Below are 57,671 nucleotides of genomic sequence, written 5' to 3' on the forward strand. Positions count from 1 at the left end.
CCTGGAACTGAAGCTCTGCTTCGCCGGAGAGACCCAGCCCCTGCCGATCAGGGGTTACGATCATTTTGCCGGCCCGGGCGACATCACGCGGGAGACGGCGGACAACGGGGTGTAGCCCCCCTGCCAATCCCGCCAACGCAGCGCGGCGACATCCCAGAACGGACGCACGGAACGCCAGTTGAACCCGACCTTTGACCCCTCGGCGTGGTTCCAGACTACCGGCACTTCCGCCACCCGCGCACCAACCTTGCGCGCTAGGTAGAGAATTTCCACATCGAAGGCAAATCCCTTGACGCGCTGGGACTGAAACACCGGCAAGAACACATCCCGCCGGAACGCCTTGAAGCCGCACTGCGTGTCGGCATAGCTCAGTCCGGTTGTCAGGCGCATGAAGCGGTTGAATGTCCGACCGGCCAACTCACGCAACGCCGACTGATGCGTGCCGATTTGTGAATCCGGCAGATCGCGCGAGCCGATGGCGGCGTCGTACTGCTCGGACGTAATTGGCGCAAGAAGCTTCGGTGTCTCACTCAGTGGTGTCGAGAGGTCGGCATCTGAAAACAGCACGAGGTCGCCACGCGCTTTGAGGAAACCGTGCCGAACGCTGTACCCCTTACCCTGGTTGCCTGGGTTTTGGACGACCTGGAGGGAAACCCCAGTGGCGGCAAGGGTCGGGATGAGCTGCCGCACGACGGCCGCGGTCGCATCAGTTGAGCCATCATCCACGACGATGACCTCTACGCCTGCCGTGGCGCGGCGGAAGTAGTCCCCGACGCTTTCCAGCGTCGGGGCAATTCGCGCGGACTCATTGTAAGCCGGAATAATCAGACTCAGGAAAGGGGTCTCACTCACGCAATCGTCACTTCCGGCGCAAGGTAAACATCCTGAATGAGGTTGAGGAGCTTGACGCCCTCGGCCATTGGGCGTTGAAACGCCTTGCGTCCTGAAATCAAGCCCATGCCCCCGGCGCGCTTGTTGATGACGGCGGTGCGGACGGCTTCGGCAAAGTCGTTATCACCAGAGGCCCCGCCGCTGTTGATCAGCCCGGCCCGCCCCATGTAACAGTTCGCCACCTGGTAGCGCGTCCACTCGATGGGGTGATCGGTGGCCAGTTCCGAATAGACCTTCTTGTGGGTTTTGCCAAACTTGAGGGCTTCGTAGCCGCCGTTGTTTTCCGGGAGTTTTTGCTTGATGATGTCGGCCTGCAAGGTGACGCCCAGGTGATTGGCTTGTCCGGTCAAATCGGCTGCGAGGTGGTAATCTTTCTCGGCGGTTTTGAATGCCGAATTGCGGGTGTAACACCACAGGATGGTTGCCATCCCCAGCTCGTGCGCCGCCTGAAAAGCCTCTGAAACTTCCTGAATCTGACGGCTGGATTCAGGCGAACCAAAGTAAATGGTCGCACCAACGGCGACCGCCCCGAGGTTCCACGCCTGCTCGACGCGCCCAAACATCACCTGGTCGTACTTGTTTGGGTAGGACAGGAATTCGTTATGGTTGAGCTTGACGATGAAGGGAATTTTATGGGCGTACTTACGCGCCGCAAAACCAAGCGCCCCAAACGTGGTGGCGACCGCGTTGCACCCGCCTTCAACGGCAAGTTTCACGATATTTTCGCCGTCAAAATACATCGGATTAGGCGCAAATGACGCGCCGGCGCTATGCTCAATCCCCTGGTCCACCGGCAAGATGGACAGGTAGCCGGTTCCAGCCAACCGACCGTGATTGAGCAATTGCTGTAAGCTCCGTAAGACTTGGGGCGAGCGATCCGACGGCATAAAGACCCGATCAACGAAATCCGGGCCAGGCAAGTGCAGGTGCTCTGATGAAATGCCTTTGGCGCGATAGGTCAGCAAAGACTCCGCTGCATCGCCAAGCAAGCGCTCGATTTCTGCAATCATGACAGGAAGACCTCCGGGCAAGGGTGTAGGAAATTGAAACCAGGGAATGTGAATCAGGCCGGCCGGGAAACTTAGTAGTCCCTGTTTGGTATCACAAGTGCTAATATCCATTGCACAAGCCAAAGCTGTACGCCAAGGCTTTCCCACTACACTTTGCGACACCAGCTTTGGCATCATAGAGGGATGGAAGCCAACTGGTAAAGAAAAGACCTATGAATGAAGCACCGACGACCGAACACTCAAAGCCCACCATACTTGTTGTTGACGACGACCCAACGATTCGTTTGACCGTTGGGGCGTACCTGACCGGACAGAATTTCACCGTCCTGGAAGCCGCAACGGCCCGTGAGGCGCTGGAGATGGTGTCTAGGCAGCGGCCGCAGGTGATTGTCCTGGATGTCGTCATGCCTGATTTGGACGGGCTGCAAGTCTGTCGCCAAATACGCGAGTGCGGCGTTCAGTCGCCGATTCTCTTTCTTTCGACCGACAATCAGTTGGAGACCCGGCTCAAAGGCTTTGCCTCTGGCGGCGACGATTACCTCACCAAGCCATTCAATATGCTTGAGCTTGGGGCGCGCATCCAGGCGATCCTCCGTCGGCATGCCTATGTGCCGGAATTCGAGGATATTCTGGTGCGCGGCGACCTCTCCATTGATGTCATTCGTCGCCGGGTCATCCGGCATGGCAATCCCGTTGAACTGACGCCGACGGAGTTTCGCATTCTGCTCACCATGGCCCGCCGCCCTGGACAAGTCTTCTCCCGCGACCGGCTGCTTGACGAGCTTCAGGACGAAGAAGGTTATCTGCGCAACGTTGACCCACACATTGCGCGGCTGCGCGCCAAGATCGAGCCGACTCCGAGCCGTCCGATGTACGTGCAGACGGTGTGGGGACAGGGCTACAAGTTCGAGTATCCGAACATGTGAGCCATACCGGCAACCTGGTGTGCGATGCGCTTGCTGCATACGTCGGACTGGCACCTGGGCGCAACATTGGGCGACGTTGCGCGTGACGCTGAACACCAGCGATTTCTTGACTGGCTCGTAACGACCATCGAGCAAGAGCAGGTGGATGCGCTGCTCATCGCGGGTGACATCTTCGACACCGCCAATCCCCCGGCAACGGCGCAGCGGATGTACTATGAGTTTCTGGCCAGGTGCCGGGAACGCGCGCCCAACCTTGATATGGTCGTCATCGGTGGAAACCACGACTCAGCCGGACGGCTCGACGCCCCGGCTGAACTGCTCAACGTTTTCCGCGTCCGTGTCGTAGGCGGACTTCCCTACGCCCCCGGCGACAAGCTCGACATTGACCGGCTGCTCGTTCCACTCCGGGCGGCCAACGGCACAACGGCCGCTTGGTGTATTGCCATGCCCTTTATTCGCCCGTTTGACGTCGGCGCGGCAGAAAACTTCTTGGCCGGTGTCGCGGCACTCTATGCCGAATGCCTCGCTGCGGCGCGTGCTCGACGCCAACCGGGGCAGGCCCTCATCGCCATGGGGCACGCCTTCTTGGTTGGCGGTCAGCTCTCCGACACCGAGCGACCAATCCAACGCGGCAACCTCGATGCCCTACCGGTTGACCTCTTCCCGGATGACATTGCTTACGTTGCGCTCGGACATTTACACCGGGCACAGTCGGTTGCCGGAAAGGCACATGTTCGGTACAGCGGCTCGCCGCTTCCATTATCATTTGCCGAATGCACCTACCAGCACCGGGTCATCCTGGTTGATGTGGATGGCGAGCGCGCGGCCCAGATTCGTCCGTTGAGCATCCCGCGCGCGCGCGACCTCAAGCGGATTCCACTCACTTCGGCGGCGTCACTTGAAGAAGTCAAACTGGAGCTTCGTCAACTACCCCGCACGCCAACCGAGCCTGGGGCATTGCCACCGTTGGTTGAAATTCACATCCAGCTTGACAAGCCCGAACCAACCTTGCGCGCCGACATTGAAACGGCATCTAAAGGGGCCTGGGCTGAAATTGTCAGCATTCAGGTACATCACCCATCAACCGGCGGCGAGGGATCATCCCCTTGCCCAGATCAACCCCGGCAGTCTCTTGACCCAACCGACGTTTTTCTGCGCCGGTACGGGACAAAGTATCCGCACCGTCCCGATCCTCCGCAGCCGCTCAAGGATGCTTTCCAGGAATTGCTGGAAAAAGTACAGTCAAACTTGGCGGAAGAGGTAAAGCCACAGCCATGAAGGTGCTCGCCGTTCGCGGAAAAAACCTGGCGTCCTTGACCGAATTCGACGTGTCGCTCGTCAAGGGACCGCTCGAACAGGCCGGGTTATTTGTGATTACGGGCCCGACCGGCGCGGGAAAAAGCACGCTGTTGGATGCCATGTGCCTGGCGCTTTACGGACGCCTCCCACGGATCAAAGGGGAGCGCGGTGGGCATCAACTTCCAGCCAACGCCAGCGGCTCGGACAAGTTACGGATTACCGATCCACGCCATATTGTGTCACGCAATGCCGCCGAAGCCTGTGCCGAAGTGGAGTTTTGGGGGTGTGACCGCCAACGCTGGCGGGCGCGCTGGAGTGTGCGCCGGGCGCGTGGACAACTTGCCGGAAAGCTTCAGGAAGTCAACGTCGAGCTTTTTGATGAACACGATCATGCGCACACTGCGCATCGCCGGGAGGAAACGCAGGCGCTCATTGCTCAAAAAGTCGGGTTGACATACGAGCAGTTCTGTCGGTCGGTGTTGCTGGCACAGGGCGAGTTCGCTGCGTTTCTCAAGGCCGGCGCCGATGAGCGAGCGCAAATTCTGGAGGCACTGACTGATGGAAGCCAACTCTATACGAAGCTTTCCATTGCTGCTCACCAACGGGCTGCTGACGAAAAAAGCAAGCTTCAGGAATTGGAACGTCAAGCCGGCAACTTGCAGCCCCTTTCCGAAGAGGAGCGACAGGAAGTCGAGAAGCAAAAGGCGTGTCTGACGGCCGAATGCGAGCGGCTGGCCGAAGAGCAAAAGCCGTGCGAGGAAGCCCGTCAGTGGTATGTCAAGGGTGACGCTCTCAGCCAAGATGTTCAGGTAGCAGAAGTAGCACACCGCTCGGCCCAGCAAGCGCGTCAGGAGGCCGCACCGCAGGCCCACCACCTCGAACGGCTCGAACAAGCCGAGCGACTGCGCGGCCCTTACGAACGCTATCAATCTGCCTCTGCTGAACAGAACGCGGCAGACAAGCAACGAAGCGCCGCCGAGCAAGCATTCGAGGACGCGGAGCAGGCGCTCAAGCTTGCCAAAGCTGAAGTCGAACGCGCCGAGCAGCGGCTCGAAGGTGCACGCACTCACAGGGAGCACAAACAACCGGAGATTGACGAGGCTCGCCGGCTTGACACTGAACTTGACCACGCCCGCGCAGCCCTTGCGCAAGCCGAAGCCGACCAACACAAGTGGACGCAGGAACTCGAGCAACATACGCAGGCACTGGAAGAGGCTCTGCTTGCTCAGGCCGCGGCGGATGAGGCTATTGCCCAGGCCGACCGCTGGCTGCGCGACAACTACCGGCTCAAACCGCTGGCCGAGCAGTGGCCGCGTTGGGAACGTGGCATCCAGAACTACAACTCGCTCCACCAGAAGATCGCCGATTTGTGCGCCGATCTGGACACAGCAACACGGAAACTTCAGCAAGTCGAAGAACGTCTTGCATCGGCGCAGCAAGCGGTTCGAGATGGCGAAGCGAAGCTCGAAAATGCCCAGGAAGAGCTTGCTGTGGCGCAGCGTGCTGTTGAAGCGCTCCAAGCAGATCACAGTCTCGAAGCACGCCAGACAGCACGGGAACGGATTGACACTGGCCGCCAACGGCTGCTGGAACTCAAGAATTTGCTGGAAGGCCTGGTGGAGGCTGAAACTGCCCGCGCTGCCGCCGCCCAGGTCGTCGCGGAGGCCACCAGCGCCATCACGAGTCTCAGAGAAAAACTTGATGCCCTTGAGCAAAAGCACGCCGAACTTGAAGCGGCTTGTCTCGCCCGTGAGCAGGACTTGAAGCTGGCCGAGGCCGCCGAGGCTTTGGCGGCTCGCCGCCCTGATTTGCTCATACCGGGAAAGCCCTGTCCGCTGTGCGGTGCTACCGAACACCCGGCCGCCGGCCAACCCGCGCCACCAAGCGAGATCGTCAAGCGTCTCAGGGCTGAAATGGAGGCGGCCCGGCGGGAACGCGCAAGCTGCGCTCAGGAGATCCAAAAGTTGGGTAACCAGCTTGCAGCCGAACGCGCCCGCACCGAGGAAGCCGGTCGCCACCAGTCAGACGCGGCCAAGCGTTATGCCGCGCATTTGACGCAGTGGAATACCATTTCAATAGATGAGCCAGCGCTCGTGCCACATGACCCGGAAACCGGGTCTAAACTTGACGCGGCTCTTAACCAACTTGAAAAAGAAAAAGCCAATCTTGACGCGGCAGAAAAGGCTTATGAAGCAGCCTGCAAACGGCGCGATCAGGCGCAAACCCAGGTCAACCAACTTCGGGAGCGACAACAACAGGCACAAGTAGAGCTAAACCAACTTGAGCAAACGCGCCAGTCCATTGCGTCAGAACTCAAGAACTGCCGGCAACGGCTTGAAGAACAGCAATCCCGGCAACGCCATGACTTGGACGAACTTGACTCGGCCTTTTCCTGGCAGAACGACTGGCAAACTGCCCTTCAAACCAATCCCGTTACCTTTTTGGAAGCGGCCCAGGCATACGTCAAAAGCTGGGAAGTCACGCAGCAGCACCGCCAGCAGCAAAGTGATCAGCGGCAGGAACTCGCGCGTGAAGTTGCCATCCTCCGAACCAAATGTGAGCAGTCCAAGAGCAATCTCAGCACGGCCCGGCACAAAGTCAACGACTGCGCGATACACCTTGCCCAGCTTGAACATTCCCGCGCTCACTGCCTTGGTGGCGAACCGACCGATGAGGTCATCTGGGCACTTGACAATGAGGTTAAGGAAGCCGAAAAGGAAGCAACGGCCGCGCGTCAGAAGCTCTTGGAAACAAGTCGCCAGCAGGCAGCGGCTCAGACAGATTGCCAAGTCGCCCAGGAACGAGAAGTCAAAGCCAAGCAGGAAGCAGCCACTGCCCGGGCGGCGCTCGACCAGGCCCTCGAAGCCGTTCAACTCACGGAAGCAGAACTCGAATCATTACTATCCACGCCGACCGACGTGCGCCGGCAACTGCAAGATCACATCAAAGCACTGGATGATGCAGTGACGGCGACGGCCGGGGCTCTCGATAGCAAACGCCAAGCGTATGAAAGCCACCTTGCGTCGCCCCGACCGGATGCTACGCGAGAAGCCATCGAGGCCAGACTTGCCGAACTCGATGGCTGCATTGCCGAAAAGTACAAGAAAATTGGCGCGCTTGACGAAAAGCTGAGACAAGACCGGGAGCTACGGGAGCGCCATGCCCAGCTTGTCCAGGAACTTGAAGCGCAAAAAGCGGTTTACGCCCGGTGGGCAGAACTTGATGACGTGATTGGTTCGTCAGACGGTAAAACGCTTCGGCTTTTCGCGCAAAGCCTGTACTTTGACGCGCTCCTCGCGCAAGCCAATTATTACTTGAAAAACCTGCGCCAGCGTTACCGCTTGGAACAGGTGAAAGATGCGGCGCTCGAGGTACAGGTGATTGACCACGATCTGGCGGATGTGGTTCGTCCGATCAGTACCTTGTCCGGTGGTGAAACATTTCTCATCTCCCTGGCGCTAGCGCTTGGATTGGCCGCGATGTCGTCGGACAAAGTCACCATCGGTTCCCTTTTCATTGACGAAGGCTTTGGCACGCTTGACCCCAAATCACTGGAAAAGGCACTGGGCATGCTCAACCAACTACAAGCTGAAGGACGCCAGATTGGTATCATTTCACATATTCCTGGACTCGCCGACCAGATTGGCTACTGCGTTGCCGTCGAACCCAACGGAACAGGCACGAGCCGCGTCTCGGTCATCGGACCACCCCAACCTGCTGTTGTTTCTACCACGTGACCGCCGAGGAATACCCCTATGCTAACCCCAGAACAGCAAGCTCAATATCAGGCCCTACTTTTGAAGCAATACAAGGGCCTCCTTACAAACGAGGAGCAGGCTGAAATGGCGGCGCTCCAGCTTCTCCGGGATGCTCCGGAAACAGGCGCTTCATCGGATGAGGTAGCCAATCTGGCACCGAATCTGGCGCGGCTGGCCGGCGAGCTTGACCGATTTGAGGCTGACCTCGGCGAAATGTCCGGCAAAATCGGCGGACGCCGGGCCGTGGCCGAAGCCATGACCGAGCTTGGCGAACCGGATGCAAAAAAGCCAACTTCCGACCATGACGCACATTGAACGGGGACGGCAAACGCTGCGTGTCGAAGCCGAGGCGGTGGCCCGCCTGGCCGAGCGGCTCGATGACAACTTTGAACGCGCGGTTGAAGTCATTGCGGCCGGACGCGGCCACGTTGCCACACTCGGCATGGGCAAAAGTGGCTTCGTTGCGCGCAAGACATCCGCCACGTTGGCCAGTCTGGGAACGCCTTCGTTCTTTTTGCACCCGGCGGAAGCCGCGCATGGCGACATTGGACGAGTCACGTCAGACGACGTGCTCCTTGTGTTTTCACATAGCGGCGAAACCGAGGAAATCGTGCGCCTTCTGCCTAGTTTTCAGCGCATGCGGCTGCCACTCATCGCCATTCTGGGCCGCCCGGATTCGACGCTCGGCCGCGCGGCGCAAATCATCCTCGACACGGCCGTGGATACCGAAGCCTGCCCGCTCAATCTAGCTCCAACGGCTTCGACGACGGCAGCCCTGGCGCTGGGCGACGCCTTGGCGGTGGCCGTTGGCGCGGCGCGTGGCTTTGCGGCTGAAGACTTTGCCGCCCGGCATCCTGGGGGCAAGCTTGGACGCGAACTCCTGCGCGTCGCCGATGTCATGCACACCGGCGCGGACGTTCCGCGTGTGCTGCCCACGACCCAGATGCCCGACATCATCCATGAGATTTCACGCAAGGGCTTTGGCGTCACGACGGTCGTGGATGCCGAACACCGTTTGCTGGGCGTCATTTCCGACGGCGATCTTCGGCGGCTCATGGAACACCAACCAGAAACGTTCTTGCGCCTCACGGCCGGGGCGGCGTTGGAAGGACGCCACTCACGCCACCCACACCCACGCACGGCGCGCGCTGCCGATCGGGCCAGCGCGGCCCTCCGCGCCATGGAAGCCTACCGCATCACATCACTTGTCGTGGTGGATGCCCGCCAGCGCGTGGAAGGGCTTGTTCACCTCCATGATTTGTGGAGCGTCTTGTCACCATCCGGCGTTGAGCCGTCGGTTTGACAGCGCATTAGATGCTTTGCCACAGTCACGGCGCAGACCTCTATCTTCTCGACGACGTACACTGTCATGCATATCGCTATCATTGGTACGGGTTACGTAGGCCTCGTCACGGGGGCCTGCTTTGCCGAATTTGGCGTCAATGTCACCTGTGTGGACAAAGACACCGCCAAAATTGCCATGCTCGAAGATGGGCGCGTGCCGATTTACGAACCCGGACTTGACGTGTTGATTGAAAAGAATCGCCGCGCCGGTCGCATTCACTTCACGACTGACTTGAAAGCCGCCGTGCAGCGGGCGCTGGTCGTCTTCATTGCCGTGGGCACGCCGCCCAACCCAGACGGCAGCCCGGACTTGTCACAGGTTGAAGCCGTAGCCGCGCAAATTGCCGAAGCTCTGGACGGCTACAAGGTGGTGGTCACCAAAAGCACGGTGCCAACCGGCACCGGCCAGGCCATTCGGCGCGTGATGGAAGAGCGCTGTCCGGCCGGGGCCAGTTTCAGCGTGGCGTCAAATCCTGAATTCCTGCGTGAAGGCGACGCCATCAACGATTTCATGCGTCCGGAGCGGATTGTCATTGGCTGTGAGGATGCCCAGGCCAATGCCATTTTGCGCGACCTCTATGGTCCATTGACCCAAACGGGTGTCCCATTGGTGGCAACGACCGTTGAGACTTCGGAACTCATCAAGTATGCGTCCAATGCCTTCCTGGCCGTAAAGATTTCCTTTATCAACGACATGGCCTTGCTGTGTGACCGACTCGGCTGTGACGTAGCGGATGTCGCCCGCGGCATGGGACTCGACAGCCGAATTGGCAGCAAGTTTTTGTCGCCTGGGCCAGGCTATGGAGGCTCGTGCTTCCCCAAGGATACCCAGGCCTTGGCGCACCTGGCGCGCAGCCACCAGCACACGCTCCGCATCGTCGAAGCCGGGATCGCCGTCAACAACGATATGCATGGGGCGATGGTCAACAAGATCAAGACCCTTCTAGGCGAGCCTTACCAGGACAAAGTCGCCGGGCTGCTTGGACTGACATTCAAGCCAGAAACCAGCGACCTGCGGGAATCGCCAGCCATGGCGATTGCGGCGGCCATTCGCAAACTCGGCGTGACGCTGCGCGTCAGCGATCCAGTTGCCATGCCAGAGGCTTCGACGCTGCTGCCGGACGTTACGTTCTGCGACGACCCGTATGAAACCGCGATAGGCTGCGACGTGCTCATTATCGCCACGGAGTGGAATCTTTACCGGCGGCTCGACCTCGAACGCCTGCACGCCGTCATGCGGACGCCGGCCATTGCCGACCTCCGCAATGTCTGCGATCCGGTCCAGGCCCGGCGAGCTGGATTCCGCTACTTGGGCGTTGGGCGCGGCTGAGGCGTTGGCGCGCTATCGGCAGCGCTGAAGAGGCCGGCTGAAGAGGCCGTCGGGCGCGCCAATGGCACCGGACGGCTCTACCAACCCTCAGCTTTGCGTGGCGGCAGCCGGCGGCACAACCAGCAGCGGGCAGGTCGTTTCCCGAATCACCCGTTCGACGTGGTGCCCAAGCGGCTGTCCGGCTTGGCGATCACCGCAGCCCATGACGATCAAATCGGCCTCGAGTTCCTGGGCAGTTTTCAACGTCGCCTCGTAGGCCCGCCCATCCACCAGCCGAGATTCAAACTTGATGCCCGCTGCCGCCGCTTCGGATGCCAACCCTTCAAAGCGCGCTTCGGCATTGCGGCGGACAAGCGCCACGGCGTCATCTTCACCAGATTTGGCGCGCATCGGGAAATAACCCAAGACGATGTGGATGGCGTGCAGCGCCGTCACCTTGGCATCGTGGGCTTTAGCCAAATCGAAAGCCAATTGCTTGGCGGCATCGGTAACCGGGTCAAAGTCGGTGGCAAGGAGAATCCGATTGAGCGCAATTGTCGTTTCAGCCCCTTTGTAATAGACAAAGTCGCGGCAGGGTGGACGGGCAACGAGCGCTGGGCAAGGGCTTTCCTCGAGGACGGCCAGCGCCGTTGAACCAATCAGCGGACGCGCTAAGAAGCCCCGCCGCTGGGTTGCCATCACCAACAGGGATACGTCCTTTTCACGCGCAACACGCAGAATTTCGGTTGCCGGGTCGCCCTCGGCCAGCATGGCGTGGGCGTCAAGTCCCTGAAGGGTTTCATGCTGAAGCATCTCTTCCAGCTCACGGCGAATCCCAACCAGCCACTCATAGCCATTTTCCGCCAAGGCGCGCTCAGAAAGCCGGAGCGCCTGGGCCGGCAAGGATGCGCTCTGGACGTTGAGCAGGGTCACTCGCCCATTGGCCTGGCGGGCAAAAGCCGCAGCATATTTCAGCAGTCCACGCGAAAGCGGTGAAAAATCAGTTGCAAAGAGAATGTGTTTGAACATGGCGTTAAGCTGGCACGAAAGAGAATTCGGGGCTTCCTCCTCGACCCTTGCCGTGCGAAGCCAGGCAAACAACGAGGGGGAAGCGCAACTCCAGCGTAGCGCACTGGTCGGCGCTGCGCCTATCGGAAAAGATCATTGATAAACGCAGCGCCCACCAAGTCCAAATAGCCTAAGCCGCTTGCGCCTGCGGACGCCATAGACTTTCCACGGCGCGGCGGGCGTCGCCGGCCAGGCGTCCGAGCAGCGAATCGCTAGACAGCGACTGACCGGCAACCATGCGCCGGACATCCTCGCTGACCTGTTCACGCAATTGCGCCGAGGATAAAATGGTTTCAACCAACTGCCAACGCGCGCCAAGCACGGGCAATGGATTCGCAGCGCGCAGAAACTGACTCACCACATACGGGATTTGGCGTTCAGTCGGCAGTTCCTGCGCCACATCCACAATTCGCCGGAAGTGACGGATGGGCGCGCCGGGCATGATGTCAAGCGATGTTTCATAGGCGGCTTTTTCGATGACCTCAAACTTCGCCTGCGCCCGCCGCACTTCCGCTTCGCGTCCACTTGCCTTGAGTTCGGCCAGCCGCTGATTGCCCCACCGGACGTGTCCGGCCTCTTCGTTCTTGACCTGATTGAGTAACTTGAAGGCCTTGCTTTCCTTGGGCAGAGTTGAAACGTGCAGGGCAAAGCTGAACAGTCCCCGTTTCTCCGTCACATTGAGCGCCGCCAGTAACTCCACTTCGTCCAAGCGGTCTGGATCGGTGCTGGCCGTAGCGAGCGCCGCAAACTCATCCACGTACTTGATCCCAAGTGGCGGGCGCGGGCTGCTGCCGAGATCGGTCATGATGTCGGCGATCATGGCGGCATGGCGGAACTCATCATCCGCGTGATGGACAAGCTCCTCGGCAAGCTGTGGGTTGGTGGATTCGGCCCGCTTGGCAAGCGCTGCGATGCCTTCAGCGCCGTGATATTCAGAGTAGTAGTAGAGATTCATCGTCGCCCAGTGCAAATCAGGGTCGGCAACAACACGCTCGAAGACCTGACGCATGGCGGCTTCCTGACGAGTAGCTGACATGCAACTTCTCCCAAACAAGTGAGGGATAGGTTTTCTGGGGGATGTCGGGCCAACTGTAAACCACCTGCCGCAACTTGAAAACCCCTGCAACGCGCCCCGGTCGCTAACCAACCGGCGAGCGGGCGCTGGATTGAATGAGTGCCGTCATGACGGTTCGACCAGAAACGACAAGCGCTTCCAGGTCGGATGGCTGATACAGCAACATTCCACGTCCAAGCGCGTCTGGCATGACATGGTGAATGGCGACATCAGGATGACGAGCCTGGAGTGCCTTGATTTTCGCGGCATTCTCTTGCCGATGAACCAGGCGATTGGCAATGTCACTGACCACAATCTGTCGTGGCGCAAAAGGCTCAGTGAACAAATACTCAATGGGAATGCGGTTCCGCCCGCCAGCATCGTGGAGCAGCATGCGCCGTCCGGCGCAGACGACCGGGCGCGGCGGATACACCAGCGGGATAGCGACCGCACCGCGCATGGCATCGGCAAGCGGAAAATCGGGCAGGTGGCTGTGCAGCAAAACATCTCCACGCGAAATACGATCAAATGCCAGGAAGCCAATGCGCTCAACACCGTGGTGGAGGCGCTTACCTGAAGCGCGCTCGAGGCGCTCAAGGTAGTCCGGGACGATCCCGGCGCGTTGCCGGAAGTAGCCTGCTAGCCATCGTGGCGCGCGCCGCGCAGCCGCCCACGCGAGCAGGTGGCGTGACGTTAGCCCCAGTCCCAGCCGCCGCAGTTCATCCAACGACAGGCCCACGCCGGCATAGTAGGCGGCAATCAATGCCCCGGCGCTGGAGCCAACGATTTCACTGACCTGGAAGCCATTCGCCACCAGCGCTTCTAAAACGCCGACGTGCGCTACCCCACGCGCACCGCCAGCGGCAAGCACCAAGCTAACCGGCACATCGCGGCAGAGCGTGGTCATGTCAAGAACTCCACGCGGTAAAGCACACCAAAAAGGCTGCGCCGATAGCGCAGCCTTACCAGTGAACCGACGGCAAACGGATCTGTGGCGCAAGCGCCAGCGCGCGCTCACTGCCTGGCTCACTAAGCCGCCAGGGCAACCACTTTTTCCGCGGCATCCTGCATACCAGTTGCCGTCGTGAAGTTGAGTCCAGAGTCTTCGAGTAAGGCGCGGCCGGCTTCAACATTCGTGCCTTCAAGCCGAACGACAATCGGAAGCGCAACGTTGAGGTTGCGCGCGGCTGCAATCACGCCGGCCGCAACCATGTCACACCGAACAATGCCGCCAAAAATGTTGATCAGTACCGCCTTGACGTTTGGATCGGCCAGCAGGATGCGAAAGGCTTGCTCAACCCGTTCCTGTGACGCACCGCCGCCCACATCCAGGAAGTTTGCCGGGTTTCCACCGGCCAGCTTGATGATGTCCATCGTTGCCATCGCCAGCCCAGCCCCGTTGACCATGCAGCCAATCGTGCCGTCAAGCTTGACGTAGTTGAGATCGTACTTCGCCGCTTCCGTTTCAAGGGCTTCCTCTTCACGGGTGTCACGCAGTTCGACATAGTCGGGATGCCGATACAGGGCATTGTCATCCAGCATCACCTTGGCGTCGAGGGCGTAAAAGTCGCCTTCCTTAGTCAGGAGAAACGGATTGATCTCAATCAGTGAAGCGTCACTTTCAATGAAAGCCCGATACAGTGCCAGGAGTATCTTCACGACCTTACTGGCCTGGTTGCCGGTGAAGCCAAGTCCAAAGGCAACCTTGCGCGCCTGATAGGGCTGTAGCCCAAGCGCCGGGTCAATGACCTCACGGAGTATTTTTTCCGGCGTTTCCGCTGCGACCTCCTCGATTTCCATGCCACCCGCCTGACTTGCCATGATGATTGGTGACGACGTGGCACGGTCAATCAGTAGGCTGATGTACAGCTCACGGTCAATATGGAGGCCTTCCTCTACGATCAGCCGGTGAACCGTCCGTCCTTCCGGGCCGGTCTGGGGTGTTACCAACTTGTGCCCCAGCATGCGCAGGGCAATGGATTCAACTTCTTCAAGCGAATGCGCCAACTTGACGCCGCCGCCCTTGCCACGCCCGCCGGCGTGGATTTGCGCCTTGAGCACTACGGGAAAAGTGCCCAGAGCTTCGGCCGCCATGCAGGCATCCAGGGGATTGAGCGCCACGTGATGCCGTGGCACCGGAACGCCAAACTTCGCCAGGAGGCGTTTGGCCTGGTATTCATGAATTTTCATCGAGCACCCCTCACAGATGATTCTCGTTAGCGGCGACTGCGCAAACGCTCGATAGCCTGTTTCAAACTGATGCGCATCCGCTCAAGTGATTCGCCCAGCTCGCCGATTTCATCGCCAGTTGCCACGCTGATTGGCTCATCCAGCTCGCCAAGGCTGATGCGATTGGCCGCATCGGTAAGCTTCAGAATTGGTTGGGTCAGGCGCTGTGAGAGAACAAATGCCACACCAACCCCAAGCACCAGTGAAACGCCAGTGACAACGGCGATGATGAGCAGCGTCGCGTTGAAGACTTGGCTGAAATAGCTCTCACGAACACCAACCCCAACATATCCAATGATGGTGACATCGTCTGGTCCCTTGACCGGGGCGAAAGCTGTCTTGTAACTCGCGCCAAGCAATGGGTTATTGACGGCAGTGGGCTTGTCAGCCGCAAGCTCGCTTTGAACGGTCAGGCCTAGCGCACGTGGGTCGCTGGCTGAAATAACCTTTTTGTCTTTGGCGAGAACCAGGGACACAGCGACTTCCTGAAGATCACGGTAAAGCGTCTGCTTGACTTCCCGGGTCAGGGCGGCCAGCGGCCGATTCTCGTCCTGGGGCGCGTTGTTGATGAGTTGTCCCGTCACGACATAACCCAGCGCCCGATTGCCGGATACCACGGGAGCAATGGCTTCGATCATCAGTCCAACCTGTGAGACCGCGTTACGGTTGAACTGTTCAGCCAGGCCAAAGTTTTTGAGCAGGTCAGGCGTCTCGTTGACCGAGCCGGCGACCAAAGCCCGGAGCAGGGCGTCCGGCTGGTTGCTTTCAGCCGCATTTTTGGCCTTGATAAACAGCGGGTTGTCACTGAAGGAGTCTTCGCCACTTCCGGCGCTCCGCACCAGCACCTGGCCCTTCGTGTTGAGGATGGCGATGAAGTCCACCCCAGAGGATTCAACGCGCTGCTTGATGAGTTGAATAAGCTTTTGCTGCCCGCTTGCCTGACTTTGCTGCGCGACCTGAGCAGGATTCCCGGAAGCGCTTGAAGCGCCGGTCGGAGACGCAGCCGAATCAATCAAGTTTTCTGCCGCCACGGCCTGTGCGGTCGCCTGGGCGACTTCGCGCAACGTCTGTTGCCTAGAGCGGAGAATCCGGTCAGCTAGGCGAGCATCTTTTTCAACGTCACGGCGGGCGTTGGCATCAATCGTGCCGCTCACCACCACGACAAATGCCAATGCCGACAAAGCCAGCGGCGCGAAGATAAGCAACGCCGCAAAGATGACAAGCTTGTTCCGAATATTGAACTTCATGGGCAAAAATAGACGACGACTAATCCGTCACAAGGTAAACTCTTCGTCCCCATCCCAGCCGAGACTCAGCACAGGGCGAAAGACCGATGATGGGCTTACTTGGGCAACGGCGTTTAGGCATACAAGTGCTGCATGATTTCGAGCATAGCTTCTTGAAACTTGACGCGCCGCTCGTTGTCAGGAATTTCTTCGGCGAGGCGTTCCGCCAAGGCCGGCATCATGTCCTTGGGCAACTGCCGCAGCTTGAAGCCAATTGCTTCAGCGCAGTCTTCGAGCACAATTGGCGCCATTGGTCCAATTGCCCGCATCAGTTCCCTCTCCGTCTGGTGGATGACGTCTTCTGATACGGCGTCCACCTGCACATCTTCTTCTTGGCGCTCGCCAACGTATTCGACCAACCCCAGGTCGTACAAGCGGACAATGACTTTTGACGCCATCAGCTCATTGAGTTGCGTCAGGTCGCCAATCTCGCCGATTGTCTGCGTGCCGTCCAGATTTTGAATGATTGACCAGTCTTCAGCGCGCAGCGAAAACTCCTTCATCGAGCGCGAGGAAAGGCGAAATACGGCCCGCGCTGAAGGCACAACCCGCCGCACACTTTCCCACTCCGTGGCATAAGTCACACATTCGAGAAGGATTTCCTCGGTTTGTAGATAGGTGGTTCGCTCATCGGTCGGAGTGTCAGTGGCCGTAAAGCTGAACTTTCCGCTGCCCCATGAGAACAAACCATAGACGGCATCCTCCCCAACTGCGTCCTCATAAACGGCATGAACGATTTGCCCGTTGTCGAAGTGAACTTCGCCTTGCCGTCCATCATCGTGACTGAGTTCAAGTGTGCCGGTGCGATTACTCGCGTGGAGCAAGCGTAGGACGTCCATGAGTTTGAGCTGAGCGAGATTACCACTGAATGCATTCGACATGGCGTGCGTTCCTGGGATCAGAAAAAATGTCCATTGAGGTCTGTCCATCAGGTGCGCCAGCCCCCCGCTAGGGCACCGCACAACCGACGCTTTACCGACCCACCTATCGAGTCAGTCCACCAGGACACCAGAGGCTCACTGGGCGCGGTTCATCGCTTCAAGCAGTTCCCAACTCGTGGCATCGAGTCGGTCGCGTGTCAAGAGGTTACGACGCAATACACTGACGCTGACCCGCAGCCCGGCCACGGCGCGGTCTTTTTTCAGCTTATCGGCCGCCACCTTGACGCTCATGCGCATGGTTGGCAGGTTTCCAGTGGGTGCACTAACGAGTATGAGGAAGACTTCCTGGATACCATAGGTGGTCTCTATCATCAAGTCAAGGTTTGTGAAGGTCGTGACCCGCCCTTCCCCAAAGACCATCGAGATTTCTTCGACCTTGTTGTACTCAAGTTCAGCGACAGCCGACAGTTGCGCCAACAATACCCCCATCTGCACTGTCGCCTGTGAGTTGAGGGCAAACTGCCCGGCACTCAGCAGGACTTCTCCACGATTGTTGACAAGCAAGGCGCTCTTGATGCCTGCGGGTGTGCGCATCAAATCCTGAAGAAACACTTCGTGAGCCTTTGACATAAGAACTCCTTGGAAGCCGAGGCTTCACCGGACGAGGCTAACGCCACCTATCCAGCCGAGGGCGCTAGAATTTCGTTCGTGGCGATTTCCAACCCATAGCGTTCAAACTCGGACCGGCGGCGCTGATGCAGCGCGCGCAGGGCGGTCTCGATGTGGCTACGCACGTGAGTCTCTGGCGCGCGGCGATCAAGGTCAGCGACCGTCAGGCGCAGGGCTTGGGCCAGCCCAACCACGAAATCGGCCGGACGCGCTTTCCCCCGAAAGGTCGCCACACCGCCAGCATACTCAAACTCAGCGGCGAATGGGTCTAGAAACGGATAATGGGTAGCAATGTTGATGAGCGCCTCCCGAAATGATGGCAAGAAGTCAGCCCGCCGGAGGGCGTCAGTCACGCCAGCCTCGACCGCACTAACCACTTCCCCCATCAAGCCCACAAGTTCGGCATATTGTTCACGAGTCAGCGGTCGCGTACTCTCGTCTTCGAGTTCAAGCGGCGAGTCGCCATCGTCCGCATCGCCAACGAGCGCCATATCCACAACTGGCGACGTAGGTGGAGGAAGCTGCACTTCTGGCACGCGAACCGTAGGCGGAGGCATTTCCTCCGTTGGCTTGAGGGCCCCCACCTGCTCCACCGGAGCCGCGCCAACGGATACTGATTCAAGCCGTGGTTGGGCCGTAGCAGGTGGCTTGATCGTGGTGACTAGGGTATCTGGGGCAGCGGTGCCACGATAGACATTGAACGTCGCCCCTTTCGAGACACGCTCATAGATCAGCTTCAGCCCGTCTGACCCAAGCGCCACCTGGTATTGCCCCTCTCCCCCGAACTCAACCGAGCAAACCCCTTCCGCCCGGCCATCCACAATGTAGATGATGCCGCCACTCGGTTCCTGTTCAAACAGCACTTCGACATACCAGACTGAATCTGATTTGACGAGTTTCTCGACCAGTTTTTCAAGATTGGTGAAGTCTGAGGATAGGTCACGGTAAACCGGCTCACCGTTGATAATCCCAGCAATGGCGTGGATGACTTCCTCCGGGTGATGAAAAAAACCAACCTTGCCATTCCGCGCCTGGGCGCGTGAGAGCAACCCATCCAGCGCTTCCCGCTCACGCTGAATCACGGAGTCAGTCGCCTCGTAGGCATTGACAATCTGCCCACGTGACAAAAACACATAGCTGCTGTAGCCCCAGAACTCAACCGACACATACCCCGTAAACTCATTGACTTGTAGGTCAGCCAACAGGGCAGCAACGTTGACGTAGGATGTGCTCAGATTCTCGTGAACCGGTTTTCCACGCGGAACAATCATGACCAAGCGTAAACCCAAACCAGAGTCGTGACCCGAGGCAAGGTGGCATTACATCGTCAGCGGGCCAGCATAGGGACCCGGCGGCGTCAACGTGCCAGTTCCACCCAGTAACCCGGTCGAAACACCTTCGGTCGCACCGTTGATGCGCGCCTGCATCTTGCGGAAAATGCGATCAATGTGCGGACTCATCGTCTCGAATCGAACCGCCGCGCCAAACTCGATCAGGGCCAGGTAGTTTTCAAGATCAAAAATCATGACCTTTTTCGGGCCAACGCTAATCGTCATCCGTGACAGTGGCCCAACGCGCCCCGGAACCGTGACAAGGCGGCCGAGGTGAACCATCAAGGCCACCATCATGCCCAACTTTTCGGCGGACTTGACCTTGCTGGCGGCTTGAACGGTGCCATCCCGAGAGACCGCCAACGCCAAGTCAATTCCCTTGACCTTCGTCAAGTCGTTGACCAATGACTGATAGATGTTGACGACGCGGGCCGCGCCGCTGGTCGTTGTTGGGGTCCGGGTCGGCGTCGCGGCTGGCGTCGGGGTGGACGACTCACCCTCTTCGCCGCGCCCAGCGCGGGCTTCATCCAGCAGGCGTAACCCCTCCATGATGAGGTTTGCCCAAGGCTCAAAAATCGTCCGCGTTGGGGCTGGAATACCGGTATCAATTCGAAAAGCACCCTGATCGTATTCCAGTGCCTTGTAAACTGCCTCAACGCCAACCAAGCTACCCAAACGCGCATCTACGACTTCACCGTCGGCGAAGTAAAACACCCCATCGCCAATTGGGTAATGCACGGTCAGTCGAGCCGTATTTCGGCCGACACAGTTAATCTGGATGATGTCCACCAGTGCGAGGTCGGTAAGATCGCCAACAAGCGGCATAATGTTTCCCAGAAGCAGGAAAAAGCTATTTCTGAAAGCGTTAGGAACGTCCCAAGAAGGTGAGCGAAAGCTAACAAAGTTTCTTTCGCAGTGTCAATTCAACCATTGCCCTTGAGTTGGCAGGCGACGGCGTTGAGACCAACCTATGCTTCAAGACCAAACACGATGCGCGCCGTTTTACGCTCACCGGTAGTGACGCCACAGCCAGGTTCCGATGACAAACAGGGTCAATCCGCTCGCAGTCAGGTAAACACTGTACGGAATGTCACCCCACGGCACGCTATACACCACCACCAACCCAAGGTGGAAGCTGAGGGCAAACGCCCCCACTGTACTGGGCGCGCGCCAACCCGTGGCCAAGCCAGTTACCAGTGCCACCAGCGCAGCAGCGTCAGCCACAACGTCATAAGACAGGGCAACCCTGTCCGTCAGGCGGCGCTGCAATGCCTGGAGGACAACCGGGACGCAAAAGATGAGACTCCCCAACCAAATGAGCGCCTCAGACAAAACTGGATACCCACGTTGAAAGCGCTGCTTGAGCCACCCAATCCCCACCGTCAGTACGCCATAGGGCAGCGTGATGTATGCGATGTTTGCAAACACAGGCAAACCAACGTGGCTTAGCCACCACACGTAAGCGGCGGCACCCCACACCAGCCCACCCAGGGCATAGAGGTCAGACAGAACCGCTTGGCGGACAACAAAACTCGCCGTGGTCAGCGCGCCGGCGGCACAGACAAGGCTCGCGCCGGTCGCCAAGTTGCCCCCGGATGGGAAAGACGGAGGGATGACGACCAGCCCACCAAAGGCGGCCAGCCACAAGCCAATCTGGCCGGCAGTTGCCATAGCCGACCATAGCGCGCCCCCCTGTGCGCGGTGGCGTTGCCAGCGCCATCCCAGCCAGGCGCAGGTAAAGCCATACAGAATGCCGATCAGCGGCAACACCTCAGGCTGACTTCCGGCACACCGTGCCACTTGGACACTTGCCAATCCCCCACACAGCGTGGCAGCAAGCATCAGCCAGGACGCTTGCCGCCAGACGGCGACCACCCAGCCTGCGCTCGTTGCGGCAACAAACGCCAAGCCGTGGCCCACCTCATGCCCCTGTGCCATGAGAACACCAGTCAGGCCAACCAGCACCCCAAAGCCAAGCATGCCGACCGATACTTCCCGCAACGCCCACCTGAGTATCGGTTCATCTTCGATCTCACGGGCCAGGCCAATGGCAACGGCCGCGGCTACAAGCGTTACCGAAGGGGTTACGTCAATGAGCGCGGCGCGTCCCGCGCCGCAGATCGTACTGAGCAGGCCAACATAAACCAGACTCCACATCGCCAAGGCATAGGCCCGCTGCGTCGTCGGGACGCCGGCCGCAAACCAGCACAAACCGCTGTAACCAATCACCAGCCCCAGCCCCAGCGTATGCGCCAACTTCCAATCTCCCGCGGCCAGCGCCACAAGCACCACCAGACACAAACCGGCGCTGATGTCCAAAATCACTCGTGATGGGACAATGTCGGGGTGGTGGGCGAGTCCAAAATCCAGGCCGAAGCTAGTATCTACCTCCGTGCTGTACTGTTTCCCGAAGTAAACCCCAAGCAACTCCACGCCCAGACGCGCGGCGCACAACAGCCCCGGCAACACCAGAACTGCCAGCGGATGCGCGGAAACAGACAAGACCAGCACGCCACCGCTGGCCAAAACAGCGAGTGTCACCAGTCCAAGCGGAAACCAGGACAGCGTCTCACATAACTGCCAGCCTCCCCACCCCATCACCAAGAACCAGGCCAGCCAGTTTCCATAAGCTTCTTCAATGGGGAGCGAGTGGATAGGCGAACCCGGAAGCAACGCCACCTCGGAAGCGGCAACAAAGCCCACCAATGCCCACAAGCCAAGCGCCCCTGCCAGCACTTGTTCGGCCCACCACAAAGGCGCTCGGAAGTGGGTAGCGACGGACTCATCGCTTTCTGACGCCCACCGGGTAGCGGCGGAGCGTCCGGCTGCCAGTGCGAGCAACCAGCCGGCCCAGCCGGCCGTCATCCACCCAACCGACAGTTCGAGCGCACCGAGCCAGCGCCCATAAGCTACCGTCAGTGACCAGAGTCCAGCTCCGACCCAGAGCCAACCAACCACCCGGATGGAGACAAACCGCCCCATCACGAAACAACCCAGCCCGGCAACGCCGCCCAGCCAGAACTCATCGAGCACGGGCAGAACGCTGGCGCACAGTCCGATGGTCGCCCCACCCCACCACCAGCCGGCAGGAGCGGCGATGTGGAACGGATGGGTAGCGGACCAGGCGGCAAAGCCAGCCGCTATGGCCACCACCAGCGTCAAGGCCAACGACGTTGTCAGCCGGTCAAGCCCGAACCATACCCCGGCCGTGAGCGCGGCGAGCACCGCCAAGTGGGGCAGTCCACGGTCAGCGAGCCAAACGGACAATAACCAGTACACCACGGCGCAGACCACCGCATAGCCCCACCCCACGCCGGTCGGCAGCACGCCGTGATAGACGCCGGCCCAGAAGTCCAGTGGGAGGAGCAACGCCCCCAACCACAGCCAACCACGGGCGAGAAGGTCGTCCGTCTGGTGACGAAGTCCCCGGACACCCAGGCCTAAAAGCCCCGCCGTCACGCCCGTGAGCAGCGCAAGCTGAAGGGCCGGACTTTCCAAAACAACTTCCCGCAAATAGATGAGTGCGCCAACTGCCATCAGAGTGACACCACCATAGACCATGGTCTTGAGCAGCCACGCCGTGGAGGTGGTGCTCTCGCCGGCTAGGCTGGTGGGCAAGCCATCAGCCGCCGTCGGCAAGCTTACCGGTGGCTTCTCGGCGGATAAGGCCTGCGTGGGGGCTGATTCAAACGGTGGGGCGGCGGCCGGAACGGATGTCGCTTGAATCGGCGGAGCGCCCGCCGCGACAGCGGGGAGAAGTGACGCCAAAATTGCCCGTCGCTCAACGTCCAGCATCGCCAACCGCTCAAGAGCGGCCGGATCGCACCGCAATCCACAGCGAATGCAGTATTTTTGCCCTGAAAACAGCCCGGCCCCGCAGTTTGGGCACGGCCTGACACGGTTCTCCCCAGCAGTCACGACGGTATCTGAAGGCACCTTGGTATCCGACATCGGCAGCCCTTCCCGTCCCTAAGGAGACGACTTTTGCGTTGGCCGCTTCGGTTAGAGTACAAGCACAGCGCACCGAGTTTTTGAAGAAGTGTGGCTATAAACTACCATGACGGATGCGCTATTCAAACTTCCAGCCGGCGTAACCTACATTCTCGGACCCGAAGCGCGGCGGCGGCGGGCCATTGAACACCTTGTTCTCGAGACGTTTCACGGGTGGTCTTATGAAGAAATCCTGCTGCCAGTGTACGACGCTTACGCGCTCTTTGCCCATAGCGCCGGCGCGCACTCGGCTGGCGCGGTGTACTGCTTCACGGATGTCGCGGGAGAGGTGCTAGCCCTGCGGACTGATTTGACCTCGCTTGTTGCGCGCACCGTCGCCATGCGCTGCCAGAACTGGCCGCGCCCCATTCGGTTGTGCTACGTGGGCGAAGTGTTCCGCAACGCCCAGCCGGCGCGCCACCCCATGGACGCCAGTTGGCAACTTGGCGCGGAGCTTTTCGGCAATGACCGGCTGGAGGCGGATGTCGAGGTCCTGCTGGTCGCCCTGGAAGCCCTGGAACGGCTCGGACTGACCCAAGCCCAAGTCTCCCTTGGCCATGCCGGACTCCTTGACGGAATCGCCGCGGAACTGGCGCTCTCGCCGGTGAAACGCGATGAGCTGCGCAACCTAGTTGACCGGCGGCAAACCAGCGCACTGGCGCGCTGGCTCCAGGAACAGCCGGCACCAGCGCACTGGCAAGATGTGTTGATGTCCCATGGGCAGACAGCCGCCCTGCGCCGGATTCGCGCCCAGACAGACAATCCTCAAATTCGATCGGCCCTCGACGACATCGAGCATGTTTTCGACGTGGCGGCGGCGCTTGATATTGCTGACCGGTTGACATTCGATGCGGCAAACGTCAGCCAACTCGGTTACTACACAGGCATGACCTTCCACCTCTACGCACCAGGCAGTGGCGTCGCCCTGGGCAGCGGCGGGCGCTACGACGCGCTCACCCGCTTGTTTGGGGTGGATGAGCCGGCAGTCGGGTTTCAGCTTTCCCTTGACCGCCTCGTGCAAATAACCGATGCCCTGCCCCTTCCAATCCCCCCGACAACCGCCCTCGATGCTGACGGAGATGACCTCACCACCGCCTTTCGCCAGGCCCGTCAGTGCCGCCGCGCCGGTGAGCGGGTTGAAATTCGCACGGCGCGGCACTCGTTTCCACCAGAACGCTAAAGCACTTTCCTGCTTAGATTTGCGGGGGAAAAGGAGCTTTTTTTCTGACGCATTGCGTTATTTTTTGCTTGACCTTTTTTGACGCATCGCGTTACATTCATCTCAGCGTTGGTTTACCCGAACTTCAGACTCCCAACGCCAAAGGATGGACGCAGCGAATATGGCACGCACAATCAAACGTTACGCCAACCGCAAGCTCTACGATGTCGCCGCCCGGCGCTATGTGAAGTTGGACGAACTAGCCGATTTCATCCAGGCCGGTGAAGAGGTCCAAGTCATTGACAAAGAAAGCGGCGAAGACATCACGGAAGCCACCCTTTCCAAGATTGCCGCGGCCACGGTTCGCCAGCCGACCGAGCCGATTTCGCGCAACGCCCTGGTATCGTTCATTCGGCAGCCGGGCGACCTGTTTTTTGGCTATATGCGGCGGACGGTTTCGGCCGGGCTGGATACGGTGCACCAGATTGACCGCCAGTTTGAGCGTTTAGGCGCAATGCTCCGGGAGGCGCTGCGCCCTGGAGTCAAAGACACTACGAGCGCGGACGAACTCGCGCCGGCGTTGCGGGCAGTTATCGAAGCCTTCGTCGCGCAGTGCGTGGCCGAACAGCTCTCGGAGCATGGCGTTCCGTCAGCCACGGAATTCGCCCGCCTCCAGCGCCGCGTCACTGAGCTTGAAAAGCAGCTTGGGAAGCTCACGCGCGCAGCACAAGACACAGATGGCATCGCTTCTCAGCCCGCCGCCAATGGGCACCCGATATCCCCGCGCAAGCGGGTTCGCGCTGCCCGGTCGTGACACTGGGACAACCTCAATAGTTTTGTTTTGATACTTTCCGCAACAAGGAGTGCACTCATATGGCAACGACCAAGACCACCAAGAAAACCACCCGCAAGACCACGCCGGAGGCGGCCAAGCCACGGTCACGGGCCGCGCAGCGGTTGGTGACGCAACCAGCCCGCGCCCCGTTTGAAGTCGTCTCGGAGGCGGCCGTCAAAGGTGTCAAATTCGGCATCGGCACAACGCTCGTCGTCCGCGACAATGTGAAGAAGTTCTTCGATGATGCCATGGCGCGCGGCAATGAAGTTGAACTGACGGTGCCGACGCTTCCGATGCCAACCCTCCCCAACCTCAACCTACCCACGACCAAAGACATCGAACGCCAGGTCAACAAGCTCAGTGAAGCACCCATTGCTCAGGCCAAACAAATCGCTGAGCACCTTCAGAAATTTTTTGAAAGTCTCGTGCGCCAACTTACCGAAGTGGCGCGCCCCACGTCGAAGAAGGCCGCGCTTGACAAGGAAGCGCTGCGGGAAGAAGTCCTCAACGTCGTTGCGTCGCTTGATTTGGCCAATGGTTCGGACATCAAGCGGATTCTCAATCAAGTCGAGAAAATGTCGCGCAAGCTCGACAAAGAACCCAAGGGAACCAGCCGGCGCAAGGCTGAACAGGCGACCGGTGAACCCATCGCCGCCACTGCCTAAGCGCAAACCATAGCGGGTTTCGTCGCCGACCAGCCTAATTTCAACTCACGCTGATTCCTGAACGCGCTCCGCCTGGGGCGCGTTTTTCTTTTCTCTCAGTTAGTTCAGCCGGCGGCGGTTCCAAGACGTGGCGCCGACTCGCCCCAAATCCTCATTCAACGAATGTGAAATACGCTTTGCACAACTTCGCCGTTGACCAGTTCTGCCTTGCGCCACGAGCTGTTGTCGTTGAGCCGAATCCACCGGCGTTCGTTGAGCATGTAGTGCCAGTCGGTATCGTTCTGATAGAAAATCTGACTCGTTCGGCACTCTAGGATATTGAGAATTCCGTTGTCGTGATAGTTCTGTTCATCGAAATCCGTGATGGCTTTCTGGCCCATCTCGGAATACATCTCGTTGAGTTCGATGAGCAAGTCATTGAGTTCCGGGTTGAGTTCATGGGCGTTGAGTCCAATCCGCCGCGCCTCGCGGAGTGTGATGGGGTACACATGCGATGGGTACTCCGCATTGAGCGTGTGGCTGATGGCGCGGGCTTTTTCAACATCTTCGAGATGGTAAGACAGAATTTCCGTGCACAACCGCATCGAAAGCGAACTGGCCCGATCCACCGCGCCAATGACGAGCGGGTGAACGTACTTGAAGATGTCTTCGTAAGGGTTCATCGTCTCACCGCGGGTTTCCTGTCGCCAAAGTGTCAGGATGCGATTGAGTTCATCAGGACTCACCCGGACGCGCAGGTTGTCCTTGTCAATTGGCGACAGGTCGTGGGTCAACGCGGTATCCACCGCCGACAAATGAGCGAGTGGACCCATCAAGATTTCATCCGCCCCAAGTGCGATCATTGTCGCGGCTGAAAGACAAGCCAGCGGTACGGCCACCGTGACGTGGGACGCAAACTGGCGCAGCAGGTGAACAATCCGCAACGAAGCCGTCCCATCACCGCCATCCGACTTGATGAAGAGTGTCACCCGATCCTGCTTACCAATCGCGCGCAGCAGTTCATAAAATCCCACGACATCGTTTTGACAGACCGAGCCGCCGGGCGAGTTCCAGTAGACGAGAAACGTCTCCCCAATCTGGCCCTCGATACGCCTGACAATCGCCTGCGTGTCAGCCAACAGAATTGGTGGGCGCACCACCTCTGGGGCGCGCTTGTTTTTTGGAGAAGTTTCAGAAGCGGGTTCTGGCGTATCCGGCGCTCCGTTTGCATTGTCCATGGGGCGCATACCTCTTAGTCAAGACAGCAATGGTCAGGGGTTCACACACTACTGTGTCATGAGTCGTCTTCTGGCTGCCATTGCTCCTCGACGGCCCGCTTGAGCAGCGGCATTTTGTTGCGCACGTCGCGTTCGGCCACCATCCGCCCGACCGCCTTCCAGCCAACGAGCGTCAGAAAATCCGGCTGGTAAAACACCATCTGATTGTGGACTTCAGTGCGCTTGTCTTTCGGGTCCAGCGTCCAGATGTCTTCCCCTGACATTGTGCCGGTAAACCGACTGACCAGCCGGGTCCCTTCCTGGTGGATGATTTCGTACTCGATGGGGTCTAAGCCGTGAGCGACAAACTGCACGCGGAGTTTCGCGCCAACCCCGTGCTTCTTGCGTCCAACGCGGGACACACGCGCCTCGGTTGGCGACCACAACGGCAACAACGCTGGCTCAACCAAGTATGGAAGGATGGCTTTGGGCGGGGCCTGAATCGTGATGCGCCCCTCCAGAACGTCCACGATATTCACATTTCGCTCTCAACCGAAGCTAACCTGACTGACGTGCCTGACTGACGTGACCGCAGCTTGGCACAAGTTCACATCACGCCCAAGCCAACCGGGAGGGTTGCCAAACACAGCACAAATTCAAGGAGCGAACAAAAAGCGCCTTGCAAGCTGGCTTGTAAGGCGCTTGAGGTGAGGAGGAACAAAACGCCGGGCGCTCAAACGGCTTTGGTGACGTTTTCGGCCTGCGGACCCTTCGGCCCATTCACAATTTCATATTCAACGACCTGTCCTTCATCAAGCGACTTATAGCCGTCTTCCTTGATGGCTGAATAGTGGACAAATACATCATTGCCGCCTGGATTCTCGATAAATCCATAGCCCTTGCTGTTATTGAACCACTTGACCTTACCGGTGGTACGCGACATGGGGACTCCCTCCCGAAAAGAATACAGTTATGCTGCGCGGTTGACAGACGCGCACGAATCCTTCACACCCTAGTTCCCTGAGCGCACCCATACCGATACCTAGCGGTGACGGCACACTGAACAAAGTCGGCGACAGGTGGTTTATGCGTGAAGTAGCGCGAAAGTAACGGCCGTGAGCTTACACGTCAATTAGTTTGTTGAGGCACAAAGCAAAAAAGCCGTCCGTTACCCATCATCAGCAACGGACGGCGAAAGTCTCGGCTTGCCCTGCCTCAGAAGCCCAGATAGGCCGCCAAAAAGGTAAAGAGCACCAGGGTTTCGATCAGCACCATACCAATGAGCATCGTGGTGAAGATTCGTTGACCGGCGCCTGGGTTGCGCGCCGTGCCTTCGCAGGCGGCGGCGATGGCGTTGCCGTCACCGAGTCCGCAACCAATCGCGGCGATACCAACGGCAAGTGCCCCGAGCGCAATTTTGTACGTACCGCCGCCGCTCGTGCCGTCGGCCGCCAGCGCCGGAAATGACATCGCCATCAGGAACGATGCCGTAGCCAAGGTTTTCAGAACAAGTTTTTTCATCATGCAGGGATCTCCCAAAGCGTTAGAGGTAGTGAAACAACGACGCTCGGGGTCAGCTCGGCCATACGCTTCATGAGTGCGGTGTGTCCGGGATTGCAGCCTGCGACGTTGGGACGTGCAGCGTTCCAGCAACACACAGGAAAGGCCGATGCGTATCGCCAAGGCAACTTTGAGCGCCAGGGAAAGAAGCCAAAGAAAAAGCGGCAGGCCGGACAGCCATCGAAGCCCAACTAAGCATGCGCAGGCTCGTCTTCGTGACCGTGGTCATCATGCGGCACGGTTTCACTCAGGTAAATAATCGCCAGTTGGACAAAAATGAAGGTCTGCACCACCGCCACAAACGTCCCCAGCAGCATGGGCAGGATCGGGACGAGGATTTGGTAAATCGTGCCAAAGGCAATGCCGAGCTGCTCATCCACGAACATGTTGATCATCAAGCGCAGGGCCAGCGTGGCGGGACGAATGGCGTTGCTAAACATCTCGAAGATGAAAATGATGCCGCCCATGATGGCCATCAATCCGGCGGTCAGCCCGCCCGTGAAGTGCTTCAGATAACCTAGCCCCTGTTGGGCAAAGCCCATGAACATGTAGTAGATGAATGTCATCAGCCCCAGCGCCAAGGTGACGTTGAAGTTCGCCGTGGGCGACTCAAACAGCGGAAACAACCCCATCAGGTTCGAGGTCAGGATGAGCGCCGCCAGGGGAAGCAAATAAGACAAGTATTTGAAGCCATACTGCCCGGTGGATTGCTCCACCATATCGCGCACCTGAAGCACGATGATCTCGACGATCTGCTGCCCAAAACTGGGCTTGTCAACCGAAGGCTTGCCAACCAGCAGCTTGAAACCGACGACGCAGATCACGGCCGCGATGAGGAGCATGATGACATGACCGGGAAGTTCCCGGTCGGAAAGGCCGGTCAGGTGGTGAATTTGTTCGACCAGCCACGGGTGCGGATGGGCGGCCCCTTCATCAGCCAGGGCCAGCGGCCAGGGAAAACCTACAATGGACGAAACCATAGTCATTGTTCATGTTCCAAAGTTACGTGACCGGCGCGGTCCAGCCCATATCTCACCTGCACCAGGGCTTCAGCGATGACGGCCAACGGCAATGCGAAAAGGCCGCATACTATGGCAACTGGCGGGACGAATGCAACCTGGATGGACAGCCAGATGACCACGCCAATTACGATCCAGCGCAGAAAAAACTTACCCATCTGCCAGCGCGACGGTTTGCCTCCGATGGAGGTCGTCGCCGCGACGATGGAGCGCAAGCTAGCTTGCATCCAAAGAAAGTTGAGGTAGGCCAGTGCCCCACCCAGCGCCACGCCGACGCCGACGCCCCATCGCCACCACATTCCGGCCGCCAGCGCCAGGCCGGCGGCGATGACGCACGTCAACCAGCGAACGCGCCGCTCGGTCGCCAGCGGACTGACCGGCGATGTGTCGAGCAGGGCTGGCTCCGGCGTGGATTCCGGGGTTGGTTCCAGGGAAAGCGCCATGGCGGACTACTCAGGCTCAGAAACTGGCGCGTCGCCTGAGCGGCGCAACCCAAACTTTTCCAGTCGGTACTGAAGTGTGCGGAACGTCAACCCCAGGAGCTTGGCGGCGCGGGTGATGTTCCAGTCGGTTTTTTCCATGGCCTGAATGATGAGTGAGCGCTCGACTTCCTCAAACGAGATGCCTTCTGGTGGCAGCCGGAATTGAAAAGACGGGGCGGCTTCAGCCTCCGGCAGTCCGGCCGCCTGGCGGATTTCAACCGGCAGGTCTTCCAGGCCGAGCATATCCCCCTCGCATAACAAAGCGGCCCGCTTGAGGGCTGATTCGAGCTGGCGGACGTTGCCTGGCCAGTCATAGGCTTGCAAAACTTGGAGCGCCGCCGGGGTTATCGTGTAGTGATTTGGGCCGCGTGACTGTCGCGCCAGAAAACACTCGACCAATAGCGGGATGTCATCCCGCCGGTCGCGCAACGGTGGCAAGTGGATTGGAATTACGTTGAGTCGGTAGTAGAGGTCTTCACGAAAGGTCTTGGCTGCCACCATGGCTTCCAATGGACGATTCGTCGCTGCCACGACCCGGACATCCACCTTGATGACTTTGGTCGAACCGACGCGCTGCACTTCACCTTCCTGGAGAGCGCGCAAGAGTTTGGCCTGGAGCGCCACGTTGAGTTCACCGATTTCGTCAAGAAAGAGTGTTCCCCGGTCGGCGACTTCAAACAGCCCCTTCTTTTCGGCAACCGCGCCGGTGAACGCGCCTTTCTCGTGGCCGAAGAGTTCGGATTCAAGCAGGTTTTCGTTGATGGCCGCGCAGTTGACGACGTGAAAGACGGCCGCGGCACGCGGACTGTGCCGATGAAGCGCCCGCGCGACGAGTTCCTTGCCCGTCCCGCTTTCACCCCGCACGAGCACGGTTTCATCCGAGACCGCCACCTTGAGGATCATCTTTTTCAGCTTCTGCATTGGCTCGCTCGCACCGACTAGGTCATCATCGAGCGCGTCCAGGCGGGACAGGGCTTGCGTCAGCACTGCCAGCAAACGCTCACGGTCGAGTGGTTTTTCCAGATAATCCACAGCCCCCAGACGCAAGGCCTCCTTGACGGATTCAATCGAACCATGCGCCGTCATCAGGATCACCAGTTGGGAAGCGTCGGCTTGTGTGAGCGCGCGGAGCAAATCCAACCCGCTTTGCCCTCCCATTTTGAGGTCGGTCAGCACCAGATCGAACCGCTCGGCTTTGGTCATCCGCAGGGCGGCTTCGGCGCTGGGCGCGGTCGCCGTCCGGTAGCCTTCTGCCGACAGGATCATGTCCAAGATGTCGCGCTGATTTTGTTCGTCATCTACGATGAGAATGCTTCGCTTCGTCGGCGTCATCGTTCACTTTGCGAGGTTCAATGTCCAGGCGAACCGGCCGCGCGTGCGCCGGGCAACGGCAACGTCCGCGCAGCTACTGCTTCTGGCTGGACACGGTCTGGCCGAACACTTGCCGGCTCGTCCCAAGCATAGAGCGCCAGACCGCGCGCGAGAATGTCCCGCAACGGCAGAAACACCGCCTGCCCATCGGCATCGCGGGTGTAGAACTTATGGTCGAGCGTGCAGCGCAGGGTTCGCCCATCCTCCAGCTCAACTTCAACCACGTCTTTTTCGCCCGTCGGGAAGGCGTCCACCAGTTCGTTCAAGACCACGGCCTGACCGTCCCAGCTATAGGTCTGAAGTGGCGCCTGATGAGCCGCGGACTGGGGCGCTTCCACGTCCTGGCCGGCGACCCTGGATGCGCTCTCTAAGCGGGTGACCAGTTCCCCGACTGTCACGGCTTCGCCCGTCGCCGCATCCACCAGGGTGGCATCGCCGGTGACGCACTTGTTGAAGGCATAGTCGGCAAAACCTTCGAGCTGTTGCCAGAGCTTTTCGAGCTTGGCCCGGTCGTGCCCGCGCTCAACAGCCTGCGCTATGAACTTGGCTTTGTGGGCATCGAGTTCCTCACGCTTTTTCTTTCCCATGGCGCGGCGGACCAAGTCGGCTTCGCCCAGCGAATAGCCCGCCAACTGCTGGAAAATCGCCATGATTTGCTCCTGAAACACCGGCACGCCATAGGTCGTTTCCAAGACGCCTTTCAGCTCTTTGAAATCGTACGTCACGCGCCGCCGTCCATGGCGTCGCTCGATGTAGTCGTCCACCATGCCTGAATCAAGCGGGCCGGGCCGGTAAAGGGCATTGAGCGCTACAATGTCATCCAAGCCGCTGGGCTTGAGGCGGCGCGCAATTTCACTAATCCCATCGCCCTCAAACTGAAAGACCGCGTTTGTCTTGCCGTCGGCAAACATTTTTAGCGCCGCTGGGTCATCCACGGGAATGGTCGTCAAGTCGGGGCGCGTGCCGGTTTCCTTCTCGATGCTGGCGAGGCAGTCCTCGATGATGGTCAGCGTCGTCAGCCCAAGAAAATCCATCTTGAGCATGCCGGCCTTTTCGAGGTCATTCATGTTGTACTGCGTCGCGGTGACTTCGACTTCCCCACGTTCACGGTCGCGGGTCTTGGTCTTGAAAACCGGCACAAGTTCGTGAACCGGCCGGGGCGAAATCACCACGCCAGCAGCATGGATGGACGAATGCCGCGCCCCACCTTCCAACCGCTGGGCCAGGTCAATCAGACGTTTGACTTCGGGTTTCCTGTCATAAGCTTCTTTGAGTTCGGGCACCATTTTGAGCGCGTCAGCAATCGAGACGTTGCGCCCACGCTGCGGCGGCGGAATGAGCTTGGCAATCTTCTCAACCTCCGGGTAGGGCATTTCCAGCACGCGCCCCACATCCTTGATGACCGCGCGCGAGGCCATGGTTCCAAACGTCGCAATCTGTGAGACGTTCTCGCGTCCATAAAACTGACTGACGTACTCAATGACCGTGCTACGCCCACGCATGCAGAAGTCCACATCAATGTCCGGCATCGAGACGCGCTCAGGATTCAAAAAGCGCTCGAAAAGCAAATCGTGGGCAATCGGGTCCACATCGGTAATGTGGAGCGCGTAGGCTACCAGTGAACCGGCCGCGCTGCCCCGCCCCGGCCCAACCGGGATGCCGCGCTCACGCGCATGGCGGATGAAGTCCCAGACAATGAGGAAGTAGCCTTCATAGCCCATGCGCTCGATGATGCCGATTTCGTAGTCGAGTCGCGCTTGATATTTCTCCGGCTCGGCCGAAGCATTTTGGCGCAGGCGTTCATCGAGGCCGCAGCGCGTGACATGCTCGAAATAACTCGTCAGTGTGAAGCCTTCGGGAACCGGAAACACCGGCAAGTAGTTTGGCGACTTGCCAAACTCAAAGGTGCACATTTCGGCAATCCGCAGCGTGTTGCGCAGCGCCTCCGGGTTTTCGTTCCCCCACAGCGCCCACATTTCTTCCTGGCTCTTGACGTAGTGGTCCGGCGAGTAGTGAAAGCTTGCCTCGCGCAGTGGCTTGCCGGTCTGGAGGCACAGGAGCGCGCGGTGCGCTTCGTGGTCGGCTTCTGTTAGGAAATGGGCGTCGTTGGTCACGACCAACGGCACATCGAGCCGCTCGGCAATTTCGGTGAGCGCGCGATTGACCTTGGTTTGCGCCTCCTCAACGCCACGGTGCAACTGAAGCTCAAGGAAGTAGCGCCCGCGCCCAAAGATTTCATTGTATTCGCCAACCTCGCAGGCCGCCCGATCCGGCTTGTCGCGTAAAATGAGCGAGGCCGGCACGCCCGACATGCAAGCCGACAGCGCCACCAAACCTTCCCGGTGGGCGTGAAGCACTTCCTTGTCAATCCGCGGCTTGTAGTAGTACCCCTCGGTGTAGCCCAGCGACGCCAACTTGACGAGGTTTTTATAGCCCGTTTCGTCGGTGGCCAACAGAATCAGGTGATTGGTTCCGCGCTCGCCTTCGGTGTCAAGCTTCCCACGGTCATGGCGGGAGCCACGCGCCACATAAGCCTCCATGCCGATAATTGGCTTGACGCCAACCTTTTTCATGGCGTTGGCAAAGCCCATCGCGCCAAACATGTTGCCGTGGTCGGTGACAGCCATGGCGCTGAATCCCAGGCGCTGGGCCTGTTCGGCTAATGCGCCGTGCTGAATGGCGCCATCGAGCAAGCTGTAATCAGAATGCAGATGCAAGTGGACGAAGTCTTTTGTTGCCATAAGCGTGAAGCGCAACCGTGAGGTAGAGTAAACCAAGCGGCAAACAAAAAAAGAAACCCGAGCCAGTGCCGCAATCGAATGCCATAGCCCGATTGGGATCACTGACGACGACCGGAGCGTACCTATTCTTACCTACTGGCGCAAATCGGTTGCCGAGTGACTAGAAGCTTGAGCGCAAAAGCGCAAACGTGTGGCGCAAGCTTACAGCCGCGTCACACGTTTGCGCTTGCCCCGCGCCGGCTGGCGATTGCCGGGTCAGGTTCGCGTCGCCTTGTTCAGTGCCAGCGTTCCAAAGCGCGCACTAAATCACCATGCACGCCAACTGCGACGGGATGAGGTCTTCCTCCAGGGCTGGGTCAAGTCCGCCTAGGCTGCGCGTTCGCATGATGTCACTGGAGAAAGCCTCGAAATCCACGGCTTTAGGGAGCTTGGGCGTGCCATGGAGGATGGCCCATTCAATGTCTTCAAAGTAACCCCGGTGTTTCGGGTCATCTGAAATCAACTGGAAGGCCATACTCCGGTTGCGGATTTCGTCTGACAACGGAATGCTGGTAATGATGTCAATCCCAGCCTCGCGCGCGTACCGCTCACCCCAACCAGAGCCGTCGTCACGGTTGACCACCATTCCCAAAACGCGCGTTGCCCCGCCCTGTTCGGCAAAGTAGCGAACCGCGCCGCACAAGTTGTTGACGACATAGAGCGCCTGGTGATCATTGCCGCCAATCAGGATGATGTCCCGCACCATGGACTTGGCAATGGGCGTTCCAAAGCCGCCACAGACGACATCCCCAAGAAAGTCGTAAATGACGTAGTCAAACTCCCAATCCTCAAAACCCATTTGCGACAGCAAATCAAAGCTCAACGTGATGCCGCGTCCGCCGCAACCGCGTCCGACTTCAGGCCCGCCGAGTTCCATGGCAAAGACGCCATGGCGTTTGAACACAACTTCACTAATGGGGGGCACGAGACTTGCCGCTTTGGCTTCTTGGCGCAATGCCCAGGCTTCAAGCAGCGTGGGCAGTGACTTGCCACCAAAGAGCAACGCGGTAGAGTCGTGCTTCGGATCACACCCGATCTGGAGAACGCGGTGCGACTTGCCAGCCAAGTAATAACTGAGATTTGAGGTAATGAAAGACTTTCCACTTCCGCCCTTACCATAAATGGCAACAACGCGACGTGCTGACATGAGGCATCCTCCCTAGGGAAGATTTGGCTCTTCGGCGCCGTGGGGAAGAACGTGTCGAGACGTTACAACGCAGGAAGCAGCGTCCACCGGACGCCTACCATCAACCTACATCCAGCCTGCGATTGGGCAAAAGGTTTTTGCCGTTTACCCAGGAGAGGTTGCGTGAGAGCACGTCTGAAACGTCAGGGTTGACCGCCCGCCCAGCAGATGGCGGGAGCATCGGGGGCAACGAACCACCCAGAAACGCCTTCCACGCCATCGCCCATCGAGAGGGTCGAAGCGGAGGTTTCGGTAAACCTTGCCCTCAAGCCACACCAAGCAATCACTCAAGCAATCACTCAAGCAATCACCACTGACGCGAAGACCGATGGCAAGGACACCTCGGCGTTGCGAAGTCCTTCAAAACGACAGTACATTACGCGCGCGCAACACAATGCGCATCGGTCGAAATCGGGAGGCGCGTTTCGGTGCCGCATGCTAACTTTTGCCCAGCTTGTGGCGAAGCTATTCCACCAGTACCTGACACCTGGCAGTCGCACGGACGCGCGGCCCTTCTCGGCCGTCGCTGCCCGGCGTGTGGCTACCGCCTGGATGGGCCGCAGTGGAAGACCTTCGGACTCGGACTGATCCTCGGGCTAGCGGCTGGCGTCGGCAACACCGTTTGGCAGGCAGTCCACCCACCGCCTCCCTTACCTCCACTGACAACCAGCCAAGCGCTCATGACTGCCGGACCGACTGAAATGCCAGCCGCGACAATCTCACGGGAGCGGCATCGCTGTGGAGCGAAAACGAAAAAAGGGACGCCGTGCCAGCGGTGGGTCAACGGTACGACCGGCTACTGTTGGCAGCACCGGACAGACTGAGCCAGACAGACAAGGGCACGGGACAAATCACGCTATGCCAAGCCGCGCACACCCCACAGATGAGTTTGAAGCGCCGCTCTGGGCGCAAGGCGTCCACGATGTGGCCGGTCTGGATGAAGCTGGACGGGGCGCATGGGCAGGACCTGTCGTCGCCGCAGCCGTCATCCTTAGACCAGACGCCCTGCCTAACGGACTCAACGACTCCAAGCAACTCACTCCAGCTCACCGCGAGCGGCTTTATGTCCAATTGGAGGCCGTCGCCGCCGGGATTGGCATCGGCGTGGTGAGCGCGGAAGTCATTGACCAAATCAATATCCTTGAGGCGACTCGCCAAGCCATGCGACAGGCGCTTCAGTGTCTCCCCCGCCAGCCCAGATTTCTTTTACTTGATGCCGTTGACCTACCGGACATTGCCATTCCACAGCGCGCCATTGTGCACGGAGACGCGCGTTCACTTTCCATTGCCGCGGCTTCAATCATCGCCAAAGTCTATCGTGACCGCCTGATGACGGCCCTGGATGCCCAATATCCACCGTATGGATTCGCACGTCATAAAGGCTATGGAACAGCTTACCATCGGCAAGTACTAGCGTCCCATGGTCCACTGCCGATTCACCGGATGACATTTCGCGGAGTCATCCCTCAATCCAGTTTTCCACTGCTTGAGACAAAAGGCTAACTTATTGATTTAACTGAACTTTGCGAAAGCGGCAAGCCTATTCTAGCATTTGACAGTCCAGGACTCTTGTGATATTTTCGCCCACCTATCATCCTTGAGCCTCCGTCGTCGCAAAATCTTTCGGCGGCGTTTACCGCGACGGGAGCAACGCCATGTCCTACACCAAAGCCAACGACTTACGAAAAGCCGAGAAGCTTGTTCAGCAAGGCAAGATCAAACCGGCGATCAAGGAATATGAAACCTTGGTCATGTCGAATCCAGGCGACACCAACTTGCTCAACATTCTTGGCGATTTGTACGTCCGGGATGGACGAAACGACGATGCGATCATGACGTTCGTGAAGTTGGCGGAAGCGACGCTCCGGGATGGACATACCCCACGCGCCATTGCGGTTTACAAGAAAATCTACAAGCTTGCCCCAGGCAATGCCGATGTCGCGCTCAAGCTGGCCGAGCTTTACATCCGCCAGAACCTCATGGTGGAAGCGCGTAAGCAGTACCTGGAACTTGCCGACTATTACACCAAAAACGGACGGAGCCGGCAGGCGCTTGAGTTACTCCAGCGCGTTGCAGACCTTGATCCAGAGAATGTCCCAGCGCGCTTGCGGCTAGCTGAAAACTACCAACGGGAAGGGATGCTTGAGCAAGCCATCGAGGCTTACATTGCAGCTGGCGCTCAACTCATCCGCAAGTCCAATCTTCCTGAAGCCCAGCAGGTCTTTCAGCGGGTACTAGAACTCAATCCCCTGAGTACGCCGGCGCTCAATTCACTGGCAACGATCTATATCAAACAAGGCGATCCGGCGCGCGCGGTGGCACTTCTGGACGACGTCGCCCGCCGGCGCCCAGATGACGTTGACCTGCTCATTTTGAGCGGGCGAATTTACCTTCAGGCAGACTTGCTCAATCAAGCCGAGGTTGCCTTACTCAAGCTCATCGAGGTTGACAAAACTCGTTTTGAGTACCTCCTGACGCTAGCACAAAAGTTCATCGAGCACGGATCATACGACCGCGCGGTTGACCTGATTGAAAAGTGCATCGAGCCGATGATCAGTCGTCGCCAGGAAACCCGTGGGCTGGAGTTGCTCGACTTGGTCGTTGAACAGCAGCCCCACCACATCCATGCGCGGCAGTGCCTAGTTCAGATTTACAAGCGCCTTGGTGAAAACAATGAGCTTTTGATGGCGCTCAACCACTTGGCTGATGTCGCCCTGCGGCAGGTGGGTGAGCTAACCCCGCCCCAAACCCCGGCTGATGAAGCCATGCTGCAGGACGTGCGCGGCATCGCCGAAAACGCCCTCAAGCAACTCATCGAACTTGAACCCAATGAACCGGCGCACCTAGAAAAGCTGCGCAACTGGGGCTTCACCACGGTTGTTGCGCCAACGATTGCCGAACGAGAGCGGGTCATCAATCAGCCTGTTTACACCGGTGGGGTTGGTCAACGGGTTGAATTCGTTGATATACCCACCGCCCCCACCGGCACACCAGGTTTCCCGACTGCACCATCCGAGGGCACCGGCTTCGGCTACACATCGGGTTCAGGATTTGCCGCCTTGCAGCCAAACCCAAGCGTCGGCCCCTTTGGGACGCCTGGGTTTGACTTTGTGGGCACGAACGCGGCTGCGTCTGGGGGCTTTACTGCTCCGACTCAAAGCTTTGACTCCAGCTTTGGTGGCAGCTTCAACGGCTTCCAGAGTGGCGGTTTTACCGACCTCACGCCACCGCCAAGTTATCCGCCCCTGCCGCCCCAAGAGGCATTATCCGACGAAGTGCTCCGCCTAAAGGCCGATGCCGAACGGTTCGCCAATCTCGGCATGTCCGACAAAGCCATTGAGCTGCTCGAAGAGGTGTTGACGAAAGCGCCGCAGAGCATCGAAGTTCGGCTTCTGCTCAAGAGACTCTACACGGACGCAGAACAAAAGGCCGAAGCCAGTCAACAAGCCTTGGCACTAGCCGACATTTATGCGCAGCGGGGCGATTATGCCCAAAGTCAGCACTTCACGGCCGAAGCCCAACAACTGAACCCACCGGCTACGGTAGGTTTTGATTTGTCACCTTCCATGGGTATATCGGGGCAGTCCAGCGCACCGACAACCTACACAAGCGACGAAGTCGAAATTGACATTAGTGGCGCGGTTCGGCCACCAACGCCACCACCAACGCCACCACCGGCGCCACCACCGGCGCCACCACCGGCGCTTGAGAGCGATTTCGGCTACACACGTGACAACGGTTTCATGGTTCAGCCTGAAGTTATTTACGGTGGACCGGCGCACTTTCCGACCCCATTGCCGCCCGAACAGTTACCCAACTTTGCCGTTGAAGAGCATGTCTTTGACATAAGCAAAGGACAATCCAGTGATTCACTCAATGTCATAGCGGAAGCCAAGCTACGCGAGCAACTGGATGGGGTAGCGTTCTATATCGAGCAGGGCTTCCTCGACCTTGCCCGGGACAATTTAGCCAAACTCAGTGTTGAGTTTCCCAATCACCCCGAAATTTTGTCACTTCTAGCCAAGGTTCAGGCTCCGCCGCCACCATCCGAGCCATCCCTTACCAGCCTAGCGATCCCCACTGGTGCTCCGGCTGACGTTCCGGTATCCCAACCGGAGTCCATGGGATCACTCATGAACGGACTGGTGAGTGAGCTTGAAAAAGCTTTGGAAGAACTCGACTTGGGTCACTTTGATGCCCCGGCGGTGACAAACCTGACATCCAAGCCAGCGCCCATTACAGATTCAACTCCATCCGGCTCACTACTCCTTGGCGAATCGGGACTCCAGGATGTCTTCGATGAATTCAAGCAAAGCGTGGAAGTTGACGCCGAGGCCACGCCGGACTTTGAAACTCACTACAACCTTGGTCTTGCCTATAAGGATATGGACCTCTTCGATGAAGCCATCGAAGAGTTTCAGACGGCTTTCCGCGGCACTGACCCACATGCGCCGAATCCACACTACTTCCAGGTTTGCAACATGTTGGGGCTGTGCTTCATGGCCAAAAACGAGCCGCAACTGGCCACCGTTTGGTTCAAGCGTGGCGTAGAGGCCCCAGGTCGTACCGAAGATGAATACCAGGCCATGCGCTATGACCTTGGCTTGGCTTATGAAAGCTTAGGACGCTACGACCTAGCGCTGGAAGTCTTTGAAATGGTTTATGCCGTGGACATCAACTACCGCGAAGTCGCCGAAAAACTCGCTGAACTGCGTCAACGGGTAAAGCAATAATTCTTCAGGTGATTACCCCACATGTCCGTCAAGCTTACGGCGCTGCTCTTCATGTTGCTTTGCCTTGAAGTCGGGCTACTGCTCGCCATTATTCCTTGGACGAGCTACTGGGAAAGTAACTATTTCCTGTTTTGGCTCACGGCGCGCTTTCCCAGCACCAACTTCACCGCCATTGTTCAAAGCGGCTATGTTCGCGGGGCGGTAACTGGCATCGGCTTGGCCAACATTGCGCTTGGACTCCTCGAAGTCAGCGGGCTTAACCTGGCCGGCAGCCGGGCAGAGGCATAAGAACGCAGCCGACCTAAGCCGTCGGTCACTCTCCTTTATCCCTCATCACTCGCCGATATCAATCGCAGCACTTTTGGCCAGCTCGGCCCGGAAAGCGGCCATTTGCGCCGGAGGAACTTGCCAGTTAGCATCGAGTGGAACGCTTGCCGGCCGTAGCCAATCGGCAGGTTTTGGCACCGCCCGCCACCAGGCCGCATAGCGCCCAATGACGGCTTCCCGGTCGCGCTCGTCGGCAAGGTAGAAAAATCCAAAGTCTTCGCCGGAGACGCTTCGCAGTGCGTCATAGGCGAAGTACCGCACGGCGGGGTACGTATCGCGCAAGGCTTCGATCAGGAAGGGAATGGCCCACTTGCGGTCACGCGCGCGGCCATCGGCTCCGCTCGTCCCCAGTGCCCAGGCGGCGGTGATTCGGGCAGAAGGGTCCTTGCTAAAGAGCGCGCGAACCATTTCTGAGCGCCGCGCTTCGGGTCGCGCGGCATTTGTCTTGGAAAGGGCATACCGCGGCCCATACCACTGCGTCATGTAACGCGCCGCCCACTCGGCGCTTTCACCGGGATGGCACATGTTGCACCCATTCGGCATCTCGGTTGAAAGGCTCTTGTCTGGCTCAGGGTTGAGAATGCGGTGCGTCCGCTTCGCCGTCAGTAGTCCGAAGGAAATGCGTGGCCGGTGACACTCGTAACAGGCGCTACCGCTGCTATCGGCTGGATGGTGGGTGTGAGCTTCCAGGTTGGCGGCAATTGCCGCATGGCACTGCGTGCAGGACTTGTTGCCGCGCATCTCGTCGTGCATCAGTGACTGCTGACGGCCTTTGTGCACGTCATGGCAGCTTATGCAGGTCATATTTCCTTCGGTATGACACTTGCTCATCAGCAGCCCCTGGTATTCATACGCGGTCAGCCGTGGCGTCCCGTCTGGGTAAAAGCGCGGCGCGAAACTGTAGTCGCCGACCTTGGCCGTGATGTCGAGGGGGCGATAATACTTCGCCAAGTCTTCGCCAGGCGTATAAGGGTCGCCCTTGGCCATGATTTGCCGAATGTTATCTAGCTCCACCGGAAGCCGCTGCCCATGGCAATGGCCACAAACTTGCGTATTGGCGCGTTTCTCAGCCTTGGCCTGATTGACAATGGTGGGGTCGTCTGCTCGCGCTACGCGCCGCAGCCAGGTCCAGCCCAGCGCCTGATTCTTTTCGATGTGTAGCTTTCCGGGTCCATGGCAGGCCTCGCACCCAATCCCCAGTTCCTCGACTTTGGTTCCCGTGAACTGCCCGGTCTTCAAATCCAGGCCGGGGTTGCCCTTGACGTTGTGGCAGAAAATGCAGTTGTTGTTCCACACACTCGTGTGGCGGCCGAAGTCTGGCAAGTCTGGATGAAGAAACAGGCCTTGCAGGTTGAACCAGTACTTTTTCTCGATGTTCCAGGCGATGGGCAGACGGTAAAACGTCGTGCCAACCTGGGTCACATACTGCTGGAAACGGCGCGAACCGACGGTACGGACAATCTTCGCTACCGCCAGGCGACCACTTGGGTCAAGCGTTTCCATGAAAAATTCATCACCACGCCGAAACATGCGTGAAGTCACGCCGTTGTAGGTGTACGTCGCATCGTTGAAGTCCCCTACCACTGACGCCGGCGTAGCCACTTGCGTCATCTTGTGATGATGCGACTGCGACCAGTGTTCAGACTCCTCCTGATGACAGGCGCGGCAGCTTTCCGACCCGACATAGTCCACCTGGGACAAATCTGGAGCGTAGGCGCGCATGGCAGCGACTTGCTGCCGCCAAACGAACCAGGCGAGCGCGGCTGCGACGCCACACCCAAGGACGATACTCAACTTCAGCGTGGTTGACTTCGAGAACATGGCGATTCAGGCCGTCTACGGCTCAGGGCGATATGGCCGTTCGAGATACCGCCGGGCTTGCTCGCTGGCTTCCGCGCTATCACCCAAGTCAATGACTTTCTTGTATTCCGCCACAGCCCGGTCACGCTGTCCCAGCGCATCATAGGCATTGCCTTTTTTGAGCGCGGCCCAAGCTTCAACCCAGCGTGGGCGCAGATCGCCATCCAGCGCCTCATCAAAGGCATCACGCGCTTTTTCGTAGTTTCGCTGGCTTAGGTACAGCAGTCCGAGATTATACCATGCCCAGCTACTGCGACGATTGACGCGAATGGCGGCTTCAAACTGTTGTTGAGCTTCAGCGAACTCGCCATCCTCAACGTGCTGGATGCCGCGCCGCACGACCACCGCCACGCGCAGCTCATCTGACGTGCGTAAGATTTTGGCATCGGGGTCAATGAGCAGCTCGCGCGGCTCGGAAGTGGCGCTGAGGCTAAAGCTGGCTTCCCGTCCATTGAACTGGAGCGTCGCGCGTTCGCTTCCACCTTTGGCTTCGAGCGTCACATCCACTGGCATGCGGAAACCTTCCAGGTTTTGTTCAAGCGTCCCCCGCACCCGATAACCACCGCTCGAAACGCGCAGAATCTTGTAGTCCGGGACAAACTCCGGCACACCCGTCGAATCTACCCACAGGGCAAAAAACCAGCGCAGGTCTTGCCCTGCGGTTTGGCTGGCCAGGTTCTCAAAGTCGGCCAAGCTGATTGGTTGTTCGAGGTATTGGTTATAACAAGTCTGCAAAAGCCGGAAAAATACTTCCTCGCCAAGAAAACCCCGCAGCATCCGAAAGACAAACGCGCCCTTGTAAAACATGATCGAGCGATAGGCAGAGGACTGATCATCGAGTTCGGCTGGGGTGCGGCGGAGCGACGACTGTGACTCGAAGGCCAGCGCCCGCTCCAGAAAGTCCCGCACCAACTCACGAAATTCGCCTTCGTTCCGCCGAGTTTCCTCAACCAGCAGATAGGCGTAGGTCGCCAGCCCCTGTGACAGCCAAGCATCATCAAAGGACTTCAGAACTACCCCTTGCCCCCACCACTGAAAGGCGGTTTCACGACACAGCAGTTCACGTGGCAGGTCGCGGGAGCGAAAGACTCGCCCCGCCAGGAGTGTCACGCCGGCTGTCGTCGTGGCATCAAGGCTTTCGTCATCTATTTCGGCAAGGTCAAGCTTAGGGCCAAAGGCGTAGCGACCGAAATGTTGTTCATAGCGATCAAGCGCCTGGGCAACCACCTCCGCATACGCCGCCGCCAGAGCTTCGTTGCCCGGGCGCGTATAGACCGACACTTGGGCATCGCCTTGCTGCCACGTCTGCACTTGGTACCGACCGATGGCAAGGTTGCCAAACAGCACGCGCCGAACCGAAGCAAACGACCAGCGCGTGCGCGTACCCGTGCCACTTGGCAGAGCCGCGGCCGCCTGCGGCAAGGAAGCTGCCTGCGGCAAGGAAGCTGCCGCGGCCGGAGAAGCCGTGCTTGAAAAAGATGGGAAGGCACGCGCCTGCCAAGACATTGTTCCCGGCCGCCGTGGACGCGGACGCGGGGGCGGCGTAGGACGCGGCGTGACCTCCGGTGGCGGCGGGGCGCGACGCTCCGGCTCAAGGGATGGCACACCCGGGCCGGTTATCGGCTGCTTTGACTGAAACCCATAGCCCACCACCGTCAAACCATCTGGAACGGTCAGGTTGAGCGTGAAGGTTGCCGTATCAGACGCATAACCGTGGAAGGGAAACCATCGCGCGCCGTAGAGCAGATAGGCCGTTCCATCTTGTCCGACATAGGCTAACCGCTTGTTGGCCAAGACACCGCCTTCCGCCGAAAGCAACTGCCCGGCGTATTCCACAGTCACGGCAAACGGCACTCCCGGCGTCGTTGCCTGCGGCAGAGCAATCCGCAGATCGAGGTCCCGTAAGCGATCTTGCGTGAACTGAAGCGGCTGGCGGTTCTCATCCAGCACGCGCTTGACTTCGAGAGAGCCGTTGAACTCGAACACCACCGACTGCATTGGTCGGCGCGCATCCATTGTCACCTTGGCGCGCGCCACGAAGGTTTGGGTTGCCGGAATGATTTCGGCGTCGATTCGGTAATCCAGAATGTCGAGCGGGTCGTCAGCCGGCACGCCCCAAACTGTGGTCAAACTTCCCAAGACAGTCAGCAACACCAGGAAGACACCAAGCTGGGTTACTTGCCGAAAAGTGTACGCCATTTTTCATCCACCTTACGCTGAATCTCGGTCGTCATGCGATTCTCCCTGGGCCAGGGGCGAGTAAAGCCCTCACTGGGCCACTTGCGGGTGGCATCAATCCCCATCTTTGAGCCATAGGCCGGCAAGCGGGCCGCGTGGTCGAGCGCATCAATCGGTCCAAGCGTAAACTGGATGTCACGTTCTGGATCAATGTTGTTGAGGACGTACCACGCCACATAGCTCGCATCATGTACCGGTACGTCGTCGTCCACCACCACGACAACTTTGGTGAACATCAACTGCCCGGTGCCCCACAAAGCGTTCATGATTTTGCGGGCATGGCCCGGATAAGCCTTCTTGATGGAAACAATCGCCAGGTTGTGAAACACACCTTCAAATGGAAGGTGCATATCCACAATTTCAGGAAACTGGCGGCGAAGCACCGGTTTGGCAATTTCACCAACCGCTTCCCCCATCCAGCAGTCTTCCATTGGGGGGCGGCCCACGATGGTGGTTTGGTAAATCGGGTTGCGGCGGTGCGTCACACAGGTCACATGAAAGACTGGGTAGTTGTCGGCTTCAGTGTAAAAGCCGGTGTGGTCGCCAAATGGCCCTTCGGTGCGCAGTTCCTGGGGATCAACGTACCCTTCGAGCACAATCTCGGCCGTTGCCGGAACTTCCAGATCGTTTGTGACGCACTTGACCATCGGAACGGGCTTGCCGCGCAAAAAGCCGGCCAGCATCATTTCATCCACATCATCCGGGAGGGGAAAAATCGCAGCGAAGGTCAGCACCGGGTCGCCACCGATGGCCACGGACACCGGCAGGCGGTCGCCCCGCTCCAACGCCATGCGCCAGTGCGCGGCTCCATGCTTATGAATCTGCCAGTGCATGCCGGTCGTGCAAGCGTCATAGAGCTGCATGCGATACATCCCGACGTTGCGCCGTCCGGTCGCCGGATGATTGGTAAACACCAGCGGAAAGGTAATGAAGCGGCCGCCATCTTCCGGCCAGCACTGCAAAATCGGAAGGCGGCGCAGGTCAAATTCCCCTTCCCGCAAGATGATTTCCTGACATGGTCCCTGTTTGACGCGCTTTGGAAAGACGGCTCCCAGCTCGGCAAACTTGGGCAGCAACTTGACCTTTTCCAACATTCCCTGGGGGGACTTGAAATCAAGAATCTCGTTCAGCCGACCGGCAATTTCCGCATACTGCTTGACCCCCAGGGCCATGAGCATGCGGCGGCGACTTCCCAAGGCATTGATGATCACCGGAATTGGTGATTCTTCAACCCGCTCAAACAACAGCGCCGGCCCGCCCGACTTTGATACGCGGTCGGTGATTTCGGTGATTTCGAGGTGGCAGGATACCGGAGTTTTGATGCGCTTGAGTTCGCCGGCTTGTTCCAGATCGCGGATAAACGCTCGTAGGTCTTCGTAAGGCATGGTTGAACAAGAACACCGAGAAAATGCAGCCGTCCGTCGGCGTCCCACTCGCCGCCACGACGGCTAAAGACGCAAACTACTGCATGTTAGGTTGCAATCGGAAATAATTTTGGACGTGGTCGAGCGGGTTGCCACGCGACCTGAACCACCAGGCACATCAACCCACGGCCCAAAAAAGCAAGCGGACAGGCTCACGACCTGTCCGCTTCAGAAACTTGGTGGAGGTAAGCGGGATCGAACCGCTGACCTCTGCAATGCCATTGCAGCGCTCTCCCAGCTGAGCTATACCCCCACAGGCGCGAATCGAATCTACCACGACTCGCACTCGTTAGGCTATTCAAGCCTTCCCTTCTCGTCAAGTCCCCCGTGGCAGGCCAGCGCGCGCGCCAAGCGGATAAACGCTTCAACCGAGAGTGCTTCCGGCCGGCACTCCGGCGCAATCGCGGCCTCGGCGAGTGCCGCCAACAGGCGCGACCGCTCCAAACCAAGTCGAAGCAAGCTTCCGCCAAGCATTTTGCGGCGCTGCTCAAAGGCGAGGCTTACGACCCGCCGGAACATGGCTTCCAAGTCCGGCGGAAGCAGGGACGGAACCCGCGGCTTCAGTCGGACCACGGATGACATAACCTTTGGTGGTGGGTGAAACGCGCCAGGCGGCACATCAAACAACCGTTCGACGTCGCAGTGCGCTTGCACAATGACGGAAAAGTAACCGTATTCCCTTGTGCCAGGCGCAGCCGCCAACCGCCAGCCGACTTCGCGCTGGAGCATCACCACGATGTCAGTTAGGGCCGATTGGCTGGCTAACAGTTTTTCCACAATGGGTGTCGAAACGTTGTAGGGCAAATTCGCTACGACCTTGACCGGCGCGGCCGGCAACCCGAACAGCGCCCGTGTTTCGGCCAGGCAGCTTGTCAGATCGGCGTCCAAAACATCGCCGGTGTACAGTCGCCAGCGCGCATCTGCGAAGCGCTCTTCCAACCACTTCGCCAAATCGCGGTCAAGCTCAAAGGCAACCACGGCCGCGGCTTTCTCTAAAAGCAGTTCCGTCAGGGCCCCGCGACCGGGCCCGATTTCCAGGACGAGATCGTGGCGCGTGATGTCTGCCGCGGCGACAATCCGGCGCAGCAGGTTGGCGTCACGGAGGAAGTGCTGACCAAATCGCTTGCGCGGCGGGGGCAAGTCGCTCATGGGCGGTCATAAAGCCGGTTGAGCATGGCGGCCAGACGAAACCCGGCCAAGCGCACCCGCTCGCGGGCCACAGCCTTGGCTTTCATCTTGTAGGACTCGGAAAGCACCGGCGGCTCTGGGGTATCGTCATCTCCGGCTTGGTAAACGACATCCTTGGCCAGTTGGGCGCTTTCATCAATCCAGGTCGTTGGCGGGGCAAGACTGTGCCGCCGCGCGGGACGAGACCGCGCCAACTCACGCGCCAGCGCCTGAACGGCCGGAAGCGACAATTCATCCAGGGCAGCATTGTCCCAGAAGGCGTGGAGGTTTGGCTTGCGTGGTCCGTCCAGTGGTGTATCGGCCGTCGGCCGGACAATGAACAGATTGCCGCCTTGGTCGCCTTGGGGATTGTTTTTTGAGCAACGGGCTACGGTATGAAGTGGTTGGTGAACATCCCCGACGAGGTGAATGAGCCAGGCTAAGTAGTAGGACTGCCGGGGACTATCCGGTGAGCTGTGGCGCAGAATATCCTCAATTTCAACGATTTTCCCCAGTGCTCCACCATCGGCCGCCACAATTTGAAAGTCGAGTGGAATGCTGACCCCTGGAGCCGCCAGCGGCCGATTGAGATAGTGCCAGGTGCCGTGAACCCGCATGTCAGGATACGCCAGATGGACACTGGGCGGCGGCTCGCGGTCGGAAAAGCCTTGCCGCCGGTCAAACTTGATGTCGTCCACCCAGTAGGAAGCACTCAGGAAAGCAGCCAGTGAGGCTTGCGCTGGTGACACATCGCGCGTCCACTCGGCATATTCGGGATGTTGCTTGAGGATGGCATCTACGCGCGCCCGCGCCCGTGGCGTCAGGTGAGCGTAAGCAATGGCAGCGACAGTAGCGTGTCCGGCTTGGTTCCAGGCCAGCACTGATGTCGCACTCCACCCCCACCCGAACAAACAGAGACCAATCCACAGCCACCAACGTTGGCTTCGGCGAGAAAACATCGTGTTTTGCGCTCAGTTGTAGAAACTGCCTCGACCGGAGCGGACAAGGCAAGTCCGATGATAACCTAGCTCTGCGGTTGGTCCAAACACACCAAAGCCCCAGTGACCGAAATCAACTGGGGCCTGACGGAAATGAGATGAGCGTTGAAGCCCACCCAAGGGCTGTGCGCCTAAGCAACCCGCCGCAATCCACGGTTTGATGTCGCCGCAGCCGGAGACTTGACAACGACAGACTCTCGACGATGCCCTGTCTCCAGGGGGCGACGGTTCACGTAATAGGGTCCCACCATTTTCCATTGATTGGTGTCGAAGGCGCGATGCGCACCACAGGCAAGGCACATCCGATAGGTTTGTTGATCAATCGTGAACGGCCGGCTCATATCCAAATGCCAGCACCCAAAAACACGATGATAGGTCTTTTCAAAATACTCGATAGCACGTTGTAGGGCCGCTTTTGGCCAGGTAAATTCCGGCACATGAGGGAACGTTGGCGTCAGGGACTTGACTTGCATGGCGGATTCCTCCTTTTATCGAAAACCTGCAAAGCACCACATCCGCGCTTGGTTAGCGCTCAACCTGCGTAACGACGCAACCAACATTCAGAGACGCTTGAACCTATGAAAAGGTTCACGTAATCCACCAAATTATTGCCAAATCACATAAAATCTAGCCTAGATGGATATTTTGAGGGCCATCCATGACGCAGACATTTCAAAACACGGCGGTTCTCGTTACAGGCGGGGCATCGGGTATCGGGCGCGCAATTGCGCTGGCTTTTGCTGCCGCCGGGGCCAAAACTGTCGTCGCTGACCAAAACGCTGAAGGGGCAGCCGAAACCGTTTCCCAGATTGAAGCCAGTGGCGGGCAAGGCATTTCAGTGGTTGTGGACATAACCGATGCCAACGCCATCGCGGACTTGGTCAAAACGGCGGCGCATGCCTTCGGAAGGCTGGATGTCGCCGTCAATAATGCCGGTGTGCTTGGCACACCGGCGCCCCTGCACGATACAGACAACGCCATGTTTGATCAGGTCTTGAGCGTCAACCTGCGCGGTCTGTTTCTGTGTATGAAGTATGAAATCCACCAAATGCTCAAACAGGGTGGCGGGAGCATTGTCAACGTGGCATCGCTCGCCGGGTTGGTTGGGTTCTCAGGATTCGCCCCCTACGCTGCCAGCAAGCATGCGGTGCTCGGACTGACCAAGACTGCGGCGCTGGAATATGCCAAGTCCAACATTCGGGTGAACGCCGTTTGTCCATCCATCATTGAAACCCCAATGACGGCGGCATCACATATCCCGCCACAACTGGTTGAGAAGTACCTCAATGCCCATCCGATGCGGCGCGCCGGACGACCTGAAGAGGTGGCGAGTGCCGTCCTGTGGCTGGCTTCGGATGGGGCTTCGTTTGTCAACGGGACCGCCCTTACGGTAGATGGGGGCGCGTTCGCCCAGTGACGGATGGCGTCAACTCAGCTTACAGAGAAGTTCCTGACGCCTGTCACACTCCCCAACTGCCCACGGCTCTGCGCAAGTGGCTTGAGATGCGCCTAGTTAGCAAGAACGTCCAGCGGCACTTCCCGACTTGCGACGTTGTGGGCAAAGTCCTCGGCGGTGACAAGCAGTACATAGCGCCCAGCCGGCAAGCCTGGTGGAAGGCGCAGCACGCCGACGTTCGTTTTGCGCTGCGGGTCCCACTTGACCAAGATGGGGAGTCCACCGGCCAGCCGCGCCGTAATCCGCCGCGTATCGGCATCAGCCGCCACGCGAACTTCAATTTCGCCGCCAGCCCGCGCGGTAATCGGACTGGTCGTCACCCCCAACTGCGGTGGACGGCTGTCAATCGTAAAACCTTTTTCCTCTTGAAAGACATTGCCGCTGGCATCCGTCAGGATGAGACGGCAACGATAACGACCATCCTGCATGGTCTTGGGTGCAAGGAAGCGCGTCTCCCACACGTCATCGGCCGCCAGGTACGTCAACGGCTTGGTGAGTCCGAAGGGAAAGACGGCCACCACCGACCGGATTGAAGCGTCGGCCCGCACGCGCAACACCGGATCGCCGGGCTTGATCACCCGCGGACGGAGCAGCGCACGGGGCGCCGCCAAAAAAGCCGTGTAGGGCGTCACAATGTTGTATTTCTTTGACAGCGCGATGACTTCGGCAATCAGCGCATCGTCCTCACCGTCGAGCGTCATTCGGCGAAGCAGCGCGGAAATGCGTTCCTGGGCCCACAGGCGGGGCAAGTGGGCGTGGGTGGTATCCTGCGCTGGCAGCGTGCCGGTCGCCGTGGCGGCCACTGGTTGCCCGGCACGTGCGCCGCTGATCGAGCACTCGACCTGTGACACCGGCCGGCGGTAGCGCCCCACAAAACTCACCCGCGAACCGTCATAGCCGGTTGCGTCTTCATTTGGATACACCGCGTAAGCATTGTCAGGATCGCTCAGGCGCAGCTTGATGCCTTCGACCGGGCGCTGCCCGACCTTGGCAAAAAAGGCATCCAGGCGGAAGGTCAGGTCGTCGGTTTCACGCCCAAACTCGCTCACGCCACGGCTTACCCGCGCCAACTCACCAAGAACATCGCGGTTCGCATCCGCGCCAACGCCAAAGGCGAAAACCCGAACCGGTGGGCCACCCTGGGCATTGGCTTCGGCAAAGTCACGGACGAGCTTGCCGGCGCGCGTCGTTGTCAAGGTTGGATTGCCGTCTGTGACGATGACCAGCGCGCGCTCGTCACCCGGCAGCGCCTTGGCCAGCGCCAGTCCGCGCTGGAGCGCCTTGGCAAGATCCGTCCCACCGCTCAGGTAGCCGCGCCGGATGAAGTCCAACGCCTGTGCCGTCTCGCTAGGCGTCCCCGGTCGTGGCGACTCAGCCCATACCTGCACATCATCATTGAACAGCGCCAGATTGAAACGGTCTTCCGGGCGGAGCGACTTCAAAAACACCCCACAGGCTTCGTAAGCGCGGTCAAGTTTCTCGAAGTTCATCGAAAGCGAGGTGTCAAGCAACAAGACCACCGACCGCGGCGGCGCGGGTGGCGGGGCGGCATCGCTGACCGGCAGTCCGCGCTCGTTGAGCAACGCCGACACTTCAAAATAACCGTCTTCGTCTGGTTTTGTTCGATTGGGATCGCGCAAATCATACGCCAGGAGCGGCTCCGGCGAGCGGTAGGCAATCAGGCTCACACTCGTGCGCGACACATCCAGTCCGTAATCAAAGGCAAAATCCTGGGTCAGGGCGACGCCTGCGCCTTGATACTCAGCCAGGACGCGGTTGATACCCATTGGCGTCACTTGGCATGGGTAGGCCGTGTCGCGTTGCTTGAATGCCACCAGCGGAAAACCACTGGTCACATCCACCCGGATGCGCAGGTTGCCGACCGACTGCACGCCATACTGCGATGGCTTGAGCGGCAGCGAGAAAAACGACCGCAGCCCGGCGACCGGAACCGCTTCGACATATTCCAGCTCGACGCGCTTCGTTCCAAAGGCCGGAATCGGAACCAGACGGACGGTGAAGGCCGTGGTGCCGCCGGCTTCATCTTCTTGCGTGACCAGCCCTGGATCAATTGCCTGGCGTTTGAGTTCACCGTAAATTTCCTGAGCGCGTGGCAACTCAAGCATCACGCCTGGAATGCGCACGTCCCCGTCCCAAACCGCAAAATCGGCAATGGCGCCGCTGGTCGGCAGGCGAAAAATATATTTCCCTTCAAGCGGCTGGTTGGTTCGATTGGCATAAATCTGGACGACACGCACCCGCGCAAACTGTTGATCGATGCGGATGTCCACCCGCATGTCCTCGAGCGCAATGCGCGTCGGATCGGGCGCTGACTCATCGCCCGGCAACACGACACCGGATTGCGCGGCGGCCGGATAGGCCAACCCACCTACCGCCAGCCAGACGGCCGACACAACCCAGCCCAGCGACCAGGCCAACAACGGACGACGGAGCTGCCGAGACATATTTGTTTGTTTACGGTCAGTAGAGGGAAGTTCTTACCACTGCAGAGGTAGCTTATACTGACCGGCAGGCAACTTGCCAACTCCAAATTTGGGCAGTGAGGCAGCGAGCGTAGCGGGCTGGACAGCTTTGCAGTTGATAGATGTTACAGTCGCATTACCGAGTGACACCGGGCTGCATGTCACCAAACTCGACGACTTCAACGGATGGTTCGACCGGCGGCGCGAAGTCATCCCAGCCAGCCACCACCACCCCCTGCCCGCCGTCTGGAAAACGCTCCATCATCTGGGCAATTTCCGGTAACGTCTCGGTATGGGTATTCGTGACGGCACTGGCCAGCAGCGTCCCAGAGGTTTCCATCCAAACATGCTGCCAGGTGTCACCAAATTTCATGCGCCCCAGGTAGGCATAGGGAGACCGTACCGTGTACTCCCGGCTGTGCCAGACGCGCACCGGTGAACCATCTTCGGCAGCCATATAACCGGCCAGTGTGTAACGAACCTGATCGACTGTCGTCGTCAACGGGGTCGAGTCGGCCGTCAACACAACGTCCGATGTTGCCGGTGTGCTCAACGGAGCGACGCTTGCCGAATACGGCTTGACGGTTGGCTTCACCCGCGCGGCTTGCTTTGCCGATGGCTTCACGGGCGCAGCCCGACGTACGGACTTCCGCGCAACTCGCCGCCGCGCAACCTTTCGAGTAGCTTTCTTCCGTGTCACCTTTTTGACAATGCTGACCGGCAGTGGGTTTTCCACGCTCGTCTGAGCAATGGCTTCTCCACCCAAAACCGATAAGAGAACCAGCACCAGCAGCAGTAATGAACGGCGAAAGAACTTGGTCACGGTAGCAAAACCTCGGCAGCATCAGGAAAGGATGGTCGCACTACCCAGGCGTGCAAACCGTGTGCCAGATTTTGCCCAGACTTGGTAAAACAACCCTAACTGATTTATTTTCAAGATGTTGAAGGTAGTTGAAAAAAACCTTGACATGGCATTGACAAGGTTCTGACCGTCGGCCCGTGAAACAGCCGAGGTCGAAACCGACACCCCGGCAAGAAACCGCCCAACGAAACCTTTGGGAACCTTTTGGGCAAGTGAGTGTCAGTGGGTTATACCGACTGCGCCTTGGGTTGGCCCGTTGGGTTCATTTCATCTGGAGTTACCTCATGCTGCCGGCTTCTGAACTCCATTTACGATTCGCGCTGGACACAACCGGCATTGCGGCCCCTGAAACCGCGCAGCCGCTTTCCATCGCCGAAGTTGAGCTACTGGATGGCATTCGAGCCGGCAGCCACGCGGCTTTTGAAACTCTGGTCACAGCCCACCAGAAGCCCATCTACAACTTGCTGTTGCGCGTGCTTGGCGACCCAGAGGATGCCGCCGATGTTCTGCAAGAAACATTCTTGAGCGCCTACCGTGGCGCCCAGACATTTCGCGGTGACTGTGACATCCGCACTTGGCTCTACCGGATTGCCGTCAATCGCGCTGCCAATCACCGCCGGTGGTGGCGCTGCCGACGGCAAGCATCAACCGTTTCGCTCGATGCCGAACCGGAAGACGGGCAGTTGTCACTCTCGGAAACACTCGCCGCACCGGACGCGACCCCGGAGCAACAAGCCCTCTGGCGCGAGCGTCAGGCTCAGGTTCTGGCCGCACTTGCCACGCTCAAGTTTGATTTTCGGGTTGCCGTGGTCATGCGTGATATTCGCGGCATGAGTTATGAAGACATTGCATCGGCACTGGAACTTTCCATGGGGACGGTCAAATCGCGCATTGCGCGCGGACGGGAGATGCTCCGCGCCGCGCTCAACCTTCCGCCCCGAAAGGAGTCTCGGTCATGATGGATGACAGACCGACGGTGATTTGCGATGCGCTTGCCACCTTGCCGGAAGTTGTGCCGCCAGCGCACCTCCATCGCCAGATTGTAACCGCTCTCGACTTGGAAGCCGCACGTGGCAAGCAGCGGCCAACCTGGCGGCAGCGCATCACCAGACATCCCAAACTTGTTGGCTATGGGCTGGGGTTGGCGGTGGCGACCTTGTTGTTCGGCAGCTTGTCCGTCACTGTGTGGACACCACTCCAGCGCCTGATGGCCACACCGGACTATGCCATCGTGTACGTTCCGCACCCCCAGCCGCATCGCTTTGTTGGGGGACTCACCACAACCGCGACGCTGCCCCATCTCACCAGTGGCAACGGATTTGACACACTGCCGGCCGGACTGGCCACACGCCCCGAAGGCATGCTGGTGATTGCCGAGATTTCACCATCTGGTGAAGCGCGGTGCGTAGATGTCGTCGAACCTTACGCGGACGCCTCACTGGTAGCCGCCGTGGATCATGCGCTCCAGCGCATGACGTTCCATCCGGCAACACAGGCCAATGGGCAGCCGGTGGCGGCCCGAATTGCCTTCTATCTGGAGCAAGTCGCCATCCGGGGCTGAGGCCTGTTCGTTCACGCTGCGGCCAAGCTGGCAGTGGCACGTCCTTCAGGTTCAGAGTGGCGTGGGGCGGACCCCCTCCACCCACACGTCGCCATCTTCAAAGTGTTCGTGCTTCCAAATCGGAACTGTCATTTTGATTTGATCGATCCCAAACCGACAGGCGTCAAACGCAACGGCCCGGTGCGCCGCCGTCACCACCACCAACACGCTTGTTTCGGAAATCATGAGGCGGCCGAGGCGATGCACCAGTGCCAGGCGGTCAATGTCAGGATAGGCAACACGCGCTTCTTCGGCGACACGGCGGAGCATTTTGAGCGCCATCGGTTCGTAGGCTTCATAGTCAAGAAAGCGCGTCTGACGCCCCTGCCAGTTGTTACGGACAACGCCCTCGAAGGTCGCCACCGCGCCAACGCAACCACGTAGCAACTGACGAACAATTGTCGGCGTGTCAATCGGCACATGGATCAATCCGATGATGTCGCCGGTGGACAAAACTTCCATACTGGTCAGCCTCCGGCAATGGGTGGAAACACGGCCACGTCGTCGCCCGGCTTGACCGGCGTCTCGGCTGAAGCGTATTCCTCGTTCACGGCCACCAGTAAACTGCCGCGCAACGGCGCAAGCTGCGGATACTGCCGGCAAACGGCTGCCATCACCTCGGCCGCCGTCGTTGGGACGACCACCTGCACTGGGGCGACCGACGCTCCCACGAGCGCACGGCACTGACCAAACACCAAGACGTTGAGCGTGATCGGTTCAGGTGTCATGATGGTTGACGACAAAATCACCAAATGCGCTTTGAAGCAAGCCGACGGCGAGGATGGCTGCCGTTTCGGCACGAAGGATGCGCGGACCTAACTTCAGACAAACCGCGTTGTGAGCCTCGGCCAACGCCTGCTCGGATTCGCTCCAACCACCCTCTGGGCCAACCAGGGCAACAACTGCTGCTGGGCAGGGGCCAACTCGGTTGACGGCCATTGACCAATCCACGCCTTGCCGTTCCGTGAAAAAAAACTTGACGCCTGGCATCGTCAGTACATCCGCCAACCCATGGGGTGATGCAATGGCTGTCAGGTGACTGCGACCGCACTGCTTTGTCGCCTCGCGGCCAATGCGCCTCCACCGCTCAAGCCGCTCTGATGCGCCGCGCAGCACACTTGGTTCAACATGGCGTGTCGTGAGTGGGATGATACACGTCACCCCAAGTTCGACGGCCTTCTGGATGACCCACTCGAACTTGTCGGACTTGAGCAACGCGACGCCCAAGGTCAGCGCCAGTGGTGATTCGCCCGTCACCGGCAGCGCCGGCCCCAGCGTCAGGCGGACCCTGCGCTTTGACACTTCAGCCACGGTCGCTTGGAACACCCGTCCACAGCCGTCAAACACGCTCACCGTCTCACCCACCTGGACGCGCAGAACCTGGCGGGCATGGTGGGCTTCGTCATCCGGCAAGCACACCGACTCGGCTGTAAAGTTTTCTAACGGCGCGTAGAAACGATGTCCTGGCATAACCAACTACGTCTCGTCTTTGGCTTGGCGGCTGGTAACAATGACGGCCAACATGACCAAGGCTTCAATGACTCCGGCTAATCCGGCTGATACGCCAACGGCCCGCTGCAAGCCGGCCGCGCCAACTTCCAAAGCTCCAAAGGCAACTGCCGACGGGATCACGGCCAGCGGATGCTGCCGGGCGAGCAAGGCGACAGCAACGGCCATATACCCGTAACCGGGCGAAAACTGTTCATAAAGTCGGTGACTGACGCCAAGCACCTCAACGCCGCCCGCCAGCCCGGCGCAGCCACCGCTCACCGCCAGCGCCAACCAAGTCATCTGCCGGGGCGCAATTCCGGCCGTCCGGGCAGCCGTCGGGCTGCTGCCCATGACCCGCAGGCGCAGCCCTAGCGGTGTGTAAAACAACCATACATGAGCCGCGAGGGCCAGGGCCAGGGCAATGAAGCTCCCACTGTGGAGGCGCGTCGGCGGCAACCAGCGCGTCAGCCAGAGCGTTTCCGGCAGCATGTCGGTTTGCGGGTAACTTTTCGCTGACTCTTGCAGCGGGCCGTGAACCAACCAACTCACCAGCCAGAACGCAATCGCATTGAGCATCAGGGTTGAGATCACTTCGTTGACACCACGGGCGGTTTTGAGCCAGGCCGCCATCAGGGCCCAGGCGCTGCCGGCCAACACCGCGCCGAGCAGAACCGGTAAGACGGCCCAGGACGCTTGCGCCGGCAACCCCAGGCACACGGCCGCCAACGCGCCGATCAACATCTGCCCTTCGGCGCCAATGTTGAACTGTCCGCCGCGGAAGGCCAGCGTGACACCCAAGCCACAGAGCGCCAACGGCGTCGCCTTGACCAGGGTATCGGCAATGGCAAACGGCCCCCCCAGCGCCGAGCTGCCCATCACCCAGAGCGCCGGGAGTGGGGCATAACCGGCCACCCGCAGGACGAGCAAAGTGGCCGCCAACGCAATCAGGAGCGTCAACCCGGTGCGCGCCGCTGAACGCGCCATCTCAGCCCACCGTGCCATGACGCTCCCAAATGGCTTCGTCACCCGCCATGAGCCGCCCCACATCGGCAAGTGGTACATCAGGCGTTAGCGGCCGCGATAGCCGCCCACCCTGCAAAACCGCGAATCGGTGACAACGGGTCAGAATTTCATCCAGCTCATTGGAAATCAGAACGACGGACATCCCTTGACGGCAAGCCGACCGCAACGCCCGATGAATCGTCGCCACGGCAGCAATATCAACGCCCCAGGTCGGATTGACTGCCACCAGCAGGCCCGGCCGTTGACCCAGCTCACGGGCGACGAGGAGTTTCTGCTGATTGCCGCCGGAAAGCGTCCGAACCGGGCGCGTGGACTGTGGCGCGCGAATATCGAAGTCTCGCGTCAGCGTTGCGACGTATTGCCGAACAGACCGCTGACTGAGAAAGCCTCCCCACCGCCGCCAGTTCGAGGCTGCCTCGTCCCCAAGGATGGCATTCTCGGCTACCGACAGGTCGAGCGCCAGACCGGCCCGCCGCCGGTCAGCCGGGATGTAGCGCACTCCGGCCACCATCCGCGCCCGTCGTCCATCCGGTGCCGGCCGGCCGTCCAGCCAAAGCTGACCGGTCATGGGGCGCAGTCCGACCAGAGCTTCGGCAAGCGCCGTCTGTCCATTGCCATCCACCCCGGCAATGCCGAAGATTTCTCCCCGGCGCACCTCGAATGACACGTCATACACTCCGGCATCGGCCTCCGCACCCGCGACAGTCAAGC

At 59.2% G+C, this 57,671-nt stretch carries 51 protein-coding genes and 1 tRNA gene (2 of these 52 only partly in view); 17 read left to right on the forward strand and 35 right to left on the reverse strand.

The genetic code is table 11. The annotated features are described in order from the left end of the window. Positions 1–115: the 3' portion of a thiamine-phosphate kinase gene (gene thiL / locus J8C06_RS07170; protein WP_246602001.1), read on the forward strand. 929 nt of this gene lie to the left of the window's left edge; the window shows 115 of its 1,044 coding nt (coding positions 930–1,044); its start codon lies off the left edge, out of view; it ends in the stop codon at positions 113–115. On the opposite strand, the gene J8C06_RS07175 is transcribed toward thiL, so the two are convergent. Both J8C06_RS07175 and J8C06_RS07180 read right to left on the reverse strand, forming a co-directional pair. After that, on the reverse strand, positions 61–852 hold the full coding sequence (locus J8C06_RS07175; protein WP_211428036.1) for a dolichyl-phosphate beta-glucosyltransferase: 792 nt from the start codon (positions 850–852) through the stop codon (positions 61–63). The two genes, thiL and J8C06_RS07175, sit on opposite strands and share 55 nt — an antisense overlap. After that, positions 849–1,901 carry a class I fructose-bisphosphate aldolase gene (locus J8C06_RS07180; protein ID WP_211428037.1) on the reverse strand — a complete coding sequence of 351 codons (1,053 nt, stop codon included), beginning with the start codon at positions 1,899–1,901 and terminating at the stop codon, positions 849–851. The genes J8C06_RS07175 and J8C06_RS07180 overlap by 4 nt, the downstream gene beginning before the upstream one ends. Positions 1,902–2,113: 212 nt before the next feature. Here J8C06_RS07180 and J8C06_RS07185 point away from each other — a divergent pair, with 212 nt between their 5' ends. The 6 genes from J8C06_RS07185 (at position 2,114) to J8C06_RS07210 (ending at position 10,558) form a co-directional block, all read left to right on the forward strand. Next, positions 2,114–2,827 carry a response regulator transcription factor gene (locus tag J8C06_RS07185; RefSeq protein WP_211428038.1) on the forward strand — a complete coding sequence of 238 codons (714 nt, stop codon included), beginning with the start codon at positions 2,114–2,116 and terminating at the stop codon, positions 2,825–2,827. A gap of 30 nt (positions 2,828–2,857) precedes the next feature. Then, a complete protein-coding gene (locus J8C06_RS07190; protein WP_455423686.1) occupies positions 2,858–4,105 on the forward strand; it encodes an exonuclease SbcCD subunit D C-terminal domain-containing protein in 1,248 nt (415 codons plus the stop codon). Beyond that, complete coding sequence (locus J8C06_RS07195; protein WP_211428040.1) at positions 4,102–7,863, forward strand: AAA family ATPase; 3,762 nt, start codon at positions 4,102–4,104, stop codon at positions 7,861–7,863. Before J8C06_RS07190 ends, J8C06_RS07195 begins: the two co-directional genes overlap by 4 nt. A gap of 18 nt (positions 7,864–7,881) precedes the next feature. Further along, the gene (locus J8C06_RS07200; protein WP_211428041.1) at positions 7,882–8,199 is read left to right on the forward strand and encodes a hypothetical protein; all 318 of its coding nucleotides are present in this window, start codon (positions 7,882–7,884) and stop codon (positions 8,197–8,199) included. Continuing rightward, positions 8,186–9,187, forward strand: coding sequence for a KpsF/GutQ family sugar-phosphate isomerase (locus J8C06_RS07205; RefSeq protein WP_211428042.1), 1,002 nt, complete (start codon positions 8,186–8,188; stop codon positions 9,185–9,187). The genes J8C06_RS07200 and J8C06_RS07205 overlap by 14 nt, the downstream gene beginning before the upstream one ends. 66 nt (positions 9,188–9,253) lie before the next feature. Next, positions 9,254–10,558: a UDP-glucose dehydrogenase family protein gene (locus J8C06_RS07210; protein ID WP_211428043.1), complete on the forward strand. Its 1,305-nt coding sequence runs from the start codon at positions 9,254–9,256 to the stop codon at positions 10,556–10,558. 87 nt (positions 10,559–10,645) lie between these two features. Here the strand turns inward: J8C06_RS07210 and J8C06_RS07215 are convergent, their stop codons facing one another. The 10 genes from J8C06_RS07215 to J8C06_RS07260 all read right to left on the reverse strand — a co-directional run bounded on the left by J8C06_RS07215 (position 10,646) and on the right by J8C06_RS07260 (position 23,006). After that, positions 10,646–11,566 (reverse strand): universal stress protein, encoded by a 921-nt coding sequence (locus J8C06_RS07215; RefSeq protein ID WP_211428044.1) that lies wholly within the window; start codon positions 11,564–11,566, stop codon positions 10,646–10,648. 169 nt (positions 11,567–11,735) lie between these two features. Continuing rightward, the gene (locus J8C06_RS07220) at positions 11,736–12,641 is read right to left on the reverse strand and encodes a ferritin-like domain-containing protein (RefSeq protein ID WP_211428045.1); all 906 of its coding nucleotides are present in this window, start codon (positions 12,639–12,641) and stop codon (positions 11,736–11,738) included. A gap of 103 nt (positions 12,642–12,744) precedes the next feature. Further along, positions 12,745–13,566 carry a patatin-like phospholipase family protein gene (locus tag J8C06_RS07225; protein WP_211428046.1) on the reverse strand — a complete coding sequence of 274 codons (822 nt, stop codon included), beginning with the start codon at positions 13,564–13,566 and terminating at the stop codon, positions 12,745–12,747. Positions 13,567–13,688: 122 nt separating this feature from the next. Beyond that, a complete protein-coding gene (gene sucC, locus J8C06_RS07230) occupies positions 13,689–14,849 on the reverse strand; it encodes an ADP-forming succinate--CoA ligase subunit beta (protein WP_211428047.1) in 1,161 nt (386 codons plus the stop codon). Between the two features lie 26 nt (positions 14,850–14,875). Continuing rightward, positions 14,876–16,135 (reverse strand): HAMP domain-containing protein, encoded by a 1,260-nt coding sequence (locus J8C06_RS07235; RefSeq protein WP_211428048.1) that lies wholly within the window; start codon positions 16,133–16,135, stop codon positions 14,876–14,878. A 113-nt stretch (positions 16,136–16,248) separates the two neighbouring features. Then, entirely contained in the window at positions 16,249–17,055 is an 807-nt protein-coding gene (locus J8C06_RS07240) for a DUF4388 domain-containing protein (RefSeq protein ID WP_211428049.1), read from the reverse strand. 135 nt (positions 17,056–17,190) lie between these two features. After that, the gene (locus J8C06_RS07245) at positions 17,191–17,685 is read right to left on the reverse strand and encodes a hypothetical protein (protein ID WP_211428050.1); all 495 of its coding nucleotides are present in this window, start codon (positions 17,683–17,685) and stop codon (positions 17,191–17,193) included. A gap of 47 nt (positions 17,686–17,732) precedes the next feature. Then, on the reverse strand, positions 17,733–18,995 hold the full coding sequence (locus J8C06_RS07250) for a hypothetical protein (RefSeq protein WP_211428051.1): 1,263 nt from the start codon (positions 18,993–18,995) through the stop codon (positions 17,733–17,735). A gap of 48 nt (positions 18,996–19,043) precedes the next feature. Further along, positions 19,044–19,880, reverse strand: a complete 837-nt coding sequence (locus J8C06_RS07255) for a DUF4388 domain-containing protein (RefSeq protein ID WP_211428052.1) — start codon at positions 19,878–19,880, stop codon at positions 19,044–19,046. Between the two features lie 183 nt (positions 19,881–20,063). Continuing rightward, a complete protein-coding gene (locus tag J8C06_RS07260; protein WP_211428053.1) occupies positions 20,064–23,006 on the reverse strand; it encodes a TFIIB-type zinc finger domain-containing protein in 2,943 nt (980 codons plus the stop codon). Positions 23,007–23,112: 106 nt separating this feature from the next. On the opposite strand from J8C06_RS07260, the gene J8C06_RS07265 reads away from it, so the two are divergent. From J8C06_RS07265 to J8C06_RS07275, 3 genes are all read left to right on the forward strand, one after another. Beyond that, positions 23,113–24,225: an ATP phosphoribosyltransferase regulatory subunit gene (locus J8C06_RS07265; protein ID WP_211428054.1), complete on the forward strand. Its 1,113-nt coding sequence runs from the start codon at positions 23,113–23,115 to the stop codon at positions 24,223–24,225. A gap of 160 nt (positions 24,226–24,385) precedes the next feature. After that, positions 24,386–25,018, forward strand: coding sequence for a polyhydroxyalkanoate synthesis regulator DNA-binding domain-containing protein (locus tag J8C06_RS07270; RefSeq protein ID WP_211428055.1), 633 nt, complete (start codon positions 24,386–24,388; stop codon positions 25,016–25,018). 59 nt (positions 25,019–25,077) lie between these two features. After that, positions 25,078–25,704: a hypothetical protein gene (locus J8C06_RS07275; RefSeq protein ID WP_211428056.1), complete on the forward strand. Its 627-nt coding sequence runs from the start codon at positions 25,078–25,080 to the stop codon at positions 25,702–25,704. Between the two features lie 155 nt (positions 25,705–25,859). Here J8C06_RS07275 and J8C06_RS07280 read toward each other — a convergent pair whose 3' ends face one another. The 9 genes from J8C06_RS07280 to J8C06_RS07320 all read right to left on the reverse strand — a co-directional run bounded on the left by J8C06_RS07280 (position 25,860) and on the right by J8C06_RS07320 (position 35,259). Then, complete coding sequence (locus tag J8C06_RS07280) at positions 25,860–26,921, reverse strand: SDH family Clp fold serine proteinase (protein ID WP_211428057.1); 1,062 nt, start codon at positions 26,919–26,921, stop codon at positions 25,860–25,862. 56 nt (positions 26,922–26,977) lie between these two features. After that, positions 26,978–27,439, reverse strand: coding sequence for an SRPBCC family protein (locus J8C06_RS07285; protein WP_211428058.1), 462 nt, complete (start codon positions 27,437–27,439; stop codon positions 26,978–26,980). Between the two features lie 194 nt (positions 27,440–27,633). Next, complete coding sequence (locus J8C06_RS07290; RefSeq protein WP_211428059.1) at positions 27,634–27,843, reverse strand: cold-shock protein; 210 nt, start codon at positions 27,841–27,843, stop codon at positions 27,634–27,636. A gap of 272 nt (positions 27,844–28,115) precedes the next feature. Then, entirely contained in the window at positions 28,116–28,424 is a 309-nt protein-coding gene (locus J8C06_RS07295; RefSeq protein WP_246602002.1) for an ATP synthase F0 subunit C, read from the reverse strand. Between the two features lie 227 nt (positions 28,425–28,651). After that, on the reverse strand, positions 28,652–29,440 hold the full coding sequence (locus J8C06_RS07300; protein ID WP_211428060.1) for a F0F1 ATP synthase subunit A: 789 nt from the start codon (positions 29,438–29,440) through the stop codon (positions 28,652–28,654). 2 nt (positions 29,441–29,442) lie between these two features. Beyond that, positions 29,443–29,922, reverse strand: coding sequence for an ATP synthase subunit I (locus J8C06_RS07305; RefSeq protein ID WP_211428061.1), 480 nt, complete (start codon positions 29,920–29,922; stop codon positions 29,443–29,445). 6 nt (positions 29,923–29,928) lie between these two features. Continuing rightward, positions 29,929–31,293 carry a sigma-54-dependent transcriptional regulator gene (locus J8C06_RS07310; RefSeq protein WP_211428062.1) on the reverse strand — a complete coding sequence of 455 codons (1,365 nt, stop codon included), beginning with the start codon at positions 31,291–31,293 and terminating at the stop codon, positions 29,929–29,931. A 17-nt stretch (positions 31,294–31,310) separates the two neighbouring features. Then, complete coding sequence (dnaE, locus tag J8C06_RS07315) at positions 31,311–34,073, reverse strand: DNA polymerase III subunit alpha (protein WP_211428063.1); 2,763 nt, start codon at positions 34,071–34,073, stop codon at positions 31,311–31,313. 301 nt (positions 34,074–34,374) lie between these two features. Then, positions 34,375–35,259, reverse strand: coding sequence for a chlorophyllide a reductase iron protein subunit X (locus J8C06_RS07320; RefSeq protein ID WP_211428064.1), 885 nt, complete (start codon positions 35,257–35,259; stop codon positions 34,375–34,377). 467 nt (positions 35,260–35,726) lie between these two features. Between J8C06_RS07320 and J8C06_RS07325 the strand changes: the two genes are divergently transcribed. The 4 genes from J8C06_RS07325 (at position 35,727) to J8C06_RS07340 (ending at position 40,319) form a co-directional block, all read left to right on the forward strand. Continuing rightward, complete coding sequence (locus tag J8C06_RS07325; RefSeq protein WP_211428065.1) at positions 35,727–36,122, forward strand: hypothetical protein; 396 nt, start codon at positions 35,727–35,729, stop codon at positions 36,120–36,122. A 34-nt stretch (positions 36,123–36,156) separates the two neighbouring features. After that, positions 36,157–36,801, forward strand: a complete 645-nt coding sequence (locus tag J8C06_RS07330; RefSeq protein WP_211428066.1) for a ribonuclease HII — start codon at positions 36,157–36,159, stop codon at positions 36,799–36,801. A 152-nt stretch (positions 36,802–36,953) separates the two neighbouring features. Continuing rightward, on the forward strand, positions 36,954–40,031 hold the full coding sequence (locus J8C06_RS07335) for a tetratricopeptide repeat protein (RefSeq protein WP_211428067.1): 3,078 nt from the start codon (positions 36,954–36,956) through the stop codon (positions 40,029–40,031). 21 nt (positions 40,032–40,052) lie between these two features. After that, complete coding sequence (locus tag J8C06_RS07340; protein ID WP_211428068.1) at positions 40,053–40,319, forward strand: hypothetical protein; 267 nt, start codon at positions 40,053–40,055, stop codon at positions 40,317–40,319. A 45-nt stretch (positions 40,320–40,364) separates the two neighbouring features. On the opposite strand, the gene J8C06_RS07345 is transcribed toward J8C06_RS07340, so the two are convergent. The 7 genes from J8C06_RS07345 to J8C06_RS07375 all read right to left on the reverse strand — a co-directional run bounded on the left by J8C06_RS07345 (position 40,365) and on the right by J8C06_RS07375 (position 48,518). Further along, the gene (locus J8C06_RS07345) at positions 40,365–42,179 is read right to left on the reverse strand and encodes a cytochrome c3 family protein (protein ID WP_211428069.1); all 1,815 of its coding nucleotides are present in this window, start codon (positions 42,177–42,179) and stop codon (positions 40,365–40,367) included. Between the two features lie 15 nt (positions 42,180–42,194). Then, a complete protein-coding gene (locus J8C06_RS07350) occupies positions 42,195–44,417 on the reverse strand; it encodes a M1 family metallopeptidase (protein ID WP_211428070.1) in 2,223 nt (740 codons plus the stop codon). After that, entirely contained in the window at positions 44,393–45,841 is a 1,449-nt protein-coding gene (locus tag J8C06_RS07355) for a menaquinone biosynthesis decarboxylase (RefSeq protein ID WP_211428071.1), read from the reverse strand. The genes J8C06_RS07350 and J8C06_RS07355 overlap by 25 nt, the downstream gene beginning before the upstream one ends. Positions 45,842–46,057: 216 nt before the next feature. After that, positions 46,058–46,133: transfer RNA gene (locus J8C06_RS07360), tRNA-Ala, on the reverse strand. A 41-nt stretch (positions 46,134–46,174) separates the two neighbouring features. Then, positions 46,175–47,029, reverse strand: coding sequence for a 16S rRNA (adenine(1518)-N(6)/adenine(1519)-N(6))-dimethyltransferase RsmA (rsmA, locus tag J8C06_RS07365; RefSeq protein WP_211428072.1), 855 nt, complete (start codon positions 47,027–47,029; stop codon positions 46,175–46,177). Continuing rightward, positions 47,026–47,928 (reverse strand): S1/P1 nuclease, encoded by a 903-nt coding sequence (locus tag J8C06_RS07370; protein ID WP_211428073.1) that lies wholly within the window; start codon positions 47,926–47,928, stop codon positions 47,026–47,028. The genes rsmA and J8C06_RS07370 overlap by 4 nt, the downstream gene beginning before the upstream one ends. A 248-nt stretch (positions 47,929–48,176) precedes the next feature. Further along, complete coding sequence (locus tag J8C06_RS07375) at positions 48,177–48,518, reverse strand: hypothetical protein (protein ID WP_211428074.1); 342 nt, start codon at positions 48,516–48,518, stop codon at positions 48,177–48,179. 185 nt (positions 48,519–48,703) lie between these two features. Between J8C06_RS07375 and J8C06_RS07380 the strand changes: the two genes are divergently transcribed. Beyond that, on the forward strand, positions 48,704–49,462 hold the full coding sequence (locus J8C06_RS07380) for a glucose 1-dehydrogenase (protein ID WP_211428075.1): 759 nt from the start codon (positions 48,704–48,706) through the stop codon (positions 49,460–49,462). Between the two features lie 92 nt (positions 49,463–49,554). On the opposite strand, the gene J8C06_RS07385 is transcribed toward J8C06_RS07380, so the two are convergent. Further along, entirely contained in the window at positions 49,555–51,966 is a 2,412-nt protein-coding gene (locus J8C06_RS07385) for a VIT and vWA domain-containing protein (protein WP_211428076.1), read from the reverse strand. Between the two features lie 154 nt (positions 51,967–52,120). After that, positions 52,121–52,807, reverse strand: coding sequence for a hypothetical protein (locus J8C06_RS07390; RefSeq protein WP_211428077.1), 687 nt, complete (start codon positions 52,805–52,807; stop codon positions 52,121–52,123). A 323-nt stretch (positions 52,808–53,130) separates the two neighbouring features. On the opposite strand from J8C06_RS07390, the gene J8C06_RS07395 reads away from it, so the two are divergent. Both J8C06_RS07395 and J8C06_RS07400 read left to right on the forward strand, forming a co-directional pair. Further along, positions 53,131–53,805: a sigma-70 family RNA polymerase sigma factor gene (locus J8C06_RS07395; RefSeq protein ID WP_211428078.1), complete on the forward strand. Its 675-nt coding sequence runs from the start codon at positions 53,131–53,133 to the stop codon at positions 53,803–53,805. Continuing rightward, positions 53,802–54,407: a hypothetical protein gene (locus J8C06_RS07400; RefSeq protein WP_211428079.1), complete on the forward strand. Its 606-nt coding sequence runs from the start codon at positions 53,802–53,804 to the stop codon at positions 54,405–54,407. The genes J8C06_RS07395 and J8C06_RS07400 overlap by 4 nt, the downstream gene beginning before the upstream one ends. Positions 54,408–54,458: 51 nt before the next feature. Here J8C06_RS07400 and J8C06_RS07405 read toward each other — a convergent pair whose 3' ends face one another. The 5 genes in view from J8C06_RS07405 to J8C06_RS07425 are tightly spaced (at most 6 nt apart) and all read right to left on the reverse strand, a layout consistent with a single transcriptional unit that may run on beyond the window. Further along, entirely contained in the window at positions 54,459–54,908 is a 450-nt protein-coding gene (locus J8C06_RS07405; RefSeq protein WP_211428080.1) for a molybdenum cofactor biosynthesis protein MoaE, read from the reverse strand. 5 nt (positions 54,909–54,913) lie between these two features. Next, on the reverse strand, positions 54,914–55,174 hold the full coding sequence (locus J8C06_RS07410; RefSeq protein WP_211428081.1) for a MoaD/ThiS family protein: 261 nt from the start codon (positions 55,172–55,174) through the stop codon (positions 54,914–54,916). Next, on the reverse strand, positions 55,164–55,916 hold the full coding sequence (locus tag J8C06_RS07415; protein ID WP_211428082.1) for a 16S rRNA (uracil(1498)-N(3))-methyltransferase: 753 nt from the start codon (positions 55,914–55,916) through the stop codon (positions 55,164–55,166). Before J8C06_RS07415 ends, J8C06_RS07410 begins: the two co-directional genes overlap by 11 nt. A gap of 6 nt (positions 55,917–55,922) precedes the next feature. Continuing rightward, on the reverse strand, positions 55,923–56,939 hold the full coding sequence (locus tag J8C06_RS07420) for an ABC transporter permease (protein WP_211428083.1): 1,017 nt from the start codon (positions 56,937–56,939) through the stop codon (positions 55,923–55,925). Next, positions 56,923–57,671, reverse strand: the end of a protein-coding gene (locus J8C06_RS07425; RefSeq protein WP_211428084.1) for an ABC transporter ATP-binding protein. The gene runs 766 nt beyond the window's last position; 749 of the gene's 1,515 nt are visible here — the last part of the coding sequence; its start codon lies off the right edge, out of view; the stop codon is at positions 56,923–56,925. The genes J8C06_RS07420 and J8C06_RS07425 overlap by 17 nt, the downstream gene beginning before the upstream one ends.

The sequence above is a fragment of the Chloracidobacterium validum genome (assembly GCF_018304825.1).
Lineage (GTDB): Bacteria > Acidobacteriota > Blastocatellia > Chloracidobacteriales > Chloracidobacteriaceae > Chloracidobacterium > Chloracidobacterium validum.

What these genes read in the sequence shown, in the direction of transcription:
- J8C06_RS07180 (WP_211428037.1), bottom strand. Translation starts at nt 1,901, where the DNA reads ATGATTGCAGAAATCGAGCGCTTGCTTGGCGATGCAGCGGAGTCTTTG.
- J8C06_RS07185 (WP_211428038.1), top strand. Translation starts at nt 2,114, where the DNA reads ATGAATGAAGCACCGACGACCGAACACTCAAAGCCCACCATACTTGTT.
- J8C06_RS07195 (WP_211428040.1), top strand. Translation starts at nt 4,102, where the DNA reads ATGAAGGTGCTCGCCGTTCGCGGAAAAAACCTGGCGTCCTTGACCGAA.
- J8C06_RS07200 (WP_211428041.1), top strand. Translation starts at nt 7,882, where the DNA reads ATGCTAACCCCAGAACAGCAAGCTCAATATCAGGCCCTACTTTTGAAG.
- J8C06_RS07205 (WP_211428042.1), top strand. Translation starts at nt 8,186, where the DNA reads ATGACGCACATTGAACGGGGACGGCAAACGCTGCGTGTCGAAGCCGAG.
- J8C06_RS07210 (WP_211428043.1), top strand. Translation starts at nt 9,254, where the DNA reads ATGCATATCGCTATCATTGGTACGGGTTACGTAGGCCTCGTCACGGGG.
- J8C06_RS07215 (WP_211428044.1), bottom strand. Translation starts at nt 11,566, where the DNA reads ATGTTCAAACACATTCTCTTTGCAACTGATTTTTCACCGCTTTCGCGT.
- J8C06_RS07220 (WP_211428045.1), bottom strand. Translation starts at nt 12,641, where the DNA reads ATGTCAGCTACTCGTCAGGAAGCCGCCATGCGTCAGGTCTTCGAGCGT.
- J8C06_RS07225 (WP_211428046.1), bottom strand. Translation starts at nt 13,566, where the DNA reads ATGACCACGCTCTGCCGCGATGTGCCGGTTAGCTTGGTGCTTGCCGCT.
- sucC (WP_211428047.1), bottom strand. Translation starts at nt 14,849, where the DNA reads ATGAAAATTCATGAATACCAGGCCAAACGCCTCCTGGCGAAGTTTGGC.
- J8C06_RS07235 (WP_211428048.1), bottom strand. Translation starts at nt 16,135, where the DNA reads ATGAAGTTCAATATTCGGAACAAGCTTGTCATCTTTGCGGCGTTGCTT.
- J8C06_RS07240 (WP_211428049.1), bottom strand. Translation starts at nt 17,055, where the DNA reads ATGTCGAATGCATTCAGTGGTAATCTCGCTCAGCTCAAACTCATGGAC.
- J8C06_RS07245 (WP_211428050.1), bottom strand. Translation starts at nt 17,685, where the DNA reads ATGTCAAAGGCTCACGAAGTGTTTCTTCAGGATTTGATGCGCACACCC.
- J8C06_RS07250 (WP_211428051.1), bottom strand. Translation starts at nt 18,995, where the DNA reads ATGATTGTTCCGCGTGGAAAACCGGTTCACGAGAATCTGAGCACATCC.
- J8C06_RS07255 (WP_211428052.1), bottom strand. Translation starts at nt 19,880, where the DNA reads ATGCCGCTTGTTGGCGATCTTACCGACCTCGCACTGGTGGACATCATC.
- J8C06_RS07260 (WP_211428053.1), bottom strand. Translation starts at nt 23,006, where the DNA reads ATGTCGGATACCAAGGTGCCTTCAGATACCGTCGTGACTGCTGGGGAG.
- J8C06_RS07265 (WP_211428054.1), top strand. Translation starts at nt 23,113, where the DNA reads ATGACGGATGCGCTATTCAAACTTCCAGCCGGCGTAACCTACATTCTC.
- J8C06_RS07270 (WP_211428055.1), top strand. Translation starts at nt 24,386, where the DNA reads ATGGCACGCACAATCAAACGTTACGCCAACCGCAAGCTCTACGATGTC.
- J8C06_RS07275 (WP_211428056.1), top strand. Translation starts at nt 25,078, where the DNA reads ATGGCAACGACCAAGACCACCAAGAAAACCACCCGCAAGACCACGCCG.
- J8C06_RS07280 (WP_211428057.1), bottom strand. Translation starts at nt 26,921, where the DNA reads ATGGACAATGCAAACGGAGCGCCGGATACGCCAGAACCCGCTTCTGAA.
- J8C06_RS07290 (WP_211428059.1), bottom strand. Translation starts at nt 27,843, where the DNA reads ATGTCGCGTACCACCGGTAAGGTCAAGTGGTTCAATAACAGCAAGGGC.
- J8C06_RS07295 (WP_246602002.1), bottom strand. Translation starts at nt 28,424, where the DNA reads ATGATGAAAAAACTTGTTCTGAAAACCTTGGCTACGGCATCGTTCCTG.
- J8C06_RS07300 (WP_211428060.1), bottom strand. Translation starts at nt 29,440, where the DNA reads ATGGTTTCGTCCATTGTAGGTTTTCCCTGGCCGCTGGCCCTGGCTGAT.
- J8C06_RS07305 (WP_211428061.1), bottom strand. Translation starts at nt 29,922, where the DNA reads ATGGCGCTTTCCCTGGAACCAACCCCGGAATCCACGCCGGAGCCAGCC.
- J8C06_RS07310 (WP_211428062.1), bottom strand. Translation starts at nt 31,293, where the DNA reads ATGACGCCGACGAAGCGAAGCATTCTCATCGTAGATGACGAACAAAAT.
- dnaE (WP_211428063.1), bottom strand. Translation starts at nt 34,073, where the DNA reads ATGGCAACAAAAGACTTCGTCCACTTGCATCTGCATTCTGATTACAGC.
- J8C06_RS07320 (WP_211428064.1), bottom strand. Translation starts at nt 35,259, where the DNA reads ATGTCAGCACGTCGCGTTGTTGCCATTTATGGTAAGGGCGGAAGTGGA.
- J8C06_RS07330 (WP_211428066.1), top strand. Translation starts at nt 36,157, where the DNA reads ATGCCAAGCCGCGCACACCCCACAGATGAGTTTGAAGCGCCGCTCTGG.
- J8C06_RS07335 (WP_211428067.1), top strand. Translation starts at nt 36,954, where the DNA reads ATGTCCTACACCAAAGCCAACGACTTACGAAAAGCCGAGAAGCTTGTT.
- J8C06_RS07340 (WP_211428068.1), top strand. Translation starts at nt 40,053, where the DNA reads ATGTCCGTCAAGCTTACGGCGCTGCTCTTCATGTTGCTTTGCCTTGAA.
- J8C06_RS07345 (WP_211428069.1), bottom strand. Translation starts at nt 42,179, where the DNA reads ATGTTCTCGAAGTCAACCACGCTGAAGTTGAGTATCGTCCTTGGGTGT.
- J8C06_RS07350 (WP_211428070.1), bottom strand. Translation starts at nt 44,417, where the DNA reads ATGGCGTACACTTTTCGGCAAGTAACCCAGCTTGGTGTCTTCCTGGTG.
- J8C06_RS07355 (WP_211428071.1), bottom strand. Translation starts at nt 45,841, where the DNA reads ATGCCTTACGAAGACCTACGAGCGTTTATCCGCGATCTGGAACAAGCC.
- rsmA (WP_211428072.1), bottom strand. Translation starts at nt 47,029, where the DNA reads ATGAGCGACTTGCCCCCGCCGCGCAAGCGATTTGGTCAGCACTTCCTC.
- J8C06_RS07375 (WP_211428074.1), bottom strand. Translation starts at nt 48,518, where the DNA reads ATGCAAGTCAAGTCCCTGACGCCAACGTTCCCTCATGTGCCGGAATTT.
- J8C06_RS07380 (WP_211428075.1), top strand. Translation starts at nt 48,704, where the DNA reads ATGACGCAGACATTTCAAAACACGGCGGTTCTCGTTACAGGCGGGGCA.
- J8C06_RS07385 (WP_211428076.1), bottom strand. Translation starts at nt 51,966, where the DNA reads ATGTCTCGGCAGCTCCGTCGTCCGTTGTTGGCCTGGTCGCTGGGCTGG.
- J8C06_RS07395 (WP_211428078.1), top strand. Translation starts at nt 53,131, where the DNA reads ATGCTGCCGGCTTCTGAACTCCATTTACGATTCGCGCTGGACACAACC.
- J8C06_RS07400 (WP_211428079.1), top strand. Translation starts at nt 53,802, where the DNA reads ATGATGGATGACAGACCGACGGTGATTTGCGATGCGCTTGCCACCTTG.
- J8C06_RS07405 (WP_211428080.1), bottom strand. Translation starts at nt 54,908, where the DNA reads ATGGAAGTTTTGTCCACCGGCGACATCATCGGATTGATCCATGTGCCG.
- J8C06_RS07410 (WP_211428081.1), bottom strand. Translation starts at nt 55,174, where the DNA reads ATGACACCTGAACCGATCACGCTCAACGTCTTGGTGTTTGGTCAGTGC.
- J8C06_RS07415 (WP_211428082.1), bottom strand. Translation starts at nt 55,916, where the DNA reads ATGCCAGGACATCGTTTCTACGCGCCGTTAGAAAACTTTACAGCCGAG.
- J8C06_RS07420 (WP_211428083.1), bottom strand. Translation starts at nt 56,939, where the DNA reads ATGGCACGGTGGGCTGAGATGGCGCGTTCAGCGGCGCGCACCGGGTTG.